This window comes from Pseudarthrobacter sp. MDT1-40-2, from assembly GCF_059383595.1.
In genome coordinates, this window is the sequence record NZ_JBWZCL010000002.1 from 844,866 (window position 1) to 901,384 (window position 56,519).

Annotated in this window: 53 protein-coding genes (2 of these 53 cut by a window edge); 34 read left to right on the forward strand and 19 right to left on the reverse strand. The window is 63.6% G+C overall.

What is annotated here, in order from left to right; translation table 11 throughout:
* The 5 genes from AC50X5_RS10155 to AC50X5_RS10175 all read left to right on the forward strand — a co-directional run.
* A protein-coding gene (locus AC50X5_RS10155) for an ABC transporter ATP-binding protein (protein ID WP_494975946.1) crosses the window boundary here: on the forward strand, positions 1-246 show its end. The gene continues 1,902 nt to the left of window position 1, outside the view; the window shows 246 of its 2,148 coding nt (coding positions 1,903-2,148); its start codon lies beyond the left edge, outside the window; it ends in the stop codon at positions 244-246.
* 49 nt (positions 247-295) lie between these two features.
* Complete coding sequence (locus AC50X5_RS10160) at positions 296-2,011, forward strand: ABC transporter family substrate-binding protein (protein ID WP_494975947.1); 1,716 nt, start codon at positions 296-298, stop codon at positions 2,009-2,011.
* A 139-nt stretch (positions 2,012-2,150) separates the two neighbouring features.
* On the forward strand, positions 2,151-3,863 hold the full coding sequence (locus AC50X5_RS10165) for an ABC transporter family substrate-binding protein (RefSeq protein ID WP_494975948.1): 1,713 nt from the start codon (positions 2,151-2,153) through the stop codon (positions 3,861-3,863).
* Between the two features lie 19 nt (positions 3,864-3,882).
* Positions 3,883-4,962, forward strand: a complete 1,080-nt coding sequence (locus AC50X5_RS10170; protein WP_494975949.1) for a Gfo/Idh/MocA family protein — start codon at positions 3,883-3,885, stop codon at positions 4,960-4,962.
* Between the two features lie 208 nt (positions 4,963-5,170).
* On the forward strand, positions 5,171-6,682 hold the full coding sequence (locus tag AC50X5_RS10175) for a S8 family serine peptidase (RefSeq protein ID WP_494975950.1): 1,512 nt from the start codon (positions 5,171-5,173) through the stop codon (positions 6,680-6,682).
* 131 nt (positions 6,683-6,813) lie between these two features.
* On the opposite strand, the gene ald is transcribed toward AC50X5_RS10175, so the two are convergent.
* Positions 6,814-7,932, reverse strand: a complete 1,119-nt coding sequence (ald, locus tag AC50X5_RS10180) for an alanine dehydrogenase (protein ID WP_494975951.1) — start codon at positions 7,930-7,932, stop codon at positions 6,814-6,816.
* A 236-nt stretch (positions 7,933-8,168) separates the two neighbouring features.
* Between ald and AC50X5_RS10185 the strand changes: the two genes are divergently transcribed.
* From AC50X5_RS10185 to AC50X5_RS10210, 6 genes are all read left to right on the forward strand, one after another.
* Positions 8,169-9,386 carry a PucR family transcriptional regulator gene (locus AC50X5_RS10185; protein WP_494975952.1) on the forward strand — a complete coding sequence of 406 codons (1,218 nt, stop codon included), beginning with the start codon at positions 8,169-8,171 and terminating at the stop codon, positions 9,384-9,386.
* Positions 9,387-9,535: 149 nt separating this feature from the next.
* Positions 9,536-10,582, forward strand: coding sequence for a LacI family DNA-binding transcriptional regulator (locus AC50X5_RS10190; protein ID WP_494975953.1), 1,047 nt, complete (start codon positions 9,536-9,538; stop codon positions 10,580-10,582).
* A 133-nt stretch (positions 10,583-10,715) separates the two neighbouring features.
* Entirely contained in the window at positions 10,716-11,993 is a 1,278-nt protein-coding gene (locus AC50X5_RS10195; RefSeq protein ID WP_494975954.1) for an ABC transporter substrate-binding protein, read from the forward strand.
* Between the two features lie 58 nt (positions 11,994-12,051).
* Positions 12,052-13,014 carry a carbohydrate ABC transporter permease gene (locus tag AC50X5_RS10200; protein ID WP_494975955.1) on the forward strand — a complete coding sequence of 321 codons (963 nt, stop codon included), beginning with the start codon at positions 12,052-12,054 and terminating at the stop codon, positions 13,012-13,014.
* Positions 13,014-13,904, forward strand: a complete 891-nt coding sequence (locus AC50X5_RS10205) for a carbohydrate ABC transporter permease (protein WP_494975956.1) — start codon at positions 13,014-13,016, stop codon at positions 13,902-13,904. The genes AC50X5_RS10200 and AC50X5_RS10205 overlap by 1 nt, the downstream gene beginning before the upstream one ends.
* A gap of 8 nt (positions 13,905-13,912) precedes the next feature.
* The gene (locus tag AC50X5_RS10210) at positions 13,913-15,196 is read left to right on the forward strand and encodes a family 1 glycosylhydrolase (RefSeq protein ID WP_494975957.1); all 1,284 of its coding nucleotides are present in this window, start codon (positions 13,913-13,915) and stop codon (positions 15,194-15,196) included.
* Between the two features lie 189 nt (positions 15,197-15,385).
* Here the strand turns inward: AC50X5_RS10210 and AC50X5_RS10215 are convergent, their stop codons facing one another.
* Entirely contained in the window at positions 15,386-15,763 is a 378-nt protein-coding gene (locus AC50X5_RS10215) for a helix-turn-helix domain-containing protein (protein ID WP_494975958.1), read from the reverse strand.
* A 9-nt stretch (positions 15,764-15,772) separates the two neighbouring features.
* Complete coding sequence (locus AC50X5_RS10220; RefSeq protein WP_494975959.1) at positions 15,773-16,864, reverse strand: PLP-dependent cysteine synthase family protein; 1,092 nt, start codon at positions 16,862-16,864, stop codon at positions 15,773-15,775.
* 42 nt (positions 16,865-16,906) lie between these two features.
* On the opposite strand from AC50X5_RS10220, the gene AC50X5_RS10225 reads away from it, so the two are divergent.
* Positions 16,907-17,740: an alpha/beta fold hydrolase gene (locus AC50X5_RS10225; RefSeq protein WP_494975960.1), complete on the forward strand. Its 834-nt coding sequence runs from the start codon at positions 16,907-16,909 to the stop codon at positions 17,738-17,740.
* A 67-nt stretch (positions 17,741-17,807) separates the two neighbouring features.
* Here the strand turns inward: AC50X5_RS10225 and AC50X5_RS10230 are convergent, their stop codons facing one another.
* The gene (locus AC50X5_RS10230) at positions 17,808-18,899 is read right to left on the reverse strand and encodes an SDR family oxidoreductase (RefSeq protein ID WP_494975961.1); all 1,092 of its coding nucleotides are present in this window, start codon (positions 18,897-18,899) and stop codon (positions 17,808-17,810) included.
* Between the two features lie 497 nt (positions 18,900-19,396).
* Here AC50X5_RS10230 and AC50X5_RS10235 point away from each other — a divergent pair, with 497 nt between their 5' ends.
* Positions 19,397-20,242 carry a hypothetical protein gene (locus tag AC50X5_RS10235; RefSeq protein ID WP_494975962.1) on the forward strand — a complete coding sequence of 282 codons (846 nt, stop codon included), beginning with the start codon at positions 19,397-19,399 and terminating at the stop codon, positions 20,240-20,242.
* Positions 20,203-20,469 (forward strand): hypothetical protein, encoded by a 267-nt coding sequence (locus AC50X5_RS10240; protein WP_494975963.1) that lies wholly within the window; start codon positions 20,203-20,205, stop codon positions 20,467-20,469. Before AC50X5_RS10235 ends, AC50X5_RS10240 begins: the two co-directional genes overlap by 40 nt.
* A gap of 70 nt (positions 20,470-20,539) precedes the next feature.
* On the opposite strand, the gene ptsP is transcribed toward AC50X5_RS10240, so the two are convergent.
* Positions 20,540-22,225 carry a phosphoenolpyruvate--protein phosphotransferase gene (gene ptsP, locus AC50X5_RS10245; protein ID WP_494975964.1) on the reverse strand — a complete coding sequence of 562 codons (1,686 nt, stop codon included), beginning with the start codon at positions 22,223-22,225 and terminating at the stop codon, positions 20,540-20,542.
* 141 nt (positions 22,226-22,366) lie between these two features.
* Between ptsP and AC50X5_RS10250 the strand changes: the two genes are divergently transcribed.
* The 4 genes from AC50X5_RS10250 (at position 22,367) to AC50X5_RS10265 (ending at position 27,038) form a co-directional block, all read left to right on the forward strand.
* A complete protein-coding gene (locus AC50X5_RS10250) occupies positions 22,367-23,089 on the forward strand; it encodes a TetR/AcrR family transcriptional regulator (RefSeq protein WP_494975965.1) in 723 nt (240 codons plus the stop codon).
* A 50-nt stretch (positions 23,090-23,139) separates the two neighbouring features.
* Complete coding sequence (locus tag AC50X5_RS10255; protein ID WP_494975966.1) at positions 23,140-25,203, forward strand: PTS mannitol transporter subunit IICBA; 2,064 nt, start codon at positions 23,140-23,142, stop codon at positions 25,201-25,203.
* Entirely contained in the window at positions 25,203-26,345 is a 1,143-nt protein-coding gene (locus AC50X5_RS10260; protein ID WP_494975967.1) for a mannitol-1-phosphate 5-dehydrogenase, read from the forward strand. The genes AC50X5_RS10255 and AC50X5_RS10260 overlap by 1 nt, the downstream gene beginning before the upstream one ends.
* Positions 26,346-26,477: 132 nt before the next feature.
* Entirely contained in the window at positions 26,478-27,038 is a 561-nt protein-coding gene (locus AC50X5_RS10265; RefSeq protein ID WP_494975968.1) for a pyridoxamine 5'-phosphate oxidase family protein, read from the forward strand.
* A 4-nt stretch (positions 27,039-27,042) separates the two neighbouring features.
* Here AC50X5_RS10265 and AC50X5_RS10270 read toward each other — a convergent pair whose 3' ends face one another.
* Positions 27,043-27,798: a S1 family peptidase gene (locus tag AC50X5_RS10270; RefSeq protein ID WP_494975969.1), complete on the reverse strand. Its 756-nt coding sequence runs from the start codon at positions 27,796-27,798 to the stop codon at positions 27,043-27,045.
* Between the two features lie 290 nt (positions 27,799-28,088).
* Between AC50X5_RS10270 and AC50X5_RS10275 the strand changes: the two genes are divergently transcribed.
* The 6 genes from AC50X5_RS10275 (at position 28,089) to AC50X5_RS10300 (ending at position 33,714) form a co-directional block, all read left to right on the forward strand.
* On the forward strand, positions 28,089-29,039 hold the full coding sequence (locus AC50X5_RS10275) for a siderophore ABC transporter substrate-binding protein (RefSeq protein ID WP_494975970.1): 951 nt from the start codon (positions 28,089-28,091) through the stop codon (positions 29,037-29,039).
* Positions 29,040-29,065: 26 nt separating this feature from the next.
* Positions 29,066-30,073 carry an ABC transporter permease gene (locus AC50X5_RS10280; protein WP_494975971.1) on the forward strand — a complete coding sequence of 336 codons (1,008 nt, stop codon included), beginning with the start codon at positions 29,066-29,068 and terminating at the stop codon, positions 30,071-30,073.
* On the forward strand, positions 30,066-31,127 hold the full coding sequence (locus tag AC50X5_RS10285; RefSeq protein WP_494975972.1) for an iron chelate uptake ABC transporter family permease subunit: 1,062 nt from the start codon (positions 30,066-30,068) through the stop codon (positions 31,125-31,127). The genes AC50X5_RS10280 and AC50X5_RS10285 overlap by 8 nt, the downstream gene beginning before the upstream one ends.
* Positions 31,124-31,882: an iron ABC transporter ATP-binding protein gene (locus AC50X5_RS10290; RefSeq protein ID WP_494975973.1), complete on the forward strand. Its 759-nt coding sequence runs from the start codon at positions 31,124-31,126 to the stop codon at positions 31,880-31,882. Before AC50X5_RS10285 ends, AC50X5_RS10290 begins: the two co-directional genes overlap by 4 nt.
* A 225-nt stretch (positions 31,883-32,107) precedes the next feature.
* A complete protein-coding gene (locus AC50X5_RS10295) occupies positions 32,108-33,058 on the forward strand; it encodes a manganese catalase family protein (protein WP_494975974.1) in 951 nt (316 codons plus the stop codon).
* Positions 33,059-33,186: 128 nt separating this feature from the next.
* Entirely contained in the window at positions 33,187-33,714 is a 528-nt protein-coding gene (locus tag AC50X5_RS10300; RefSeq protein ID WP_494975975.1) for a GNAT family N-acetyltransferase, read from the forward strand.
* A 20-nt stretch (positions 33,715-33,734) separates the two neighbouring features.
* Here AC50X5_RS10300 and AC50X5_RS10305 read toward each other — a convergent pair whose 3' ends face one another.
* Positions 33,735-35,171, reverse strand: coding sequence for a sugar porter family MFS transporter (locus AC50X5_RS10305; protein WP_494975976.1), 1,437 nt, complete (start codon positions 35,169-35,171; stop codon positions 33,735-33,737).
* 139 nt (positions 35,172-35,310) lie between these two features.
* Positions 35,311-35,811, reverse strand: a complete 501-nt coding sequence (gene rraA / locus AC50X5_RS10310; protein WP_494975977.1) for a ribonuclease E activity regulator RraA — start codon at positions 35,809-35,811, stop codon at positions 35,311-35,313.
* Positions 35,812-35,911: 100 nt separating this feature from the next.
* Between rraA and AC50X5_RS10315 the strand changes: the two genes are divergently transcribed.
* From AC50X5_RS10315 to AC50X5_RS10325, 3 genes are all read left to right on the forward strand, one after another.
* On the forward strand, positions 35,912-37,201 hold the full coding sequence (locus AC50X5_RS10315) for an MFS transporter (RefSeq protein ID WP_494975978.1): 1,290 nt from the start codon (positions 35,912-35,914) through the stop codon (positions 37,199-37,201).
* A gap of 149 nt (positions 37,202-37,350) precedes the next feature.
* A complete protein-coding gene (locus tag AC50X5_RS10320; protein ID WP_494975979.1) occupies positions 37,351-37,851 on the forward strand; it encodes a DUF456 domain-containing protein in 501 nt (166 codons plus the stop codon).
* 9 nt (positions 37,852-37,860) lie between these two features.
* Positions 37,861-38,823 (forward strand): hypothetical protein, encoded by a 963-nt coding sequence (locus tag AC50X5_RS10325; protein ID WP_494975980.1) that lies wholly within the window; start codon positions 37,861-37,863, stop codon positions 38,821-38,823.
* 7 nt (positions 38,824-38,830) lie between these two features.
* On the opposite strand, the gene AC50X5_RS10330 is transcribed toward AC50X5_RS10325, so the two are convergent.
* Positions 38,831-39,445 carry a helix-turn-helix domain-containing protein gene (locus AC50X5_RS10330; protein ID WP_494975981.1) on the reverse strand — a complete coding sequence of 205 codons (615 nt, stop codon included), beginning with the start codon at positions 39,443-39,445 and terminating at the stop codon, positions 38,831-38,833.
* A 77-nt stretch (positions 39,446-39,522) separates the two neighbouring features.
* Here AC50X5_RS10330 and AC50X5_RS10335 point away from each other — a divergent pair, with 77 nt between their 5' ends.
* From AC50X5_RS10335 to AC50X5_RS10345, 3 genes are all read left to right on the forward strand, one after another.
* On the forward strand, positions 39,523-40,452 hold the full coding sequence (locus AC50X5_RS10335) for an NAD(P)/FAD-dependent oxidoreductase (RefSeq protein WP_494975982.1): 930 nt from the start codon (positions 39,523-39,525) through the stop codon (positions 40,450-40,452).
* Between the two features lie 62 nt (positions 40,453-40,514).
* Positions 40,515-40,760 carry a putative antibiotic biosynthesis monooxygenase gene (locus tag AC50X5_RS10340; RefSeq protein WP_494975983.1) on the forward strand — a complete coding sequence of 82 codons (246 nt, stop codon included), beginning with the start codon at positions 40,515-40,517 and terminating at the stop codon, positions 40,758-40,760.
* A 70-nt stretch (positions 40,761-40,830) separates the two neighbouring features.
* Positions 40,831-41,202: a nuclear transport factor 2 family protein gene (locus AC50X5_RS10345; RefSeq protein ID WP_494975984.1), complete on the forward strand. Its 372-nt coding sequence runs from the start codon at positions 40,831-40,833 to the stop codon at positions 41,200-41,202.
* Between the two features lie 9 nt (positions 41,203-41,211).
* Here AC50X5_RS10345 and AC50X5_RS10350 read toward each other — a convergent pair whose 3' ends face one another.
* Both AC50X5_RS10350 and AC50X5_RS10355 read right to left on the reverse strand, forming a co-directional pair.
* Positions 41,212-41,847 (reverse strand): hypothetical protein, encoded by a 636-nt coding sequence (locus tag AC50X5_RS10350; RefSeq protein WP_494975985.1) that lies wholly within the window; start codon positions 41,845-41,847, stop codon positions 41,212-41,214.
* A 144-nt stretch (positions 41,848-41,991) separates the two neighbouring features.
* Positions 41,992-42,453 carry an Lrp/AsnC family transcriptional regulator gene (locus AC50X5_RS10355; protein WP_494976091.1) on the reverse strand — a complete coding sequence of 154 codons (462 nt, stop codon included), beginning with the start codon at positions 42,451-42,453 and terminating at the stop codon, positions 41,992-41,994.
* 378 nt (positions 42,454-42,831) lie between these two features.
* Here AC50X5_RS10355 and gluQRS point away from each other — a divergent pair, with 378 nt between their 5' ends.
* Both gluQRS and AC50X5_RS10365 read left to right on the forward strand, forming a co-directional pair.
* Positions 42,832-43,719: a tRNA glutamyl-Q(34) synthetase GluQRS gene (gluQRS, locus tag AC50X5_RS10360; RefSeq protein WP_494975986.1), complete on the forward strand. Its 888-nt coding sequence runs from the start codon at positions 42,832-42,834 to the stop codon at positions 43,717-43,719.
* Between the two features lie 42 nt (positions 43,720-43,761).
* Entirely contained in the window at positions 43,762-44,385 is a 624-nt protein-coding gene (locus AC50X5_RS10365) for an HD domain-containing protein (RefSeq protein WP_494975987.1), read from the forward strand.
* Between the two features lie 12 nt (positions 44,386-44,397).
* On the opposite strand, the gene AC50X5_RS10370 is transcribed toward AC50X5_RS10365, so the two are convergent.
* The 6 genes from AC50X5_RS10370 to mmuM all read right to left on the reverse strand — a co-directional run bounded on the left by AC50X5_RS10370 (position 44,398) and on the right by mmuM (position 51,825).
* Positions 44,398-45,639: a low temperature requirement protein A gene (locus AC50X5_RS10370; protein WP_494975988.1), complete on the reverse strand. Its 1,242-nt coding sequence runs from the start codon at positions 45,637-45,639 to the stop codon at positions 44,398-44,400.
* A gap of 63 nt (positions 45,640-45,702) precedes the next feature.
* The gene (locus AC50X5_RS10375; protein ID WP_494975989.1) at positions 45,703-48,063 is read right to left on the reverse strand and encodes a hypothetical protein; all 2,361 of its coding nucleotides are present in this window, start codon (positions 48,061-48,063) and stop codon (positions 45,703-45,705) included.
* Between the two features lie 82 nt (positions 48,064-48,145).
* Positions 48,146-49,495 carry an ATP-binding protein gene (locus tag AC50X5_RS10380; RefSeq protein ID WP_494976092.1) on the reverse strand — a complete coding sequence of 450 codons (1,350 nt, stop codon included), beginning with the start codon at positions 49,493-49,495 and terminating at the stop codon, positions 48,146-48,148.
* 197 nt (positions 49,496-49,692) lie between these two features.
* Entirely contained in the window at positions 49,693-49,941 is a 249-nt protein-coding gene (locus AC50X5_RS10385; protein WP_493983202.1) for an SCO4226 family nickel-binding protein, read from the reverse strand.
* Positions 49,942-50,065: 124 nt separating this feature from the next.
* Positions 50,066-50,878: an IclR family transcriptional regulator gene (locus AC50X5_RS10390; RefSeq protein ID WP_494975990.1), complete on the reverse strand. Its 813-nt coding sequence runs from the start codon at positions 50,876-50,878 to the stop codon at positions 50,066-50,068.
* Positions 50,875-51,825, reverse strand: a complete 951-nt coding sequence (gene mmuM, locus AC50X5_RS10395) for a homocysteine S-methyltransferase (RefSeq protein ID WP_494975991.1) — start codon at positions 51,823-51,825, stop codon at positions 50,875-50,877. The genes AC50X5_RS10390 and mmuM overlap by 4 nt, the downstream gene beginning before the upstream one ends.
* Before the next feature lie 212 nt (positions 51,826-52,037).
* Between mmuM and AC50X5_RS10400 the strand changes: the two genes are divergently transcribed.
* A complete protein-coding gene (locus tag AC50X5_RS10400) occupies positions 52,038-52,754 on the forward strand; it encodes a CoA transferase subunit A (protein ID WP_494975992.1) in 717 nt (238 codons plus the stop codon).
* Between the two features lie 54 nt (positions 52,755-52,808).
* Positions 52,809-53,465 (forward strand): CoA transferase subunit B, encoded by a 657-nt coding sequence (locus AC50X5_RS10405; protein WP_494975993.1) that lies wholly within the window; start codon positions 52,809-52,811, stop codon positions 53,463-53,465.
* Positions 53,466-53,529: 64 nt separating this feature from the next.
* On the opposite strand, the gene AC50X5_RS10410 is transcribed toward AC50X5_RS10405, so the two are convergent.
* Positions 53,530-55,038 carry an amino acid permease gene (locus AC50X5_RS10410; protein ID WP_494975994.1) on the reverse strand — a complete coding sequence of 503 codons (1,509 nt, stop codon included), beginning with the start codon at positions 55,036-55,038 and terminating at the stop codon, positions 53,530-53,532.
* 85 nt (positions 55,039-55,123) lie between these two features.
* On the reverse strand, positions 55,124-56,519 hold the 3' portion of the coding sequence (locus AC50X5_RS10415) for an aspartate ammonia-lyase (protein ID WP_494975995.1). Its footprint extends 35 nt past the window's final position; the window shows 1,396 of its 1,431 coding nt (coding positions 36-1,431); its start codon lies beyond the right edge, outside the window; its stop codon occupies positions 55,124-55,126.

Below are 56,519 nucleotides of genomic sequence, written 5' to 3' on the forward strand. Positions count from 1 at the left end.
GGTGATTTGCCCAGCCCACTGGATGCGCCCAAGGGATGCAACTTCGCCGGCCGCTGCCCGGTGTTCGCGGCCCTTCCGGAAGAAAAGAAGCAAAAGTGCCTTTCTGTTGAACCGCCCTTGGTGGCTGTTCCCGCGTCCGTGCAAGGTCACGCCTTGGACCAGCAGTTCGCCTGCTTCTTTCCCGACGGTGAGTTGGACTCCGAAATGGTGGTCAGCCACGAGGAACCCGCAGTCCGAACTCCCTGATTCTCCTGTTCCATCACCGCACCGTGTACCCAACAATGAAGGGAAATCCATGAAGAATGTGACCAGAATCGGCGGGGTGGCAGCTGTTGCAGTTTCGCTTGCCCTCACCGGCTGCTCCGGAGGTACGCCATCGGGGCCGGCTTCAGCCTCGGGCCAGGCCTCGGGCAGTGACATTGCCTCGCTCATCAGCATCAACGAGAAGCCGGCTGCCGACTTGGAACAGGGCGGAAAGTTGACGCTGCCCTTGGGCAACATCGGCCCGGACTTCAACGGGTTCTCCAACACTGGAAACAGCGCGGACAACACGGCACTGATGGCTCCTATCAACCCGATTGGAGCCAGCGGCGGGGGACTTGGCGGTTGCTGGAAGTACGACTACGACGGCGAAGCTTCCGTCAACACTGATTTCTGCGAATCCGTGGAGAGCGACGTGGTGGACGGCAAGCAGACCATCACCATCAAAATCAATGAGAAAGCCACCTACAACGATGGCACCCCCATTGACGTCAAGGCCTTCCAGAACACCTGGAACATCCAAAAGAGCACCGAGGCCGGCTACGACATCGTCAGTCCTGGCAATTACGGGTTCGTTGAGTCGGTGGAAGCCGGCAGCAGCGACAAGGAAGTGATCGTCAAAACCAGCCAGCCCGTCTATCCGCTGGAATCACTGTTCTTCGGAGTCATCCACCCGGCCGTAAACTCCCCGGAGGTATTCAACACCGGATTCACCGGTGAGATGCACCCGGAGTGGATGGCAGGCCCTTTCAAGGTGGACCAGTACGATTCCGCAGCGCAGACGGTGACCCTTGTTAGAAACGACAAGTGGTGGGGTACCAAGCCGGTTCTGGAGAGCGTCACGTTCCGGCAGATGGAAACCAGCGCGGAGATTGCTGCTTTCAAGAACGGTGAAATCGACGCTGTGGAGACCAACACGATTGCTCTCTACAAGCAGGTGGATGGCACCGCCAACTCCGAGGTGCGGCGCGGGCAGCGGCTGTTTGCCGGCGGCTTGAACCTCAACGCCCAGCGCATCACCGACGTCGCGGTGCGTGAGGCGATTTTCACTGCGGTGGACCGTGAGGCCCTTCGGAACGTGCGCTTCAACGGCCTGAATTGGCAGGAACCGAGTTCCGGCTCGATGATGTTGCTGCCCTTCTCCGAGTACTACCAGGACAACTACCCGGTGGCTGAGTCCGGAGCGGAAGCCGCAAAGAAGGTGTTAGCCGAAGCGGGTTACACGCCTAATGCCGATGGAATCATGGAGAAGGACGGCAAGCCGGTTTCGTTCAAGATCGCCAACTTCGGTGATGACCCCACCACCCTGGCCACCACCCAGACGTTGCAGAAGCAGCTGCAGGACGCGGGCATGGATGTGGGCATTGCCCAGCACGGCTCCTCCGAGTTCGGCAAGATTCTGGGCAGCCGCGAGTTTGACATGAGCCTGTCCGGCTACACGGTAGGCGCAGATGCCACGGACGTCGTCAAGCAGTTCTACGACTCAACCACCAACGAAAACCAGCTGGGCGACGCCGAGCTGGACAAGAAAATCGTCGACCTGGCCTCCATCGAGGATGACGCCGAGCGGAACAAGGCAGCTATGGAAGTGGAGAAGGAGCACATGGCTAAGTACTTCTCCATGGGCATCGCTTTCAACGGCCCTCAAATCTCCTTCGTCCGGACGGGACTGGCTAACTATGGCCCATCCCTCTTCAAGAGCTTTTCCCAGGTTCCGGACTGGACCACTATTGGCTGGGAAAAGAAATAAACCCGGCATCTGAGTAACGTTTGAAGGCCGGTATCTCCTGGAATATCAGGAGGTACCGGCCTTCGGCGTTCCTGCCTGTCCAGTGCCCTAGAATCTTGGAACTGCCACTTTTTTGCAGATCGCGCCATGAAGGGAAACCATGAAGCACCTGACCAGGCTCGGCGGGGCGGTGGCAGTTGCCGCTGCCTTCGCCCTCACCGGCTGCGGCGGCACTCCGTCCGGTCCGGCAACTGCCTCCGGCCAGGCCCCGGGCAGTGATGTTTCCAAGCTGGTCGGCGTGAATGAAAAACCGGCCTCAGACCTTGAACAGGGCGGCAGCGTCACCCTTCCGCTGCTCAGCATTGGCCCGGACTTCAATGATTTCTCCAACAACGGCAGCAGCGCGGACAACGCGGCCCTGCTGGTCCCAATGAACCCCGTTGCGGTCCAGAACGGCGGGATCGGCGGTTGTTGGAAGCGGGACTACACCGGTAAGGCCACACCCAATACAGACTTCTGCGAGACCGTGGAAAGCACCGTGAGCGATGGCAAGCAAACCATCACCATCAAGGTCAATGACGATGCCACGTACAACGACGGTACGCCCATCGACGTCAAGGCCTTCCAGAACACCTGGAACATCCTCAAGAGTTCCGGGAACGGCTACGACATCGTCAGCACCGGCAACTACGCCTCGGTGGAATCGGTGGAGGCAGGCAGCAGCAGCAAGGAAGTAGTGGTCAAAACCAGCCAGCCTGTCTACCCGCTGGATTCACTGTTCTTCGGTTTGATCCATCCCGCCGTGAACTCCCCGGAAATATTCAACAACGGCTTTAACGGCGACCTGCACCCGGAATGGATGGCGGGCCCGTTCGCACTGGAGGGCTACGATTCCGCTGCCCGCACCGTCACCATGGTCCGGAATGACAAGTGGTGGGGCGCCAAGCCCGTCCTGGACAAGGTGACCTTCCGGCAGCTGGAAACCAGCGCCCAGCTGGCGGCCTTCAAAAACAGCGAAATCGACGCCATGCAGGCCAACAGCATCGGACTGTACAAGCAGCTTGAAGGCACCCCCAATTCCGAGGTGCGGCGCGGGCAGCGGTTGTTTGCCGGCGGCTTGAACATCAACGCCCAGCGGATTACCGACGTCGCGGTCCGTGAGGCGATCTTCACGGCGGTGGACCGGGAGGCCATCCGCGACGTGCGCTTCAACGGCCTCAACTGGGAGGAACCCAACCCGGGTTCCATGATGCTGATGCCGTTCTCGGAGCACTACCAGGACAACTACCCCGTGACCGAGAGTGGCCCGGAAGCGGCTAAGAAGGTCCTCAGCGACGCCGGCTACACGGAAAACGCCAGCGGCATCATGGAAAAGGACGGCGAGCCCGCCGCGTTCAAGATCTCAAACTTCGGCGACGACCCCACAAATCTTGCCACCATCCAGACGTTACAAAACCAGCTTAAGGCGGCCGGCATGGACGCTGGCATTGCCCAGTACGGCGCGGCCGAATTCGGCAGGGTGATGGGGGGCCGGGAGTTCGATCTCAGCATGTCAGGCTTTTCGGTGAGCGCGGATGCCACCAATTCCGTCAGGCAGTATTACGAGTCCGGCACGAACCAGAATGGCCTGGGGGACGCGGAACTGGATGCCAGGATCGCTGAGCTGGGCACCATCGAGGACGATGCCCAGCGGAACAAGGCCGCCATGGACGTGGAGAAGGAGCACATGGCTAAGTACTTCTCCATGGGCGTGGTGTTCAACGGACCGCAGATCTCCTTCGTCCGCACCGGTCTGGCGAACTACGGTCCGGCGCTGTTCGAGAGCCCGTTCCAGGTCCCGGACTGGACCACCCTAGGCTGGGAGAAGAAGTAGCCGGGAGTAGCGTGTCAGCATGACACCGCACACCATCCGCAGCGCCGTCGTGGGTTATGGGTTATCCGGCCGCGTGTTCCACGCGCCGCTGATCGCCGCAGACCCGCAGTTCTCGCTGGACGTCATCGCCACGTCGGACACCTCCCGGGCCACCGCCGCGAAACGCCGCTACCCGGAAGCGGACATCGTGCCCGATGGCGCGGCCGTGCTGGCGCTCGCGGACAGCCTGGACCTGGTGGTGCTGGGAACCCCGCCCGCCACGCACTATTCCCTCGCGAAGGCTGCCCTGGAGGCGGGGCTGGATGTCGTCGTCGACAAGCCTTTTACCGTCACCAGCGCGCAGGGAGCGGAGCTGGTTACCTTGGCTGAGCGGCTGGGCCGCGTGCTCACCGTGTACCAGAACCGACGCTGGGACAACGGCTTCCTTACGGTCAAAAAGCTGCTCGACGCCGGTGCGCTGGGTGATGTTCTGCGGTTCGAGGCCTCGATGGAGCGGTGGGCGCCGGAGATCACCAAGGCGTGGAAGGCCGCAGCCGCGGTGGACGACGGCGGCGGGATCCTGTTCGATCTGGGCACCCACTTGCTGGACATGGCCGTGCAGCTCTTCGGCCCCGCGGAAGTGGTGCATGCCCAAATCAACGCGCGCCGGCCGCAGGAGCAGGCGGATGACGACAACTTCCTGGTGCTCAGGCACCAATCCGTCAATGGCAAGGCGCCGGTTACCAGCCACCTCACCATGAACGTGCTGTCCGCTGCGCCGGGACCAAACTTGCGCCTCCTGGGCACCATGGGCGCTTACGTTAAGCACGGAACCGACCCCCAGGAGCAACAGCTGGATTCAGGAATGGCTCCCACAGATCCCGGGTATGGACTGGAGCCCCTGGAGTCGAGGCCGGAGTCGGAAGGATTGCTGGGGGTGCCTGGCGACGTCGAACGCGTTCCCACCGAACCCGGCGCCTACCAGGAGTTCTACCGGATCCTGGGGCAGAAGATACTCGACGGCGGCACTTCCTCCGGGTTGCCCCTGCCCGTTGATCCGCGGGGACCTGTGGAAGTACTCCGGCTGATCGAACAGGCCCGGGCGCTCGCAACACGCTGACCCTGTGCAGGAGTTACCGCGCGGTCCCTTCCAAATGTGGTCCACATCACTTAGGGTCGGAACCGCGGGTGCTAACTGAAACAGCTGTATCAGTTGGCACCCGACGGCAGCTGAGGTAACCAACCACCGGGTGCCGGTCCGAAAAATCCCGGTACGGTGCCCGCTATCCGCCTGGCGCCTGCCGAATTGCAGAATGGAGCACGTCCCCATGAGAGCATTTCCGCGCTTTATGGCGCCAGTAGCGGCCGTCGCCATGGCGGCAGGACTGTTGGCCGCCTCCGCGGTACCGGCAGCATCCGCGCCGGCCGCAACCGCTGAAGCCCAGACCTACATCGTCCTGTACAAAGCCAACGGGGTGTCCAAGTCGTCCCTTTCCAAGGTGGAGGGCGCTGGCGGCACGGTGGTGAACACCTACCCGCAAATCGGCGTGGCAATCGTCAAGTCCGACCGTGCCGGCTTCGGGCAGGCATTGAAGTCCGCTGACCCCAGTATCTCGGGTGCGGCCTCCACCGCCGGGTTCGGCGTGGCAGTGGTTGATGACACGGCTGCCGAAGGGGCTGCCGCCGCAGACGCGCCCATTGAACCCGGGACTCCCGCACCAGGTAACGACAACCTGGCGGCCCTGCAGTGGGACATGGACCAGATCAAAGCTCCGGAAGCCCGCGCCCTCAACGGCGGCAGCGCTTCGATCGTGGTGGGCGCCATTGACACAGGCGTGGACTGGTCACACCCGGACCTTGCAGCCAACATGGACTTTTCCAGGAGTGCGTCCTGTGTGGGCGGCGTCCCGAACCCGGACCCCGCCGCCTGGATGGACGACAACGGCCACGGCACACACACGGCCGGCACCATTGCCGCTGCTAAAAACGGCGTCGGAATGGTGGGCGTTGCGCCGAACGTGAAGATCGCCGGTATCAAGGCCGGCAACTCGGACGGCTTCTTCTACCCGGAAGCCGTGGTGTGCTCCTTTATGTGGGCAGCCGAAAAGGGCATCCAGATAACCAACAACAGCTACTATGCCGATCCCTACCTGTACAACTGCAAGAACGATCCGGAGCAGCGCGCCATCTGGGAAGCTGAGCGCCGGGCCATCCGGTTCGCACAGCAGAGCGGCACCACCGTCGTGGCCGCCGAGGGCAACCAGTCAGATGACCTGGCCCACCCCACCCAGGACATCAGCAGCCCCAACGACACCACGCCAATCACCCGGGACATCTCCAACGCCTGCGCCGTGGTGCCGGTTGAGGTTCCCGGCGTCATCGGCGTCACCGCCAATGGCAACAAGGGCTTCAAGTCCTACTACTCCAGCTACGGCGTGGGAACGGCTTCCGTGATCGCTCCGGGCGGGGATGCCCGCCAGCTGACCGCTGCTGCTCCCAACGGCCGCGTGCTTTCGACCTGGCCGGCCGCTGCTCCCTGCGTCCGTACGGTTATGGACGGTGCGGCGAAGTACTGCTACATCCAGGGCACGTCCATGGCTTCACCGCACGTTGCCGGCGTGGCCGCACTGATTGCCAGCACCGGAGTCACCAACCCCGGCAAGGTGGCCGCGAGGATCAACAACACGGCGGACAACATGGCCTGCCCCACGGACATGTCCTTCTACGCACAGGACCCGTCCGCCAGCAATGGTGCGCCCCAGGTGTGCCAGGGCGGGACCGGCTACAACAGCTTCAACGGTCACGGTCAGGTCAACGCACTGCGCGCCATCGGCGGGTAGTTTCCTCCGCATTGGCAGCAGCAATCAGTAACAGCAGTTAAGAAGAAAGTACGACGGCGGGTCCCGGCTTTTCCTTCGAAAAGCCGGGGTCGCGCCGTCGTACTTCCTTGTCCTTGGCTCAGGCAGGTGCCTCAGGCGGAAACCAGCTTGTGCCAATCGGCAACGAGGGGCAGGCTGTGTGCCTCGGAGACCGAGTGGTGTGCCACGTGGCCGGCGGCGATGTTGAGTCCGGCGGCCAGGGCAGGATCGCGGTCGAACGCGGCCTTGACGCCCAGGTTCGCCAGGGAGATGGCGTAGCGGAGGGTGACGTTGGTCAGCGCGTAGGTGGACGTGTTGGGCACGGCGCCCGGCATGTTGGCAACGCAGTAGAAGATGCTGTTGTGCACCTTGTACGTGGGCTCCTGGTGTGTGGTGGGGTGCGTGTCCTCGAAGCAGCCGCCCTGGTCCACGGCGATGTCCACCAGGACCGAGCCCGGCTTCATCCGGGCCACCAGCTCGTTGGTGACCAGCTTGGGGGCCTTGGCGCCGGGGATCAGCACCGAGCCGATCACCAGGTCCGCGTCCACTACTGACTTTTCGATCTCGTACTTGTTGGAGGCGACAGTCTTCAGCCGGCCCTGGTACTGGGCATCCAGTTCACGCAGGCGGTTGATGTTGATGTCCATAATGGTGACGTCTGCGCCCAGGCCCAGCGCCATGGCTGCGGCGTTGGTACCGGCAACGCCAGCGCCCAGGACAACAACCTTGGCCGGACGTACGCCCGGGACGCCGCCCAGCAAGACGCCCTTGCCGCCGGCCGGTGCCATCAGCGAGGTTGCTCCAACCTGGACGGAAAGACGGCCGGCAACCTCGGACATCGGAGCCAGCAGCGGCAGGGTGCGGCCGTCCTGGACGGTCTCGTAGGCGATGGCGGTGACGCCGGAATTGATGAGCTCACGGGTGAGTTCCGGCTCGGCGGCCAGGTGCAGGTAGGTGAACAGGATCAGGCCCTTGCGGAAGCGGTGGTATTCGGCCTTGACCGGTTCCTTGACCTTCATCACCATGTCTGCGCGGGACCAGACTTCATCTGCGTCGTTAACGATCTCGGCGCCGGCTATGGCGTATTCCTCGTCCGTGATGCCGGAGCCGAGGCCTGCGCCGCGTTCCACCAGGACAGTGTGGCCATGGGTGCGGAACTCGTTGACGCCCGGGGCTGTGATGGCGACGCGGAATTCGTTGTTCTTGATTTCTTTCGGGACACCGATGATCATGTGGGGCTCCGTTGTTTGCGGCTGTTTTTGGCAGCCGGCTGGGGACGCTGGCTTGTGATTCCAGAATAATTCCGGTGTGAGGCAGGCGACATTGATCCCCGTGGCTCCTGTGGAGCAAAACCGCGAAAAATCAAGGTTGTCATCCTTCTGGGCTCGACATTCGTCGAGCTACGGAGCGTCAGGTGTCGCCTCCTGTTCGTTAGCATGCGGGCCGGTACCGGCAGTAGTGTTGCTCCATGCAGCAGGACGTTGAGCAACTCGTGGAACAAGTGGCCGGCAAGCTGGGCCGCGGCCTTTCCCTGGAGGACCTGGACGGCATGCTGCTGGCCTACAGCTCTAACCAGTCGCACGCCGACCGGGTGCGGGTGAACTTCCTGTTGAGCAAAAAGGTGCCCTCGGACGTCAGTGCCTGGCAGCTCTCTCACGGGATTGCCACCGCGGTCCGCCCGGTTGCCATTCCGGCCAACCCGGAGCTGGGCATGCTGGGCCGGGTCTGCGTACCGTTGACAGTCCGCGGCTTCCGCGTTGGCTACCTATGGGTGCAGCAGGATGCCGAAGAGGAAAGCCCGACGGCGATCCTGGCCCAGTTGCCGGACGTCCAGCGCGATATTGAGGTGCTCGCCGGCCTCCTGCTCGAATCCAACACTGTTGAGTCGGGTTTCCGCCGGGGCAGGGAGCGGGAGTTTTTGGCGGCCTGCGCCGGCGACGTCAACGCCGCAGCGGCTGTGGCCGGCTGGCGGGAGATCCAGCACAAGGGCCCGTGGCAGGCCGTCACCGCGCTCGATGCCGATGGCTGGGCCGGGGGAGCGGATCCCGGCGCGGCCACCCTGATCCACAGCTCCGCCGCCCTGCAATCCACAGTGGGCGTGGACGCGGCTCTGTTCAGTGCCGGGGGAGAAACCCATTCAGTGATCCTGTTCCGCGAATCCGTGGGCCGCGCCAGTCATGCGCAGGTGCTGGTGCATTACCAGCTGGAACTGGCCAAGCGCTCCGGCCGGCCGGTGCACCGGATCATCCTGGGCATCAGCGAGCCGTTCGCCAGGCCCCGCGGGTTGGCCGCTGCCTACCAGCAGTCCAAAGTGGCCGCCCAGGCAGCCGCCGTTGAACCGCGCCTTGGGGAGCTGGTTGATTACCGGGCCTGCGGCGTCTATCAGGTGTTGGCCTCGGCCGGTGGTGGAGCGGCTGCCTGGAGTGATTCCGGCTCCATCTATTTCCAGCTGCTGTTGGACCATGACCGCAACAGCGAATTGCTGCCGGTCCTGGAGTTGCTCTATGACAACGATGGCTCAGTGCAGGACGTTGCCGGCCAGCTCCACCTGCACCGGAGCAGCATCTACAACAGGCTGGGCCGGGTACGGCAGCTGCTGGGCGTTGACCCGCTGAAGGGGGCAGTCCGGTTGGAGCTGCACGCTGCAATGAAGGCGGGGCGCTGGGACGCCCGGCCGCGGATCTGAGGTTATGCGGCCGTGGCGGTTTCGGTTTGCGGGCGTGCCGCTCCTTCAATTGCCTCAGCGGAGCGCTACCAACGTTGTACCGCCCTGCTTCCAACGTTGTACCCTTTGGTGAGGGCCGGTTGTGCCCTTAGTGCGCGGAGGGAGCGGCTATGTCTGTCACAATCCGGGATGTCGCCAAGCTGAGCGGTTACTCCATTAAGACAGTGTCCAACGTGATTAACGGGCATCCGCAGCTCCGCCCGGAGACCCGGAAACGTGTACAGGACGCCATTGACGAGTTGGGCTACCGGCCGAACCTTTCAGCCCGGAACCTCCGCGCCGGGCGCACCGGCGTTATCGGGCTCCTTATCCCCGACCTCACCACTGCCTATTTCGCCGAACTGGCGGACGCCGTTATGCGCGCTGCGGCGGCAAAGGGAATCGCCGTCCTGATTGAGCCGGTTGGCAGTGGCCGTGACAACGAGGTGGCCGCCCTCCGCGGCCAGCACCGGCACATGGTGGACGGCATCCTCTACAGTTCCCTCACGCTGGGGTCCGAGGACGCTGGACTTCTCAAGAGCGTCGACACTCCCCTGGTGGTTCTGGGAGACACATCTTTCGGTGGTCAAATTGACCGGATCACGATGGCGAACACGGCGGGGGCGAAGGCAGCAACGCAGCATTTGGCGGCAGTTGGCCGTCGCAGGATTGTTGCCTTGGGCGCGCACGAAGGGAACATCGTCGCCTCAGCAGAGCTGCGTCTGGCCGGCTACAGGGCAGCCCTTGAGGAAGCGGGCCTGCCGTTCAATCCGGACCTGGTGTGCTATGCCGATTCATGGCACAGGCGAGGGGGTGCGGCCGCGATAAGCCGATTCCTGGCAGATGGGTTGGACTTCGATGCCGTGTTTGCTTTCAATGACACCCTGGCCCTGGGCGCCATGCGCGTCCTCCAGGAGGCAGGTATCCGCATCCCGCAGGATGTTGCAGTCGTGGGCTTTGATGACCTGGATGAAACCCGGTATTCCCTGCCCGCCCTGTCCACTGTCAATCCTTGCAGAGACCAGATCGCCCAGGCGGCGGTAGAAACCCTGCTGCGACGCATCGCGGGCGGAAACGCCCTCGAGGCCAAGGAAATAGAAACAGGCTTTTCACTCGAAATCCGCGAGTCCTCTATAGGACCCGGGAAGAGCACTGCCTCAGCCACCACAGCAGCGTGAAATAAAACAACCAGAGTCTTGACCGCTATCAATGCTTGGCTCATGCTAGATACAACGTTTACGTACAACGTTTACCTTAGCTTTTGCAGCAGGTTTAGGGACGCCGCTGTCCCACTTCACTGAAAGGGTCGACATGAACAGGTCGCTCACAATCCTCACCGCGGTTGCTGCCGCATCATTGGCTTTGACGTCCTGCTCAGGTGCAGGCGATGGTGCCGAATCTGAAAGCAAGGACGGGGCCAAGTCTGAACTGACGTTCTGGCATGGTTACACCGAAGCTGACGGCAAGGTCCTGAACAAAATTGTCGAGGACTTCAATGCCTCCCAGAATGAAGTCAGCATCAAAGTGCAGACCAATCCGTGGTCGGTCATTGATGACACGCTTCTTCCCGCACTCTCATCAGGCAATGGGCCGGACATCGTAGCGATGCCGGCGGAAAGGCTTCCTGTGTACGCGGACAAGGGCGCCTTTGTTGAACTTGATGACTTTTACAAGGATCCGGCCAGCAACCTGGACAAGCTGATTCCGGCAGCAGTCGACATGGAAACCGTCAATGGCCACAAATACGGAGTCCCGTCCGGTTTCGTGCCGCTGGCCATGTTCTATAACAAGGCCCTCTTTGCGGAGGCCGGCATCACCACCCCGCCGGAAACCTGGGAAGACTGGATTGCAGCGGCGAAGAAACTGACCGTCGACGAAAACAACGACGGCACCCCGGAACAGTTCGGTCTAGGTCTACCTGACCACGCAACCGTCGCCAACGGTGTGTGGCCCTCCCTTTTCTATGGAAATGGCGGGGACGTTGTCAAGGATGGCAAGGCAGTGGTGGATTCACCGGAAAATGCGGAGACGCTGAAGATCTGGGTGGACGCTATCCGCAACGACAAGATCTCACCGGCAGGCCTGGACGGCATTTCCGGTGACAAGCTCTTCAGCAGCGGCAAGGCCGCCATGTACCTCGGTGGTCCCTGGATGTCCTCGATCGCCACGGAGAGCAAGATCGACTACGGCATTGCCGCTGTCCCGGCAGGACCTAAGGACCAGGCGGCGTCCGCAATCGGGATCTCAATGGGCATCACAGAACAGAAGGACGGCTCCAGGGTCGAGGCTGCGCAAAAGTTCTTTACGTATTTCCTGCAAAAGGAACAAGCAACTGCCTGGTCCCTCGGCTCCGGCTGGCCCCCGCTCCGCTCCGACATCACCGCAACCGACGTCGCAGCCAACCCTGTAGTGGAAGCCCTGACGAAGCAGTCCGAATTCGGCCGCCCCCTGCTCCCTGGCGTCGTGAACAGCACGGACGTGCTGACAGCCGTGGACAAGCTCACGCAGCGCGCCGTCGCGGGTGAAGATATCCAGGACCTTCTCAGTGAAACCCAAAGCTCGGTCCAGAAAATCCTCGACGCCAAATAACTTGAACGGAACAGGTGCGGCGCGCAGTGGCGCCGCACCCTTCTGGAAAGAAGCTCCCATGAGCAGCACCATGCACAAGAAAACTACGGAAGCACTGCGGTACCGCGCACCAGCCCCTCTGGGGGGCCGCAGGAATCCGGCAATTGGGCAACGCCGCAAGAACACCCAGGCCCTGGCCTTTCTGCTCCCCGCCCTCCTGATCCTGGGCGCCTTCACCGCTTGGCCCATGATCTCCGCCCTGCGCCTGTCCTTCACTGACGCCAGCGGCTTCGGCAAGGAAGAGTGGGTCGGATTCGAGAACTACGCCCGCATCTTCACCGACCCGGTCATCATTAACGCCGTAATCAACACAGCGCTCTACGCGCTGCTGTTCACCCCGACGGCTGTGGCCCTGGCTCTTGCCTTGGCGCTGTTACTGAACGACCCCCGCCTGCCATTCCGTGGTTTCTTCCGAACCGCCCTGTTCCTGCCTTTCATTATCAGTCTCGCCGTCGCCGCCATCGCCTGGACATACCTGATCGACCCGCAGGTCGGGCTGCTGAACTACTGGCTGGGCACCGCGGGGATCCGGATCGGCAACGTCCTGCAGGACCCTGCCCTGGCCATGCCGGCCGTCGCGTTTGTCGCCGTATGGAAAAGCTTCGGCTTCTACATGGTTATCTTCCTGGCCGGGCTGCAGGAAATCCCCGGCTCCCTGTATGAGGCGGCGAAGGTAGACGGTGCCGGGCCTTTCACCCGATTCCGGCATGTGACCATGCCGATGCTGTCCAACACCACAGCTTTCGTGCTCATCTTCGCTCTGATCGCGGCCCTGCAGGCCTTCGACCAGATTTATGTGATGACCGGCGGTGGGCCCTATGGCCATACCGAAACGGTCGTCATGCAGATCTACACCTCCGGCTTCCGCAAACTCGACGTCGGCTTCGCCTCAGCCCTGTCCTACGTACTGCTCGCGGCGACGCTGCTGCTCAGTGTCATCCAGTTTGTTTTCTTTGGAAAACGCGAACGTGAAGGCGACTGATGTCCACAAAACTACAACCGCAACCCGCCGCGGCCCTCGCCGGATCAGGATCCACGGCCCGCTCCGCCAGGAGATCACGGCTGAACCGTGCCCTGATTGCCACCTTCCTCAGCCTGGCCACAGCAGTGATTCTGCTGCCCATCGCCATCATTGTCTTCACAGCCTTCAAGCCGGCTGCCGAGGTCAATGCCTTCCCGCCGACCCTTGTCCCGGCCCAATGGACGCTGGATAACTTCACCCGGATCTTCCAGGATCTTCCCTTCCTCCGACTGATCACCAACAGCTTCATCTTCGCCGGGGGCGTCACCCTGCTTGCCCTGCTGTTCGACTCGCTAGCCGCCTACGCCCTTGCCCGGATCGACTTCACAGGCAAGAAGTTCCTGTTGATAGCGATCATCGCCAGCCTCATGATCCCCTTCCAGGCCACCCTGGTTCCGGTCTACCAGCTCGCCAGTGACCTGGGCTGGGTCAACACCTTTGCCGCGCTCATTGTCCCCCGCGCAGCCGACGCCTTCGGAATATTCTTCCTGCGCCAGTTCTTCCTCTCCCTCCCCAAGGATCTGGATAACGCGGCACGGATTGATGGCGCCTCCGAATGGCGGGTCTACTGGAACATCGTCATTCCCAACGCGATGCCGGCCATCCTGACCCTTGGCGTGTTCGTCTTCGTGAACAACTGGAACGACCTGCTCTGGCCGCTCATTTTCACCACGGACAAGGACATGGGAACACTGACCTCCGGGCTGACCCTTTTGACCGGACCCGGCGGGATCGTGCCGTACGGCGTCATGATGGCAGGCGCCCTCGTGGCCATACTGCCCCTCGCCGCCATCTTTATGTTTGTCCAGCGCCGCTTCATCGAAAGCGTCGCCACCACAGGATTGAAGTGAGGAAAAATTTGAACTGGCATGAAGACGGACGCCTGCATTTCGGGCTCGGTATCGAAGACACCTTCATTCCCCAGGAACGCGCGGGGGAACGCGCCCTGGACGAATACGAACTAACCCAGCATTACCGCTTCTGGCATCAGGACCTGGGGCTCGCCAAGGAAGCGGGCGGCGAATTTCTGCGCTGGGGTATTCCCTGGTACCGGATAAACCCCGAACCCGGGGTCTGGAAATGGAACTGGCTGGACCAGGTAATGGCCCGCTTCGCCGAACTGGAACTCAGGCCGCTGGTGGACCTCATGCACTATGGCACCCCCACCTGGCTGGACAACCAGTTCTTGAACTCCAGCTACCCGGAACGGGTAGCTGACTACTCGGCACGGGTCGCCGCACGCTACGCCGACACGGTCGTGGACTATACGCCGGTGAACGAGCCAATGATCCACACCTTGTTCTCGGGGAAGTTCGGCCACTGGCCGCCCTACCTCTCCGGCGACGATGGCCTCGTAGCCTTGGTCCGGAACCTGTCCAAAGGATTCGTCCTCGCCCAGCAAAGCATGACCGAAGTACTCGGCGACCGCGGCATCTTCACCCACGTCGACGCAGGCTTCCGGTTCGTCAGCGATTCCGACGACGGTGTGCATGACAATGACGTCAGGCACCTCAGTGCCCGCTCCTTCCTGGTGGAGGACCTGGTCACCGGCAAGATAAACGCCGGACACGAACTCCTGCCGTGGCTCAGCAGGCACGGCTTGACCGACCACGACCTGGATTGGCACCAGGAAAACATCGTGCTCCCGGATGTGATGGGAGTGAATTACTACCCGCTGCATTCGACCGAACTGCTTGAAGCAGCACGTCCGGTAAGCGGGGACATTTCCGACCCGCGAGCCGTCCGGAACGACTGGACTGCTGGATTGGCCGAGGTCATCACCTCTTACGGCAAGCGGTACGGTGCCCCCGTCGCGCTCACCGAAACCTGCCTCACAGGCTCCTACGAGGAGCGCATCAGGTGGCTTGATGCCTCCGTAGCATGCGTGCAGGAACTCCGGGCGGCAGGTCAGAACATCGTCGGCTACACCTGGTGGCCCGTCACCGACATGTACGAGTGGACCTACCGCTACGGCAGCAAACCGCTGGAACACTACCGCCTCACCATGGGCCTCTGGGACCTCGTCCCGGACGAAATCGGAACTCTGCACCGGATCAAAAATCCCGTCGCTGACCGGTTCCGACACCACGCCAGCGCTGCAGCAACTCGCGCGCCCGAGCCCGCTGGACTGCGCTCCTCCTGACCAGCACCCAACAACCTCACCAGCTCAAACCTGGTGCGAACGGACCCGATATAGCCACGTATCAACGACTACAAATGGGAGCGAAGGGAAGGCACCGGAGCACCCCCTTTCGGCTGAGCCGGGAGGGGGTGCTCCGGTTCAGAGACGGGGTCGCCTCCTATATGAACGGCAGGAGTCCCGTTGAGAACATCATTGAGATTCCTTGGCTTTCTGCAGCTCCAGCCAGGCCATGATGTCCGCCGAGCGGATCCGGCGGTGGGTGCCGCGGTATTCAACGGGGATTTCGCCGCGATCCGTCATGTTCCGCAGGTAGGTGTGCGAGATTCCGGCGAGTTCAGCTGCCTGCGAGGTGGTGAGCATTTCCTCCACACTGCTGACGCTGACGGATTCGCCGCGGCTGAAGCGGGACAAGAGATCCACGACGGCGTCCCTGGCCTGTGCGGGCAGCCGGTGGACGGTGCCATCCACGAAGACAGTGATGTCGTGGCTTCCTTCCAGGGCGCGCTGAAGTCTGCCTGCATCCTCCGGCGGCAGTGCCGCCGTCACCTTGGGAGCTATGAGTGCCATGGGCCTAGACTAGCCGCAGGCCTGGTCTGCCCAGACGCCCGTGTCGAAGAATTTCCGGAGCGTGGCTTCGTGGGGCGCGGGGTCCAGCTGCTGGTCGGCCAGCCACTCCGGGTTGTAATAGTTCCCCGCATAGCGGTCGCCGCCGTCGCACATCAGCGTGACCACGCTGCCGCGCTGACCGTCCGTGATCATCTGCGCGATCAGCTGCCACACACCCCAGAGGTTGGTACCTGTGGAAGGTCCCGCGTGCAATCCGGCGAATTCCTGGAGGTGGCGCATGGCCGCAACAGATGCGGCGTCCGGGACCTGGATCATGTGGTCGATGACGCCGGGCACAAAGCTCGGTTCCATTCGCGGCCGGCCGATCCCTTCGATCCGTGAGGGCTTGCCGGTGGCGTCAGCCGAACCGTCCCGCCAGGCCGGGAAGAACGCCGAGTTCTCCGGATCCACCACGGCCAGGCCGGTGGGGTGGCGGTGGTACCGGAGATAGCGGCCAAGGGTGGCACTGGTTCCGCCGGTCCCTGCGCCGGCCACAATCCATTGCGGGATGGGATGTTCTTCCAAGGCCAGCTGCCCAAAGATGGACTCGGCGATGTTGTTGTTGCCCCGCCAGTCCGTGGCGCGTTCGGCGTAGGTGAACTGGTCCATATAGTGGCCGTTGGCAGTGGCCGCCACCTCGGCAGCAACGGCGTACACCTCGGAGGCGTGGTCCACCAGCAGGCAGGACCCGCCGAATTGTTCAATGAGGGCAATTTTCTCCGGGCTGGTGGTCCGGGCCATCACCGCAACGAACGGGAGCCCCAGCAGCTGCGCAAAGTAGGCCTCCGAGACGGCGGTGCTCCCGCTGGACGCCTCCACAATCGTGGTGCCCTCGGAAATCCAGCCGTTCACCAGGGCGAACAGGAACAGCGACCGGGCCAGCCGGTGCTTCAGGCTGCCCGAGCGGTGCGTGGACTCGTCCTTGAGGTAAAGCTGCACGCCCCAATGCTCAGGCAGGGGAACGGAATACAGGTGGGTGTCCGCAGACCTGTTGTTCTCCGCATTGATCCGGCGGACGGCTTCGTCAGCCCAGGCCCGGTCCTGTCTATGCACCTTTTTCACCGGTCAAGCCTAACGCCGGGCCGCGCGGGATAGCATCGACAGATGAAGCTGAGCGGCGGCACTGACCTGTTCCATGACGGCCTGAAGGGGCGGCTCTACGTGTCCCGGGTGCCTGGGTCCGGCGTAGAGAGCCCGACGGCGGCACCCCGGCGAGTGCCGCCGTCGTACGTTCTGCTGCACGGCATCGGAGTCTCGCACCGGTACCTAGCCCGGCTGCACCTGCAATTGGCTAAGACAGGGGACGTGTACACTTTCGACCTGCCCGGCTTCGGCTCCGCGCCGTCGCCGCGCGAGCAGTTGAAGGTGGAGCAGTACGCGGATTTTGTGGCCGCGGCGCTCACCGGATCTGTCCCTGGTGCTTCAGCGGAGACTCCACCCGGCGGGTATGTTGTGGTGGGTCATTCCATGGGCACGCAGTTCGCCGCAGAACTTGCGCTCCGGCACCCGCACCTGGTGTCCGGCGTGGTACTGATGTCTCCCGTGGTGGACCCGAATCGCGGTACGGCGCTGCAGCAGGCCGCCGATCTGACGAAGGACGCCCTGTTCTGTGAGTCGCCCTCGTCAAACGTCACGGTGTTCACCGACTACTTCCGAGCCGGCCCGCGCTGGTACCTCACCGAACTTCCGGTAATGCTGGCCTACCCGCTGGTTGACCGTATTCGCCAGGTGCAGCAGCCGGTGCTCGTGGTGCGCGGCGGCCGGGACCCTGTGGCCCGCGGACGGTGGTGCCGGGAGCTGGTCGAGGCCGCTCCTCATGCCACCCTGGCGGAGGTGCCAGGCAAGGGCCACGTGGTACAGCACACCGGAACAACCGCCGTCGCAACTGCCATCACCACGTGGGAAGGCTCGACGGCGGTCTGGCCGGAGCCGGGGTAGGAAGGTTCGGTGCCGCGCGGCGGACTGTCAGGTGTGGACCCGAGAGTGTTGGTTCTAGAGGAGGGTTTTAGGGGATGAGGCGCTCGGCACGATAACGGTCGAAGAGCGCGGTGAAAGAGTCGACGGTGCGCCGGTATCCCGTGAACCCGGCGGTCCTGCTTTTGCCCATGTCTGTAACGACCTCGATGTTCCGGCCGAGATCGCCGTCGGTGTGCCACCAGGATGCCACGCGTTCAAGGCGTGGTTCGATCAGCCCGTGCCGCTTCGCGATGTCCGCCCACGCTTCCTCGCGTCCGGCCATGGCCTGCTCCAGCGGTCGGGGTGCTCCTTCATATCCCGCCCATTCGACTCCGAAGTACGCTGCGAGCTTGGGCCACATCCAGCGCCACCGGAAGACATCCCCGTTCACTACGTTGAACGCCTGATCAGCGCCGGACGGTGTTGTCGAAGCCCAGATCATGTGCTCGGCCAGGAGCCCGGCGTCCGTCATGTCTGTCAGACCGTTCCACTGCGTGTCCGAGCCGGGGAAAACGAACGGCTCACCGGCTTCCTTGCATAACGTCGCCTGTGCGGCGAGGGTCAGGCCCATGTTCATGGCGTTGCCTACAGCGTGACCAATCACGGTATGGGCACGGTGCACTGACCAGGTAAAGCCCTGCTCAGCGGCCGCGGCGAAGAGTTCGTCCTCTTGGGCATAGTAGAAGTTTTGGACAGGAAGCCTGGGCTCCTCCTCGTGGAACGGTGTGTCCGGCATTTCACCGGCGGCGTACGCTTCGAAGGGGCCGAGATAGTGCTTGAGCCCAGTCATCAGGGCCACGTGAGCAAGGTTTTTGCCCTGGAGGGCTGCCAGGAGATCCCGCACCATGCCGGCGTTAACCCTGATGTTTTCCTCCTCCGTGTCCCGCCGTGACCAGGCCGTGAAAAAGACGTGGGTAGGGTTCTCGTGAGCGAGGACCCCCTTAAGCGATTCAACCGAGGTCAGGTCCGCCGACAGCCAGCGCACGCCGTCGCGGTCGGCGCCGGGTGTCCGCGAGAGCGCCAGAACCGGCCACCCCTCCGCCGTGAGCGTGTCGAGCAAAGCTGATCCCGCGATCCCCGTGGCGCCCACCACGAGCGCCGTCCTCCGTGCACCGCCCGATGTTCCGTTCTCGATTGTCATACTGGCGACAAGCGCCGGCACCGTGGAGATATTCCTGGACAGCACCGAAAACCCCGACCAAGAAACGGCCCGGATGATTGGGGCCACCTTCCAAAACAAGCTGATCATAGACTTCCAGTTCCGCGAATCCGTCACCACGCAACGGCGACTTCGGCGGCGTGATGCTCGGAAAGTTCACCGCACGCCTTGACTGTGACCGGGTGGACGGGCAGAGGCTCTGGCGTTCGAACCGATGAAAGCCGTCCCTGCAGGCCAGTGAGCACCCATGCTGACGCAGGGAGTTGTTACTCGGTAACTTGTGTGCTTCTTTGCCGGCGCTCGTTCTTCCAATCTTTGAATGTCGCCGTGGAATTCGGCGCGACGCCGCGCTCGTCCTCAAACCCACTCATATCCATGCGCGTCGTGTGTAAGCGTCCGCTGTGAACGTTGACGAGGGCCATCCAGTTAGATTATGAGAGAGGGCGCTAGTTGGTGAAGTGACGAGTCAGGGGGACGAAGTGACGAAGCAGGGGCAGCAAGAAGTATTGGAGAAACCAGCGAGCGACGCCGGCCTGTGGCGCGCAGAGTTGCGATCACTCACGGCCAGGACAAATATGGTGGTACTCGTCATTGCCGTTGTGGTTGGAGCATGGGGCATTTTCGACAGTATGACCGACGCCGGAGGCGATCGCTTTGCGGGTAACCTCAGCATCGTTGCCCCGAGTGTCTATGCCGGTTGGTGCATGTTGGAGCCGGCGCTGCGCCGCACGACGAGCACGGGGTCGGTGTTAATGCGATTGGCGTCGGCATGCCTGATTGCACCGGGATTGGCAGTTGTCCCGGTAGCGGCGGTTCAGGCGATCGCGGTAATCTTCCCCGACATCCGAAACGTCATCGAAACTGCGGCAGAAGCCAACGGCGGATTCCACTACTACTGGTCTGAGGGTATTGGCGCCCAGTTGTTCCTGGTGCCGTTGGCAGGATGGATGATCGGCATGGTTGTTGCGTTAGGTGTTTGCATCATCCTGACCTTGCCGATTCTTTCCCTGCGCGCACCTGACACTGTATCGAGCGGTTCACACATAGAAGCGGTAGCAGCCGAGAAACGAGTGCCTATAACCGCATTCGTCTTTTGTGGCCTCGGTGCGACGATGCTGGGGGTCGTGCTTTGGGTGTTCGGTGAAGGCGGAAGCGTTGTCGAGTTCCCCGAAGATCTCGGGCGCTTCATAGGAACGCTCTCGTCTGGCTATTTCGACTGGAACGGGGCGATGTGGCTGATCGGAGTCGTGCTTGTCGTCGCCGGCGTACTCGCAATGGCATGGGCGTGCGTGCCCGTGATGTCAGCGCGGCGGCGCAGGGAATAAGCGCGTTTGCCTCGTCTGACGGCACCGAGTCCTGCGTGGCAGTAGTGCCGGACGATCACGAGTGGTTCGCAGGTTGCGGGGCGATGACCTGCGCCGACAACCGGATCGTCACCGTGGCCGGACCTGACGGCAAACCCGTGGCGCTGGTCCGGGACAATGCCGATGCCGAACGCCTAAATTCCGAAGGGTTCACGCGCATCCACCAGAACGTGTACGTCGCCGGGTAGCGGCTACCAGAGGAGGCTGACTGCGGTTCCCGGTAGCTGCGCCGGGGTGCCCCCGGCGCAGGCGGGGTCCCTACAGCCCCAGTTCCTCAAGTACCGGCAGCTTGGCGCGCACCCACGCCCGGGCTTCCGTGGCGCTGGGCGCGGAAAGTGCCAGCTTGGCCAGCTCCTGCGCCTCGGCCAACGTGACGGTCTTGAGGACGGCGGCCACCGCCGCCAGGGAGCGGGCGGTCATGGACAGAGTGCTTACGCCCAGGCCGGTCAGTACGACGGCGAGCGCCGGGTCCGCGGCAGCCTCACCGCAGACGCCTACAGGCTTGTTGTTCCCCTCTGCGCGCGAGCCTTCCACGGTCAGGCCCACCAACCGCAGGACGGCCGGCTGCCAGGGTGTGTTCAGGTTGGCCAGCGGGCCCAGTTGCCGGTCCGCGGCCATGGCGTACTGCGTGAGGTCATTCGTGCCGAGGCTTGCAAAGCCGACCTCGCGCAGGATGGCCTCTGCGGTGAGTGCGGCCGAGGGCACCTCGACCATGACGCCGGGGGTGCGGATGCCGGCGTCGGCGCACATGGACGCAAAACGGGCCGCTTCCTCGGCGGTGGAGATCATGGGCGCCATCACCCAGACGTCAGCCTCCGACTCCTTCTCGGCGAGGGCAATGGCTTCCAGTTGGCGGTCCAGGACGCCGGGGGTGGTGAAGTCGGTGCGGTAACCGCGCACGCCCAGCGCCGGGTTGGGCTCTGTGGAATCGGTAAGGAACGGCAGCGGCTTGTCCGCGCCGGCGTCAAGTGTCCGAAGTACCACTTTCTTGCCGGGGAACGCATCAAAAACGCCCTTGTACGCTGCGGCCTGCTCTTCGACGGAGGGCTCGGAGTCGCGTTCCAGGAAGCAGAACTCGGTGCGGAACAGTCCTACGCCCTGGGCGCCGAGGGCTGCAGCGGCTTCGGCGTCCTTGGCACCTCCGACGTTGGCGAGGAGCGGCACCAGGTGGCCATCCGCCGTCGAACCCGTTCCGGTGAAATCGGCGAGTAGTGACGCCGTGCTGGCCCAGGCTTCGGCGGCTTCGCGCTGGGAGTCCTCCGGGTCCGCGACGATGGTGCCCGCAGCTCCGTCCACGTAAACCTCTGTGCCGTCCGGCAGTTCGTCCACTCCGGCAGCGGCAACAACGGCAGGCAGGCCGAGTGAGCGGGCGATGATGGCGGTGTGTGACTGCGGTCCGCCGCCGGCCGTGACCAGGGCCAGGACCTTGTTCGGGTCCAGGGTGGCGGTGTCTGCAGGAGCAAGGTCCTCGGCCACCAGTACGAAGGGTGCGCTGGATTGCGGAATGCCCGGCGCCGGTACTCCACGGAGCTGTGCCACGATGCGGGCGCGGACATCCAGCACGTCGGTGGCGCGCTCGGCCATGTAGCCGCCCAGGTTCATCAGCATCTCAGAGACCGATGCACCCGATTCCCAGACGGCGCGCTCGGCAGAGGTTCCCCGGGCAATGAGCTTGGACGCGCCCTTGATCAGCATGGTGTCCTTGGCCATCAGCGCCGTGGCCTCAAGGACCGCCTTGCCATCGCCAATGGCCAGCGCGGCGCGGGCCTTCAGTTCATCATGCACAGCCTGGGCCGCTTCCTTGAGGGCTGCAATAGCTTCCTCGGCGGTGGTTCCGGCGGCGAGCTGTTCACCTGCCGGTGGCTCGCTGATCGGCTTGGGCATCTGCCGAATGGCTCCGATGATGCGGCCGGGGCTCACGCCCACGCCTGGGAAGTTCTGCATTGAAGGTCCTCATTCTTTGCCGTGTTCGCTGGTGCCGTGCTGGTGGTGCTGAGCGGGTCAGATGCGATGCTTCCGAAGCCTGCAAAACAGTCTATGTGATGCGGTTCATATAGCAACGCTATAGGTGCTAGGGTAGCGGTTATGAGTATCGATGGCCAGCTACCGCCTAAGGCGCGGTTGTTGCGTGCTGCCGCGGAGCTGCTGGCCAAGTCCGGGGGAGCGCCGGTTTCCACCCGCCAGATCACCAAGCTGGCAGAGGTCACCGCCCCCACGCTGTATCACCACTTTGGTGACAAAGAAGGACTGTTCGACGCCGTCGTCGCGGCCGGTTTTGAAGAGTACGTTGCGGGCGAACGCGACTTCGCCCCTTCCGGACATCCGCTGGAAGACATCCGGCGAATGTGGGACAACCATGTCCAGTTCGGCCTGAACCAGCCGGAGCTGTATTTGGTCATGTTCGGCAACATCCGGCCTGAAAGCCGCCCGGCCATCGTGGCTGATGCCGAGGGGCTCATGGAGGAAATGCTGAACAAGGCCGCAGCCATCGGGCAGATCAACGTGCCGCCGCGGGAAGCGGCCAGGTCCATCCTGGCCGCCAATGTGGGGGTGACGCTCATGCTGATTGCGGAGCCCGCCCCGGACCGGAACCTTGAGCTGTCCGCCCTGACCCGGGACGCCATGATCTTCGCGGTGTCCACGGAGCAGGCGGCCGGTACCGGCGCAGACACCGGGCGTTCCTCGGTGGTTGTGGCAGCCATTGCCTTGAACGCAGCCCTCCAGGCCTCCAACCCGGACCAGCTTTCCAGCTCCGAACTGAAGCTGTTCCTGGAGTGGCTGCACCGCATCTCCAGCTCCAGTACCTGAACCCATCGAACCATCCTGCGGAGCAGCAGGATTCACGGTTAGGAAAGAACATGGCAACGCAGACAGTTGCGAAACCCCGCACCAGCGTGCGGGTTGGCGTCCAGAAGTTCGGGACGTTCCTGTCCGGCATGATCATGCCCAACATTGGGGCGTTCATCGCTTGGGGCCTCATCACCGCCCTCTTCATCGAGAAGGGCTGGTTCCCGGTCCCGCAGCTTGGCGGCTTCGGCACCAACGCCGACGGTGAGCCGTGGACCGGCCTGGTTGGCCCCATGATCACCTACCTGCTGCCACTCCTTATTGCCTACACCGGTGGCAGGATGGTCTATGACGTCCGCGGCGGCGTGGTGGGAGCCATCGCAACCATGGGCGTCATTGTCGGTGCAGGCATTCCCATGTTCATCGGCGCCATGATCATGGGTCCGCTGGGCGGCTGGACCATGAAGAAGATTGACATGCTGTGGGAGGGCAAGATCCGCCCCGGCTTCGAGATGCTGGTGAACAACTTCTCCGCCGGCATCTGGGGTGCGCTGCTGGCCATGCTGGGGTTCTACGGAATCGCGCCACTGGTATCAGCGTTCAGCACGGCCGCCGGCAATGTGGTCCAGTTCCTCGTGAACAACGGGCTGCTTCCGCTGACAAGCATTTTCATTGAGCCGGCCAAGGTCCTGTTCCTGAACAACGCCATCAACCACGGCGTGCTGACCCCGCTGGGCGTCCAGCAGTCCCTGGAGCAGGGCAAGTCCATGCTGTTCCTGCTCGAGGCCAACCCCGGCCCCGGCCTGGGCATCCTGCTGGCCTACATGTTCTTCGGCCGCGGTGCTGCCAAGGCTTCCGCTCCGGGTGCAATCATCATCCACTTCCTCGGCGGCATCCACGAGATCTACTTCCCGTACGTCCTGATGAAGCCGCTCCTGATCGTCGCAGCCATCGCCGGCGGCATGACCGGCATCGCAACACTGGCCATCACCAATGCGGGCCTGGTTGCCCCGGCTGCCCCGGGATCCATCATCGCAGTCCTGGCACAGACGTCCCGTGACAGTTACCTCGGAGTGATCCTCGCCGTTGTGCTGGCCACGGCGGTCTCCTTCCTGGTGGCCGCGGTGATCCTGCGGACCTCCAAGAACCGCGACGACGGCGACCTCTCCGCCGCTACCTCCCGCATGGAGGACATGAAGGGCAAAAAGAGCTCGGTCTCCTCTGCCCTGACCGGCGGTGGTACCGCTGTGATGGCCGGTCCCATCAAGAACATAGTGTTTGCCTGCGACGCCGGTATGGGCTCCAGTGCCATGGGTGCCTCGGTGCTGCGGAACAAGATCAAGGCTGCCGGATTCCCGGAGGTCAAGGTCACCAACTCGGCCATCGCCAGCCTGAGCGATACGTACGACGTTGTGATTACGCACCAGGACCTCACCGAACGTGCCCGTCCTGCCACTGGAAGCGCCCGGCACTACTCCGTGGACAACTTCATGAACAGCCCGCGCTATGACGAGATCGTGGAACTGGTCAAAGAAAGCAACACGGAGTCTTCTGCTGAAGGCGAGGGCGACGGCGGCACTTCAGCCGGCGCTGCTGCTGCCGGCACTGTTGGTGCTGCAGGGGCTGGCGGGCATGGCGCCCATGCTGCCGATGCTCCGCTGGATGCACAGTCCTCAGTCGTCGCCACTGAGGCTGCTCCGGCGTCGGAAATCCTGGTTGGTGAGAGCGTGGTGCTCAACGGCACCGCCGCCACCCGTGACGAGGCCATTGACGAAGCCGGCCGGCTGCTCCTGGCCCGCGGCGCGGTAAACACTGCGTACGTCGAGGCAATGCACGAGCGTGAGGAATCCGTCTCCACCTACATGGGCAGCTTCCTGGCCATCCCGCACGGCACCAACGCCGCCAAGAACCACATCATGAAGTCCGCCGTGTCCGTGGTTCGTTACCCCAACGGGATCGACTGGAACGGCAAGGAGGTCAAGTTCGTGGTGGGCGTCGCCGGCGTCAACAACGAACACCTGCACATCCTGTCCTCGATCGCCAAGGTCTTCACCAACAAGGAACAGGTGGCAAAGCTTGAAGCGGCCACCACTGTTGATGAAGTCCTGGACCTCTTCGGAAAGGTCAATTCCTAGTGAAGGCTGTTCATTTCGGTGCCGGCAACATCGGCCGCGGGTTTGTGGGACTGCTCCTCCACAATGCCGGGTATGAGGTGGTGTTCGCGGACGTCGCGGACACCCTCATCTCCCAGCTGGCCGCGGCGGACAGCTACGACGTGCACGAGGTGGGGGAGGCGCCTGCCGTCAAGACGGTGAGCAACTTCCGGGCACTGAATTCCAGCACCCACGAAGCGCAGGTGGTGGCAGAAATCGCAAGTGCCGACGTCGTTACCACCGCGGTGGGTCCGCACATCCTCAAGTTCGTCGCTCCGCTGATCGCCGGTGGGATTGCCGCCCGGGCTAGCGATGCCGCGCCGCTGCAGGTGATGGCCTGCGAGAACGCGATCAACGCCACGGACATCCTGCGGGACGCCGTGAGGGAGCTCTGGGATGATGCTGCCGGTTCGCTGGCCGGCCGCGCGGTGTTTGCCAACACGGCCGTGGACCGGATCGTCCCAAACCAGGAAGCGGGGCAAGGCCTGGATGTCACGGTGGAGACGTTCTACGAGTGGGTCATCGACAGGACGCCGTTTGGTCCGGAGGCGCCGGTGATTCCCGGGGCAACCTTCGTGGACGACCTGTCCCCGTACATTGAACGCAAGCTTTTCACGGTGAATACCGGGCACGCCTCGGCAGCGTACTTCGGCTTCGCCGCAGGGCTGGAAAAAATTTCGGAGGCTATGGCGGACCAGGACGTTGCCGAGGATGTCCGTGCTGTTCTTGAGGAGACCAAGCAGCTGCTGGTGGCCAAGCATGGCTTCAGCAATGACGAGCAGGAAGCCTACGTGCAGAAGATCTTGCGCAGGTTCTCCAATCCACATCTGCCGGACACGGTGCACCGGGTAGGCAGGGCGCCGTTGCGCAAACTGAGCCGGCACGAACGGTTCATCGGCCCGGCAGCTGAACTGGCCGAACGCGGGATCGTGCCGGAGGCGCTGCTGGGCGGCATAGCGGCAGCCCTGCGGTTTAACGATCCTTCCGACGCCGAAGCCACCGAGCTCGCCGGGATCCTGGGCTCCTCCACTCCCGCTGAGGCCACGGAGAAGATCACTGGACTCACGCCGGATCACCCGCTGTTCGACGCCGTGTGCCGCCTGGTTGAGGAACGCGTCGCCTGACGTTGTTACTTCCGCAAGCGCTCCCTCAACGCCGGCATACTGCCGGCGTTGGGGGAGCGCTTTATGTTCTCCGGCAGGCCGCTTCCTGAGACAGGTTTGAACAGGACCCCGGCCCGTGGGAGCGTGTTCTTCATGGGCAAAGTACACGGAGCAATCAACGAGCGGTTGAGGGGATTCATCGCACGGCAGCCGGTCTTTTTCGTGGCGACCGCGCCGCTCTCCGCTAACGGACAGATCAATCTCTCGCCCCGCGGAATGCCCGGAACCTTCGCGGTCCTGGATGAGCGGACCTTCGCGTGGCTGGACCTTACGGGCAGCGGCAGCGAAACGATCGCGCACCTCCGGGAGAACGGCCGCATCACTGTAATGTTCTGCGCGTTCGAGGGCCCGCCGAACATCGTGCGCCTGCACGGCACCGGGCGCGTCGTCAGCCGGTATGACGACGAGTTCGAGTCACTCACGCGGCACTTCGCGGATCAGGACGAGGCCAGGGCCGTCATTGTGGTTGACGTGGCCCGCGTCTCCGACTCCTGCGGCTGGGGCGTTCCCCTGATGTCGTTTCAAGGCCATCGAGACCTGATCGGCCCATACTTCAAGCGCAAAGGGATAACCGGCACCGCTCAATACCGGGTCACCAAAAACCGCGCCAGCATCGACGGGCTTGTGGCGTACGACTACGACCCGGTCCCTTAGGTCCCTACGAGGCGCCCACTCCGGACACGCTGGTGATCCAGGAAAGGTTCTTGGAAACGGATGCGTGGTCGTTGTAGTAGCGCGTGTAGTCGGACGGGTTCTGTGCGGGCAGGATGCTGGACGTGGAGAGGACGCCCACCAGCTTGCCGTTGACAATTAGGGGCCCGCCGGAATCGCCGCCCAGTGTGTGGCCCGTCTGCGACTGCGTGCGTACGGAGGGCCCGCCGTACGTGTCCGTGCCCTGGCCGGCGACCGTGACGTTTGCGGTCTTCAGGTTGTAGGACATGGTGCCCGCACCCTCGGTCTGGTCTCCCCATCCGTAGACCTTGGCGGCCGTTCCTGTCGCGGGGAAGGAGCTGGAGAGGCTCACGTAGGAGCCGTAGTGCGGAGTGGAGAGCTTCAGGAGCAGGACGTCGCCGGTGCTCGAGGCGTAACGGGCCGCCACGGTCTTCACGGTGCCGCCCGTTTCCAGATAAGTGCTCCCCAGGCGGACGGACTGCAGGGAAGCAGAATTGCAGTGCTTGGCCGTGATGACCCAGCTCGCGGAGATCTGGCTGCCCGTGCAGCCGACGTTGGTGCCGGTGGAATCGAAGGAAATCTGCGCGGCATAGGGCGCAGCGGAGATCGTGGTGTTGCTGCCGCCCGCGATATCCGGGCTGGCGGTGTCTCCGCCGGGAGCAGGCGCTGCGTTGGCGCCTGACAGGGGGACAAGGAGGGCGGCGGTGGCTGCGGCCGTGGCCAGTAAGCGAGCGATCTTCAAAGCGGGTTTGCTCCTTCGCAAGTAGACCCTTGGCGGCAGGCAGGGTTACCGCCTGCCGGGTCTTTCCAGTGGATGGGCCGCACACGCTGTGCAACCTAACCGAGACTGTACTAACAGTTGTGATCCGTGTCACCTCTTTTGACAAACTAGTCATTTTCCCGTGAAGGGTGACCTCTCTCACGATTCACCGTTCGGGCCAGTCCTGGTTTGAACTTAGCCTGGCCTTACTTATAGGGTCATAACTGAAATTAGGCGACAAAATTGTGACTTAAATATTGGTGGGAGCACACGTGAAGAAGCGGTTTTCGACATACCTTGGGGCGTTTGCGGCCGGCGCAGCCCTGCTGGCGGTAACAGCTTGCGGAGGCGGCGCCGAAGCTACTCCGGCCGCCAGTACAGCCAGCACCATTACGGTGGAGCACGCCTCGGGCACCACCGGGAACGTTCCCGTGAACCCGGAAAAGGTCTTCACCTTTGACCTCGGTGTGCTGGACACCATGAATGCCCTGGGCGTGGAGCCCGCCGGCGTTCCAGAGGCGGCCTACCCCAAGTCGCTGGAGCAGTACGCGGCAGAGAGCTACGCCAAGATCGGCTCGCTCAAGGAGCCGGACTTTGAAGCAGTCAGTGCCGGCGCCCCGGACCTGATCATCATCTCCGGCCGCACCGCGGGAGCGTACGAGGAATTGAGTAAGATCGCACCGACGATCAACCTCGCCATTGACGAGGCCAAGCCGATGGACAGCTTTGCTGAGCAGACCGCAACGCTGGGCAGGATCTTCAACAAGGAATCAGAAGTTGAAGAGAAGCTCGCTGCCCTGAACGTCACCATTGACGAAATCAAGGCCAAGGCGAAGGGCGCCGGAAAGGGCCTGATCGTCCTGACCTCCGGCGGCGAGGTCACGGCCTACGGTGCAGGTTCACGCTTCGGCATCATTCACGATGTGCTCGGCGTTCCGACAGCCGCAGACGTCAAGACAGAAGGCACCCACGGCGAGGCTGTTTCCTTTGAGTACATCAAGGACGTGAACCCGGACATCCTCTATGTGATCAACCGCGACACCGCTGTTGGTTCGGAAGCCGCCGCCGCTGATCCCACCCTGGACAACGAACTGGTCAAAGCCACCAACGCCGCCAAGAACAACAAGGTCATCAGCCTTGATCCGGCCAGCTGGTACATCGTCGGTTATGGCCTCAACAACGTCCAGTCCATGGTCGATGCTGTAGCCGACTCGCTCGTCTGAACACCTTCCAACCTGGCTTCACAGCAATGACCGGCACGGCAGTGCGCACCATGGCGCCGAGCAGCCGCAGCCAGGCCCGCGTACCCGCGGGCCTGGCTGCGGCCGCCGTCGTTGTCCTGGCACTCGCCGCCGGCAGCATGTTCGTAGGCGTCAGCGATGTGTCGCTTCCGGCACTCCTGGCCGGTGATCCAAACACCACCGCAACGTTCTGGATTTCCCGGCTGCCCCGCACCCTGGCCGTGGTGCTGGCCGGCATGTCCGTAGCCGTCGCCGGGCTCATCATGCAGCTCATGGCCCGAAACCGCTTCGTTGAGCCCTCCACGGTGGGCACCCTGGAATCTGCAACCCTCGGCATCCTGGTGGTAACCGTGGTTGCCCCGGCGTCCCCGCTGCTGGTGAGGATGGCAGTTGCCAGCGCGTTCGCCGTCGCCGGCACGGCGCTCTTCCTGGCCGTCCTGCGGCGGCTTCCCGTGCGCAACACCCTCCTGGTTCCGCTGGTGGGCATCATGCTGGGCGGCATCATCGGCGCCGTCACCACGTTCTTCGCCTACCGCTACGATCTCCTCCAGACCCTGAGCAACTGGATGGTGGGCGACTTTTCCGGGGTGCTCCGCGGCCGGTATGAACTGCTGTGGATCGTGGCCGTTCTCATGGTCCTGGGCATGCTCGCGGCAGACCGCTTCACCGTCGCCGGCATGGGCCAGGACTTCACTACCAACCTGGGCCTAAACTACGCCAAAACCATGCGCCTGGGGCTGGTGATCGTTTCACTGATCTCCGCAGTGGTGGTCACCACCGTGGGCGCCGTGCCGTTCCTGGGCTTGGTGGTGCCGAACATCGTGTCGTTGATGGTGGGCGACAACCTCCGCCGCGCCGTGCCCTGGACAGCCCTTTTCGGCGCCGGGTTCGTGTTGATCTGTGATGTCATTGGCCGCACCATCCGCTACCCCTACGAGGTCCCGGTGGGCATGGTGATGGCAGTCGTCGGCGCCATCCTGTTCCTGGCCCTGCTGCTGAGGAAACGCAATGCCTGACATCACTACCAAAGCCAAAACCGAAACGCCCGACGTCGGTGCTGCCGCCGCCCCCGGTGCAAGGGGCCGCATCGCGGCGGGCCGGCTGCGCCGTTTCCTCCTGAATGCGCCGCCGAAGGTGGTGGTCGGCCTTCTGTTGGGTGCCGCCGTCGCCGTCATCTGTTTCTTCCTGTTCAGCGAACTGAAGGGCAACGCGGGCTACGTGCTGCCGCGACGGGCGCTGAAGGTAGCGTCGATGCTGGCGGTTGCCGTAGCGGTGGGGGTTTCCACGCTGGTGTTCCAGACGGTGACGGCAAACCGCATCCTGACGCCGTCCATCATGGGCTTTGATGCCTTGTACATCCTGGCGCAGACCGGCATGGCGTTCATGCTGGGTGCAGCAGCGGTGGTTGCTGCCCCGCCCACTGTCCAGTTCGGTATCGAAGTGGTGCTGATGGTGGCCTTCAGCGCGCTGTTATACCGCTGGATGTTCACCGGGGCCACCCGCTCAATCCACCTGCTGCTCCTGGTGGGCATCATCCTGGGCAGCCTGTTCCGCGGCGCATCGTCCCTGCTGCAGCGGCTGATGGCGCCGAGCGAATTCCTGATCCTGCAGGACCTGTTCTTTGCCAGCTTCAACAATGTGGAGCCGTCCCTGCTGGCAGTGTCCGGGGTGATCATCGGCGTCGTCGGTGTTTTTGTATGGCGCGCCCGGCACACCCTGGACGTCTTGGCGCTTGGCCGCGAAGTGGCCATCAACGTGGGCGTGGACCACCGCCGCGTGGTGATGTGGAGCCTGCTGGGCTGCTCGCTGCTGGTAGCGGTTTCCACCGCCCTGGTAGGTCCGGTGACGTTCTTCGGCCTGCTGGTGGTGAGCCTGGGCTACCAGCTGTGCCGGCAGTTCAGCCACGCCTGGCTGCTGCCCATTGTGGTGCTGCTCGGCTCTGTGGCGCTGGTGGGCGGCCAGCTTGTCCTGGAGCGGGTTTTCGGCTTCGCCAGCGCGCTGAGCGTGGTCATCGAATTCACCGGGGGCATCCTGTTCCTCTACCTCCTGCTGAAAGGCTCGCTGAAATGATCGACGTCCGGAACGTCTCCAAGAGCTTTGGGGGCCAAAAGGTGCTGGATGACGTCAGCTGCGAGATTCCCCGTGGCGGGATCACCTCGATCATCGGGCCCAACGGTGCAGGAAAGTCGACTCTGCTCTCCCTGATCAGCCGGCTGCAGCCGCTCGAATCCGGAACGGTGACGGTAGCCGGGCTGGACGTTGCCGCCACGCCCAGCCGCGAACTGGCCCGCACCATGGCCATCCTGCGGCAGGAAAACCACCTCACCATGCGCCTGACCGTGCGCGACCTGGTGGCGTTCGGCCGCTTCCCGCACTCCGGGGGCAGGCCCACCGTGGAGGACTTGGCGGCAGTGGAAGAGGCAATCGGCCACCTGGACCTGACCCCCATGGCGGACAAGTTCGTGGACGAACTCTCCGGTGGCCAGCGGCAGCGTGCCTACATTGCCATGGTGCTGGCCCAGGACACCGAATACCTTCTTCTGGACGAACCGCTGAACAACCTGGACATGAAGCACTCGGTGGAGATGATGCGCCTGCTCCGCCGGCTGGCCGACGACCTCGGCAAAACCATCGTCCTGGTGGTGCACGACATCAACTTCGCGTCCTGCTACTCGGACACCATCCTGGCCATGAAGAACGGCCGGCTCATCCACCAGGGCAGCCCCGCCCGGATCATGCAACAGGCCATGCTCCATGACGTCTATGACATCGACATCCGCATCGAGGAAATCGACGGCAACCGGATCGGCGTGTACTTCGCCTGAGGCTTGCCCGCTGCCAGCTGCCTCCTGAACCGACGGTGAGGATGAGGATTCCGGACAGGGCGATACCAGTCCTCTTTCACTGCTGGGTAATCTGCAATTTTAGTAAGTATGCTTGCCAAATTGGTGGTAGGCGTGGTTATGGTGGGGGCACTCGGTCAATCAAGCAGCTATGAGGTCCGGTCGGGGGCCCGCCAGGAATACCTACCATGGAAAGAGGATTGTCCTATGTACCTGCACACACAGCTTCTGATCAACGAGATAGCAGCAGATGAGCCGGATCCGGCGGCTGCGAACGCCCTGCAGGAAGGGCTTGGTGGGCAGTTCGGCGAAATGCGCACCATGATGCAATACCTGTTCCAGAGTATGAATTTCCGTGGGGACCCCGCTTCCAAGCCCTACAAGGACCTCCTCCAAGGAGTGGGCACAGAAGAGATCAGCCACGTTGAATTGATTGGCACGACCATCTCCCGGCTCCTGGACGGATCCCCGCGGTACCAGGGTAAGAAGACGGATCCTGTGGATGAGCCCGGTGCCAAGGGTGCAACTCCCTTGAAGATTGCCCTCGATACGAGCAATATCCATCACTACCTTGTCGGGGCACAGGGTGCCCTGCCGGTAGATGCGGCCGGCAACCCCTGGAGCGGCTCTTATGTCTACAACAGCGGAAACCTGGTCCTAGACCTGCTCTACAACCTGATGCTGGAGTCCACGGGTCGTCTGCAGAAGTGCCGCATCTATGAGATGACCGAGAACAAGACCGCACGGTCCACCATTGCTTACCTGATCGTCCGCGACCAGGCGCACGAGAACGCTTTTGCCAAAGCTTTGGAGAGCCTGGGCGTGGACTGGGGGAAAGTCCTCCCCATCCCCAAGACCAACGCCGAACAGTTCCCTGAAGTCAAAAAGCTCCTGGATCAGGGGCTCCAAAGCATCCAATACACCTTTAGTGCCGACAACCTAAGTGAAGCAGGAAAGCTCTACCGGGGGGCATCGCCGTCCAATGACGGGACTGAACTGAGCACCGATGTTATTCCCGGTGGTTTTCCCATGACCATATCCCCGGAGCGTAAAGAGGAATTCGCGCCCGGCCTGGATCCTGAATTGCTCGCGCTGATTCAAGCCGTGGCCGAACAGGAACTCAAGGATGCGGATGCCCCCTCAGTGTCGAAGAGCTAGGGAAACGCTGCTGCAGCGACCAGGACGCCGTCGCGGCAGTGACGTCCACAGCCCCGGACGCCGGAGCAGTTAGCAGTTCACGACGTCGGCACTCACCGTAAGTGCCGACGTCGTGATTTGCTGGGGTCATGTTTCCCGATGACACCGCAGCTGAGTTCCCCGCCTTCCTGACTCTCGACGTCGACGGCGGGACCGTCCGCTTCCGGACGGCAACCCGCCAGGACCTGGCCGCGATCGTGCGCCTGGTGGCGGAGGACCCGCTCGCTGCAGCGCGCGAGGATCTGACCGACATGGCGCCTTACGAGGCAGCTTTCGTAGCCATCGACGCCGACCCGGGGCATTTGCTGGTGGTGGGCGAGCTGCACCCGGCTGATGGCGAGGAGCCCACGCTGGTGGCGACGTTCCAGCTCAGTTTCCTCCCGGGCTTGTCCCGAAAAGGCAGCCTGCGTTCCCAGATCGAGGCGGTGCGCGTCGCGGACAGCCTCCGCGGCCAGGGCGTGGGCCAGGAAATGGTGCGCTGGGCTATTGATGAGTCCCGCCGTCGTGGATGCGGTTTGGTGCAGCTGACCACGGACAAATCCCGCGCCGACGCGCACCGGTTCTACGAGCGGTTGGGCTTCACCGCCAGCCATGAGGGCATGAAGCTGCGCCTCTGAACGCCAGGGCAGCCTCAGGCTTACCGCTTGGAACCCTTCGGCACAAACAGCGTTTCCGCCTGCTCCAGGGACATCCCGTTGGTCTCGGGAACCTTGAACATCACAAAGAAGAACGATGCGGCGGCGAATACGGCATACATGGCGTAGGTCAGCGGGAGCGAGGCGGCAGCCATCACGGGGAAGCTCAGCGTGATGGCAAAGTTGGCGATCCACTGCGCTGCGGCGGCCAGGCCCAACGCCCGGGCACGGATCCTGGAGGGGAAGATCTCGCCCAGCAGCACCCACACCAGCGGGCCCCAGGATGCACCGAAGCTGATGACGAAGACGTTTGCGGCCACCAGGGCTACGGGACCCCATGCGCCCGGCAGCGAGATGTCCTCGCCGGTGCCCACGGCCTGCGAAAACGCCACAGCCATCACGCCGAGGGACACGGCCATGCCGATCGAGCCGGTCAGCAGGATGGGCCGACGGCCAATCCGGTCCACCAAGGCGATGGCCACAAGGGTCACCAGGATGTTGGTAACGGAGGTTGCCACGGAGATGGTCAGGGAGTCGCTCTCCTGAAAACCAACGGCTTTCCAAAGAGTCGTGGAGTAGTAGAAGATCACGTTGATACCGACGAACTGCTGCAGCACCGACAAAATGATGCCGATCCAGACCACGCCTTGAAGGCCCAGGGTCTTTCCGCGGAGGGAGCCCTCCTTGCCGGCGAGTTTGTCCATCTCGATGGCTTCTCGGATCTCGCGGATGTGCCGGTCCGTGTCCTCGGCGGGAGCGATCGAATCGAACACCTTCCGCGCCTCGTCCTCCTTGCCCTGGAACACCAGGAAGCGCGGAGATTCCGGCAGGGTGAAGGCGATCCAGCCGTACACGACGGCAGGTACGGCGCCGGCCAGGAACATCCACCGCCAGGCCTCAATGCCCAACCAGAACGGTTGGTCCGCGCCGGACGCCCCGTTGGCGAATAACGCATCCGAAAGCAGTGCCGCGAAAATACCGGTGGTGATGGCGAGCTGCTGCAGGGAGGCCAACCGGCCGCGGACCTGGCGGGGAGAAATCTCAGAGATATAGGCCGGTGCGATCACGGATGCAAGGCCGATGCCCAGCCCGCCCACCAGGCGCCAGAAGATCAGGTCCCAGACGCCGAAGGCAAAGCCGGTGCCGATCGCGCTGACCAGGAAGAGGAGGGCGCCCAGCTTCATGGCCGGGATACGCCCGTAACGGTCGGCCACCTTGCCTGCAAGGTAGGCGCCCGCGGCGCAACCGAGCAGGGCCACGGCAACGGCAAACCCGGTGACTGCCTCGGACAGGGCAAACCCGTCCTGGATGGCATCTACGGCGCCGTTGACTACTGAGGAATCGAAGCCGAAGAGGAACCCGCCCACCGCCCCTGCCAGGGCCAGCCAGATCACCCGCCCCGGAATCTTGGTGGACAGTTGCCCTGCGGCGGCGGTCATAACGCTCCTCGGTGTAAAAATCAGGTCTGTGCCCGTCGGGGCGTCCCTAGTCTTACACCAAGAGGCTTGCTTCCTGAGTCAAAGGCCGGTAAATGAGACGAAGTGTACATTTTCAAGGTCCCTACAGCGGCCGGGCGCCTCAGCGTTCCACCAGGATCCCGTCCGGATCGCACCAGACCATCGCACCCGGGCGGATCCGGACTCCGTCCAGCTCCAAGTCCACATCGGTCTCCCCAGCGCCAGCCTTGCTGCTCTTGCGGGGGTTGCTGCCCAGTGCCTTCACACCCAGATTAAGCTGTGCAATGGCTTCCCGGTCCCGGATGGCGCCGTTAATAACGACGCCGGCCCAACCGTTTGCCACGGCGCTCGCGGCGATCATGTCCCCCATGAGGGCGGTACGCAGCGATCCGCCGCCGTCCACCACCAGTACGGCTCCGTTTCCGGGAGTGCCCAGAACAGATTTCACCAGAGCATTGTCCTCCAGGCAGCGGATGGTGCGAGCCGGTCCGTTGAAATGGGTCCGGCCGCCCAGGGACTGGAATTGCAGGGAAACGGAGTCCAAGTCCTCACCGCGTTCGTCGTAAAGGTCCGCGGTGTTGACGACGTCCCGGGGGAGCGGGGTGGTATCTGGTTCAGCCATGGCTACTCCTGTTGGTCAAAAAGTGGACGAAAGCGATGATGCGCAGATGCCCCACGATAGTCTGATTCCACACGTTAAGAACCGTTCTGGGGAGCCCGCAGTGAGCCTGTCCGATACGCCTGCTTCGGCGCCAAACTCCGGAGCCGTTCCGCCCGCACAGCCATCGGCACTCGCTGACCCCATCGCCAAAGTCACGCCCCGTTGGATCACCGGCCTGGTACTGGTCAATGTAGGCATCAATGCTGCGTTCTTCGGGCCCATTAACGTCTTCATCGGCCAGCAGGCCATCGGCATCGATCCGGAAAACAAGGAAGCCATTCTTTCCCTGGTCACAGGCTGCGGCGCCGCTGTCTCGTTGGTGGCCAATCCGTTGTTCGGCGCACTGTCTGACCGCACTGTGTCCGGATTTGGCCGCCGCGCGCCCTGGGTCCTCGCCGGCGCCGTCCTGGCAACCGCGGCTCTCCTGGCCATGTCCGGCGCCGGTGCTGTGGCCCTGATAGTGCTGTGCTGGTGCCTCGTGCAGCTGGGCGCGAATGCGGCCTACGCCGCCATCACCGCCGCCGTGCCGGATCGCGTTCCCGTTCTCCAGCGCGGCGGTGTGGGCGGGCTCGCTGCCATGGGACAAACTGCGGGAATCCTGCTCGGAGCAATCTTCGGCGCCGTCGTCAGCGGGAACTACATGGTGGGCTACTGGCTCTGCGCAGCCGCCCTCCTTCTCTCCGTACTGCCCTACCTTTTCCACCGCAACGATCCGCCGCTGCCCCGCGAAGCCCGCGAGCCCTTCCATCTGGCCACCTTCGCCCGCGGCTTCTGGATCAGCCCGGCACGCTACCCGGATTTTGCATGGGCGTGGCTGACCCGGTTCCTGGTTAACGTGGGCAACCAACTGACCATCGTGTACCTGCTCTTTTTCCTGCGGGACGTCATCAAGCACGAGGATCCTGCGCTGGGCGTCCTGATCCTGACAGGCATCTACGCCGTGATGGTGATGGTGACGGCCGTGCTGGCCGGGCCATGGAGTGACCGCACCGGCAAGCGGAAACCATTCGTCATCGGCTCCTCCGCCACCATCGCGCTCGCGGCCCTGATCATGGCGTTCTTCCCGGTATGGGCCGGTGCGCTGGTGGGGGCCGCAGTGCTGGGGATCGGGTTCGGCGCCTACCTCGCCGTCGACTTTGCACTGCTCACCCAGGTTCTTCCGCACGCCATCAGCCGTGGCAAGGACATGGGCGTGATCAACGTGGCCAACTCACTGCCCCAGGTCTTCGCCCCGATGCTGGCGTACGTTTCCCTCACCTTCCTCGGTGGTTACGTCACGCTCTTTACGACGGCGGCCGTGATCGGTCTGCTGGGCGCCGTGTTCGTGGTGAAGATCAAGTCCGTCGCTTAGACCGCCCTCCCGCCGTTTCGATGGTTCCGTGTCCAGTCGATGTCCCCGGGCATCGACCCTGAACGGAACCATCGAAACGGGCGGTGACGGCCGCGGGCACGGACTGGCTGGGACAGCCGGGCGTTGGTCCGGCACATAAACTGGGGAGCATGACCCAGGAAACTGTTGTAACCGTCCTTTGCGGCCTTGCCATCCTGGTGGGTGTGGCGGGGACGATCATTCCCGTACTGCCCGGGAGCATCCTCGTCGGTGCGGCCCTGCTCGCATGGGCCATTTGGGGTGGTGCCGGCGCAGTGGGCTGGGTGGTCTTCGCGATCGGCGTGGTGTTTGTGGCAGTCGGGATGGCTGCCGGCGCCGTGCTCACCGGCCGGAAGATGAAGCAGCACGCCATCCCCGGCCGTAGCGTGGTGATTGGTGTAGTGGCCGGCGTGGTGGGCATGTTCGTCATTCCGGTAGTGGGGCTGTTTGTGGGTTTCGCCGCCGGACTGCTGCTCAGCGAACTGGCCCGGACACGGAATTTCCGCACCGCCACCACCACCAGCTGGACCGCCCTCAAAGCAACCGGGCTGGGCATCCTGGTGGAATTCGGCCTTGCGTGCCTGGCGGCCAGCGCCTGGGTGATTGGCCTGTGGGTCGCTGCGGCGACGTAGCATGGAGGAATGACCGCGGGGGATTCTGGAGCGCCGATTTACAGGGATACCCGTGACCTTACGCCCTTTGGGCATCCCCGCTTCCGCACTCCGGTAACTGATCTTGCCGGCAGCCTGGGCGGGCTGGTCCAAGGCGTGCTGGGAGGCCGCGACCATACCTTGATATCCGTGGATGGTGTTGTCCCCAGGCTGAGGCTCCGGCCGGGTAAAGCTGCCAAAGCCGTCCACGATGCCATCTTCACTAGCAGGGAACCGGGACGGCTGCTTGTGGTGGCCCGCTCCTACCCCGGCTGGGCCGGACTGTGCTATGTCATGGCGGGCCTCTTGGCATATCAGCACGGCAGGTACCTGTACGCCTGCGAGCTCCTCCAGCGCGGGCTGGCAACCAGGAACGACGACGAAGCGAACCAGTATGCCTTCGCCTACCTTTCGCAGGTGGTCACCCGGGTGGAAGTTGCCGACCGCATCGAAGTCCCCGTGCTGTTCAGCCAGGAGTCAGTGTTCCTGACTCTCTCACACGCGTTACGGGAAACCGGGCAGCTGGAAGCCGCGCTCCAGGCACTGAAGAATCTGCCGCCGTCGCTACCTACGGCGTTGGCACGCTGTGCACTGGCCTTCGCGTTGGGCAGAGACAAGGAAGTGGTGATCTGGACCGAAGGGCTGCTGAATTCCGACGACGTTGCCGCTGCGTTGTTGCTTCTCAGGGCGCGTGCACTGCGTCGGCTGGGCGCGCGGGCCAAGGCGGACTGCGCACTCGGTGAAATTCTCCGGCGTCGCAAGACCCACGTGATGCTGCGCAACGATGCCCTTTCCGACCGGGCGCTGCTGTTGCTGGACAATGGCCGCAAGACACTCAACCCCCGGGACTGGCTTCGCGGTAAGCCGGTGGAATCCGAGCTGGAGATCATCCGGAAGGACGTCGAAGAGCGAAGGCTGTGGGAGCAGGACTGGAACAAGCTGCACGGCGAGTAGGGGACTCTCAGAGCGGTCTTTCGTGCTGCTCGTTACGCTGCTTGTTCGCTCTCGCGCGGACGTGCATCTTCTCGCCTTGGCCTCCGAAGACACTGAGTACTTCTGCCTGCTGATCTCCCGTGCTGCCGAACCAATGGGGTACGTGCGTATCGAACTCGGCTACCTCCCCCGGTCCCAGGACCAGATCATGGTCGCCGAGGACAAGGCGCATGCGACCCGAAAGGACGTAAAGCCATTCATAGCCTTCGTGCGTCTTGAGGGTGGGCTCGGACTTGGACGTCGGGATGACGATCTTCCACGCCTGCATGCCACCCGGCTGGCGGGTCAGCGGGATGACTGTCCTGCCGTTGGCGTTGAGGGGTTTAAGGCGGATCCGGGGATCACCGACTTCAGGTGCCCCGACCAACTCATCAAGTGGCACGTGGTAAGCCTGAGCCAAAGGCAGGAGCAGCTCCAGACTGGGGCGCCGCTGCCCGGACTCGAGCCGGGACAAGGTGCTTTTAGAAATACCAGTGGCTGCTGCGAGGCTGGCTAAGGTCACACCACGCTTCCTGCGAAGGCGCTTGAGCCGTAGCCCCACCTGGTCAAGCGCGGCGGCAATTCCTACTGGTTGATCATTCACATGCTTATCCAACCTCCTTTTTCCCGAAATCAGCAACGATTGTTGCCGGGACTGGAATTCCGGATGAATCTGAAGCCATGAATGAATACGACGTAGTAATAGTAGGCGGTGGCGCCGCAGGATTGTCCGCGGCACTGGTTCTGACCCGCGCCCGCCGTAAAGTCCTTGTCATCGACTCCGGTGCACCCCGCAATGCCCCGGCAACCCATATGCATGGCTTCCTTTCCCGTGACGGCCTGCCGCCCGCTGAGCTCCTGTCCCTGGGGCGGAACGAGGTGGAAGGCTACGGAGGCGAAATCGCCGGCGGGGTTGTCACCGAACTGGTCCCGGCCGGCAGCTCGGGGTTTTGGGTGCTACTGGCGGACGGCCGGCGCTTTTCCACCCGGCGCCTCCTCGTTGCCACCGGACTTCGCGATGAACTGCCAGCTATCCCCGGCCTTGCCGACCGATGGGCGCGGGATGTGCTCCACTGCCCGTATTGCCATGGCTACGAAGTCCGTGACCAGCAGCTGGGTGTCCTGGGCGGTTCACCGGACACCCTCCGGTATGCACAGATCGTCCGGCAATGGGCGAAGGACGTCGTCTTGTTCGTACCAGCCGGGTTCCTGACACCCGCGCAACGCTCAGAGCTGGTTGCCCGTGCCATCGGAATTGTGGAAGGCGGCATCACCGGCATCCGGACGGAAGATGACCGCCTGCAAGGCATCGAAATGGACGACGGCAGGATCATCCCACGCGACGTCCTGTTCGTGCCGCCGCGCTTCGTTCCGAACAATGACCTGCTCGCCGGCCTCGGCTGTGAAATAGATGAAACCGGGTGGGCCGTCAAAGACGGGACAGGCAAAACCACCGTTCCGGGGGTATGGATAGCGGGCAACGTGGCCAATCCGCGGGCCCAGGTCATTACGGCGGCCGGCGAAGGATCCGCTACAGCCATGGCTATCAACGCCGACCTGGTGGACGAGGACGTCAGAAGAGCCGTCAAGGCCTTCAATATGGGCTTCTAGCCCCAGCCTTTCCGACCTCAGCGAATTTCCAACCCCAAGAGAAAAGCTATCAAGGAGCTCCTATGTCCAGTACTTCAACAACCACTCGCCCTGCACCACCAACAAAGCACCAGCTGGCGCTGATGATCTGGCTCGCTGTTTTCCCCACCTTGACCGCCATCAACCTCGTCCTCGGAGACTGGCTGGCCACGCTGAATCCCGTCCTGCGGACATTTATCCTGGCCACCGTTGCTGTTCCCATCGTTATCTACGGCATCATGCCGCAGCTTCACCGGCTGCGCACCCTGATAATGCACCGGCGTCGATGAGAAGCCGAGAGGCCAGCACTTCTCCCACTCGGCTCTTGTGGCTATAGCGGCCCCGGAGTACAACGGAGAAATGAGTGAGGCAATCACGTCCTGGATGCAGAAGTACATTTCTGCATGGACGACCAACGAACCGGAAGATATAGGGGCGCTTTTCAGTGATAACGCTGTGTACGCCACCAGGCCACACGACCCCGACCCCTGGATCGGGCGCGAGCAAATCGTTGAGCGTTGGCTGGAGGCCAAGGACGAACCCGGGGGTTGGACCTTCGATTGGAAATTGCTCGGGACCGACGGGGACCTTGCCTTCGTCCAGGGTTACACGGACTACCTGGGGGACCCGCCCAGCTATCACAACCTCTGGATCATCCGACTCACGCCGGAAGGCCGAGCGGCGGAATTCACTGAATGGTTCATGGAGGACGGCAGCCAGGGAGCTCCCTAACGCGTCCAGCTACGGCAGCGGCATCACGTTGACGAAGATCACCTGGGTGTCTTTGCCGCCGTCGTACCTTAGGTCGTAGTTGACCTCCAGGCCAATGGCGGTCCCGGGTGTCAGGGAGTAGGAGGTCTCCCTGGCCGGATCGGCCTCGGCGGAGGCGATCCAGCGCTCGGCGTCAGCGGCATCGATGCCGTAGCGTTCCACGCCGTCGCGGATCAGCGCGAAGTAGTCCTCGGGAGAGTCTGCTGTGAGGAAGTAGGTCACCACACTGAAATCGTTCCGGACGGCGGTGGTATTGAAGCGGATGCGGTCCGTCTCGGCCTCGAGCCGGCCGTCCGGTGCGTCGATGGTGAGGTTAAGCAGCCCCGCATCCTGCGTGTCGATTTCCGGGCCGAAGCTCCCGCCGTCGAGGCCCACCGCAAACTTCACCAGCGCTCCGGAAGTCATGTCCAGCCTGGCCTGGAGGGTCTGCCGGATGCGGTCCACGCCGGCGGCGTCCAGGGTGGAGTACTCGGAGGTGTCGATGGAACTCCCTTGGGAAGTGGGTACAGGACGGGTCCCGGGACTGGTTCCGGGGGAGGCGCAGGCGGAGGCGCCGAGGATAGCTGTTAGGGCGGCAAGGGCGACGCCGGTGCGGAGCCGGTTCACTGGTGGGCCTCCACGTCGAAGCCGTCAAGGAACCTGCGGGTGATGTTGTCGTTCCCTGCCATGTGTCCCCCGATTTGAGTCTGCCTCCACCCTAGCCGGACGCTCCCGACGGCGGCGATGGGGGAGAGGTGCCAATCTGCACCTTTACGCTTCGCGGAGCAGGCCCGTGGTCCGGTAGGGGATCACCTCACGCAAGAACATGCTGGTGGAGGTACGGACAATGCCCGGGCAAAGCCGGATTTCTTCGGACACCCGGTAGAGGTCATCGGGGCTGGCGGCCACCACACGGATCAGCAGGTCGGTGTCGCCGGCGGGTGCGTGGCATTCGAGGACTTCGGGAATTTTACGCAGCGCGGCAATCGCCTCGTTCAGGTGGCTCTGGTCCAGCTCGGCACTGACCGCTGCGGCCACGCCCCTGCCCATCGCGGCAGGAAGCACGCGGCTGCTGTTGGGACGAAGAGCGCCCGACGCCGTCATCCGCTCCAGTCGCGACTGGACAGTTCCGCGCGCAAGGCCCAGCCGCTGGGCCAGGACCATGATGGGAAGGCGGGGATCGTCGTCGAGCGCCATCAGGATACGGCGGTCGGTGGTGTCAAGGATCTGCAAAGTGCCCACTTTCGGAATCTACTGCCGGCAAGTACTGGTCAGATTGACCGGTCGGCTTCGTGCTTGTTGTGCCAACTGTATGACTCCTGCTCAAATAGTGGCAACAGGGACAACGGCGAACGCTGAATCCCGCACAGGCTACAGGAAACCCGGCACACCACCCGGACCCTGGACCAGGCATCCCGCAAGGACGCTGCCGCTGACTGACTCTTGTTCACACCAACGTCCGTTAGCCCCTCTGTCATTCGAACGACTTGTTCACAAGTGCCACCGCCCGGCGAGTGGCACGGCAAGGGCCCCTGAGCCACCGAACCGCGGAAGTGTCCGCAGCGTTCTGTAGCTGAGGGGCTCTTGTGCATGGCGGCATAGGCTTGGGGCATGACTTTCGCAGGCCGCTTCGCCCCCAGCCCTTCGGGCGAACTGCACGTCGGCAACCTGCGCACTGCCATGCTGGCCTGGCTCTTCGCACGTTCCACCGGACGGACCTTCCTGCTCCGGGTGGAGGACCTGGACCGGGCCCGGGCAGGCGCCGAAGCCGTGCAGCTGCGGGACCTGCAGGCTGTGGGCGTCACATGGGACGGCGACGTGGTGCGCCAGACGGACCGGGAATCTCTCTATGCGGACGCAATCAACTGGCTTGCCGCGGCCGGCCTGGCCTACGAATGTTTCTGCACCCGGCGTGAAATACAGGAAGCGCCCTCCGCCCCGCACGCACCGCAGGGCGCCTATCCGGGCACGTGCCGGGATTTGTCTGCAGAGGAGCGCGATGCCCGGCGGGCCGTGCGCCCGGCCGCGATCAGGCTGCGCTCCGGGGTTTCAGAACTTTCCGTCAGCGACGTCCTGCATGGCGGGTTCACCGGGGTGGTGGATGATTTTGTGCTGCGCCGCAACGACGGTGTTGCGGCCTACAACCTCGCGGTGGTGGTGGATGACGCCGGGCAGGGCGTGGACCAGGTGGTCCGCGGCGACGACCTCCTGCCGTCCACACCGCGGCAGGCCTACCTGGCGTCACTGCTGGGATATCCGGTGCCGGACTACGCCCACGTTCCCCTGGTACTCAATGCGGACGGCGCCCGGCTGGCCAAGCGCGACGGCGCCGTCACCCTGGCGGACCTCGCCCTCGAAGGCCACTCCGCCGCCGATGTGGCCGCCTTCGTGCTGGCATCCCTGGGCCTGCCGGAAACCCTCGAGGCCGCGCTCGCCGGTTTTGATCCTGCGAAGCTGCCCCGGGACCCGTGGATCTGGAAGGGAATGCCCGGGCTTTAAGGGAAAGGCCAGGTTTGGGGGCAGCCGGGTAATCTGGAAGGCATGTCCCAAACCCCTGCTCCTGAAGAGTCCGCGTACGCCTCAAATCCCGCAGGTACTGCCTCTCCGCGTTTTACCGTCGAAACTGCCCGTGTCCTGGCCGAGGTGGCCCACAACCGCCAGAAGGACAAACTCAAGCGACCCTACCGCGATCACGTGCTGGCGGTAGGGGATGCCCTGGCCGATTTCGACGACGACATCCAGATCGCCGGGTACCTGCACGATATTGCCGAGGACACTCCCATCACCCGGCAGGCGCTGCTGGACATGGGCGTCTCTGAACGTGCGGTGGGAATCATTGAACGCGTTACCCGGCGGATGTACGACAACCCTGACGACTACCAAGGCATCATGCGTGAAATTGCCAAGGACCACGACGCCACCTTGGTCAAGATCGCGGACAACGCCCACAATTCCGTGCCGGAAAGGGTCCGGGCGCTGGCCGAAAAGTGGCCGGACAAGCCGCCAGTCACGCGCTATTCCGAGGCCCGGCCCGTCCTGTACACGGCAGTTCCCGCCGAAGAGGTCCGGCTGATCCTTGAGCGGATCAACCCTTCCCTGCTGCCCGAACTGGAAGAACTGACCGACCTCGAAGACCTGACGGATCTCGATGAGGTGACGGACTAGCTTTTCGTCCGGTCAGCCTGCCCGGCTTTGCAGCCGGGCCAAATCGGTTTCACGCCATTTCCGGCCGGCGGCCTCGTCCGCCACTATCACGAAGGCCGGACCGGCTACGATCACCAGAAGGCAGACAGTAACGGGCAGCCCGGCAGCTGCCAGGGCGACGCCAAGCCCGGACGATGCCACCACCACGGCTGTCATCACGAGGTTCCGCGGCTCGAAGCCGGTCAATGAACCGTAGACCCAGGTCAGGGCGATCTTGAATACCGCGACGGGGATGGCCACGCTGGCCACGGCCACAGCCGCGCTGACATGTGCTTCGTGGTCAATGTAGTACGCCAGCACGTGCAGGCCGGCCCCCGCGGCGGCGATGGCGGCGAAGATGAGCATGTGGGCGTAGCCGAAGACGAATGATTTCTCGCGCCGGACATGGAGGGCCTCGCCATTTGGCAACGTGAAGTACACCCACCAAAGCGCAACCGCCAAACCGGTTCCGCCAAGCCCCACCAGCGCCGCGTTGAGGCTCCATCCGTGGAGTGCCACGATGACCCGCAGGGTTTCGATGGCGCCGATCAGGCATTCGCCCAGCGCGATGATGGCCAGGAGGCCGTAGCGCTCGGCAATGTGGTGGGCATGCCAGGGGGTCTTGGTTCTGCGCTCGGCGATCACGGGTGTTGCCATCTCCATGACGAACAGCGGCAGGATCATCAGGAAGGTAGCGAGGACAGGGACGTCGATAAAAATCACCGCCACCCAGCCAAGTTGCACAACGGCCAGGTAACCCGCGTACTGGAGTGCTACATGCCGGTGATCCGGATCCTGACGGGCCACCCTCAACCACTGGAAAATCAGGGCCACCCGCATCACAACATAGCCCAGGACCATGACGGCGTTGTCCACATGCTTGCCTTCCACAAGTGAGTGGAAAAGCGGCTCAACTCCCATCGCCAGGATCAGAACGCCCACCATCTGGACCATGGTGATGAGGCGGAAAATCCAGTCGTCGGTGTCATAGGCGCTGGCAAACCACGTGAAGTTGATCCATGCCCAATTCACCGCGAACATCGCGAAGGCAAAACCGATAAGCCCCGGGACCAGGTGGTCTTCGGCGATGGCATGCGCGAACTGGTTGGAGGCCACACTGAAGGCAATGACGAAGGTCAGGTCGAAGAACAGCTCCAGTGGAGTGGCCGAGCGATGCGGCTCGTGCGGATCCCGTCCGCCCATGCGAGGGAGGACGCGGCGGGAAGTGAACGGCATTCGGTGTGCCCTTTCTACGGGGTGGCTGCGAATGTACAGTACCCGCCACCGATGCAGATGGGGCTATCTGGTAACTGCATCGCGCAAATGTGCGTAGCTGTCGTCGTAAGTCGCCATGATCGAGGCGGTGCTCTCAGGGTAGTGACTGCGACTCACCCCTGCCCTGTCCGCTAAGAGGTTGTACCGGGCCTCAATCTCCTGGTCCAGGACGGGTTCCAACTGGGCAATCCAGGTCCGGTAGTCATCCATGTCCTGGCCGCTGACAGGCTGGACGGGGCCTTCTACGGACATGTCAAATGCCCCGGCGAGGGTTGCCATCACGGCGGCCTTGAGCTGCAGGGTGCGCAATTCCTCAGACCTGTCAGCCGCAGCAATAGCATGCTTTTCATTGCTCGCCCACAGGGTTTCCGCTAAGGTGCTTCCCTCATTGGCCCCCTTATCCACAAGACCCAGCAGGCCATCCTGCACAGGTTTGGGCAAGTCACTAAACTTCGGGATCAGCTTCTTGACCGGAATGAGCCCAACCGCAGACTCAACCGGTTTGATCACGGCTTTTGCCGCTTCATCCTGGTCAGCCCCTGCCACAATGCCGGCGCCATCTGACGCGGCGTCCAGAAGGGCGTGCAAATGGACCAGCCGCTTGCCGGCCCCGAGCACATCAATCGGGTTGTCCGTGCCCCGGGCATGCCGGGCCAATGCCGCCGAGTAGTCCGCCGCGAACACATCCATGGCCCCGCCTCCTCCGCTTCCGTAGATGCGGCCGATGACCGCAGACACCTCTTCCTCATCCAGCACGGCAGCACGCCGGGATGAACCGTCAGGCATCCGGATGTCCGTGGTGATGGCGTCGCCCGGATTGACTCCGGCGTCCTCAAGGAAGCTTGATTCGAGCAGGCCTGGCAGTTGGATGGCGACAGCAAAGGTCAGTGATTCGACGGCGGCGGGGCTGAGGCCATCCTGCTGAAAGTGCGGGTTGTTAGCCAGTGTGGTGATGATGAGCCCGGATCCTGCGGCCAGCTGGTCCCAGTCCGCGCTGTCGAGACCGGCCGGATGGATGGAGGCAGAGGCCCAGACCGCGAGTGCGCCTTCAAAACGATCAGCGTCGTTCCCGTTCGCTGCCTGCCAGTCCCGGCCGTACCAGTGGCGGATGCGGTCTGCCCCGTCCGCCTCGGTGAGGAAAGCGTGCGACGCTTCGGGTGAATGGGCCAACTGGCTGAACACCAGCCCTGCCGGATCGCGGAGACGTTCAGCTGCTCGGTCTGCTGCCCCTGCTTGGCCTGTTTCTGCCTGGATGATCGAGGGGAGGGGGGTGGAGGTTCCCGTCTGGACCGGCGAGTCCTGGATCCGTTCCCGCTGGTCAACCCGGCGGGCCAGTGCCAAGGCCAGTGGAGCTCCGATGGCAGCGCCGGAGAGCAGGTAGGCCAGGCCCGTATGTCCCGTCCTAAGGTCCTGGACCATGCCTGCGTCGAAGTCCGGGCGGTTGAGGGTTTCGAGTCCAATGTCCGGCAGCAGCCCGGAAGCCATAGCGGCGGACTCCAAGTCATCCCAGCGTTGCGAGGCCAGCACGAAGGCCGACCGCATGGCCTGCGGGAAGCTGGAGGATTCGGAGCCCGGCCTGCCGTCCCGGGACGCGGGAAAGGAACCCACGAGCCGGGCGGCCTCTGCGCCGCCGAGGGCTGTGAAGAAGGCGTCCATGTGTTCGGCGGAATAGCCGTAGGCGTCCAGGAGGTCCTTGAGCTGAGTATAGGACTCACCGGTGGGCGGGTGGCGGCGGAGAATGTCCCGGGACCTGGTAGCCATGACTTCCGCTACCTGTGCCGGGCCGGCCCTGCGGGGATCGGCGATGCCGAACTCCACAAGTTGCCGTCGTGCCGACTTCCAATCGCTCACGCGATGGGTGGCCAAGGCGGCAACGGCTGCCCGGTCTGCGTCCCGGCGTTGCTCCCAGAGGCCTTCGATGTCCCGCTGGCAGCTGGCTATCTCCTCAGTACGGACCCGGCGCTCAGCGAGTAGCCGCACATAGGCAACTTCAGTGTCAGCACTCAGGCCGCGCGGATACATCATGCCGGACGAGGCCGGATCGGGGTGCTGGCGCAGCCATTCCCTGGCCAGTTCAATGCGGGTACGGAGTGGGCTGAACGAGCGGGAAATCCCCTCCAGGTCCTGCCGGTAACGATCCACCCCGGCCAATTGCCCCAGCAGGTTTTCCGAGACGCGTTTGAGATGCTGCCGGATGCCGTTCAGCAGGGCTGTGCATGCCGAGGCATCTGTTCCCTGCCATACTCCAGGGATTTGGCCGGCCACGGAACCAGCGCCGGCGGTAGCGGTGTCCGTATCAACTATCTGCTGACGCAGGATCATGGCAGCCGTGATCAGCTCACCGGCGTTGTGTTTGCCGGGGTTCTCTTCGAGGGTGGCCGTCATACCGGCCATCCTGCCAAACGGTGCGCCGTGACCGCACTCCCCGTGCACGCTATGTGGATAACTCTCCGGGCCAGCGGCAGCCTTAGACCCGCCCCAGCGAGCCTATGTCCTCGAGGAAGTCCCTTTGGACCTCCTCGCTCACCGTGGTCCGGGTTTCCCCGATTGCGTCAAGGTAATCCTGAGTGGTGGGGCCCTTTCGGACGGTCTTCCGCATGGCCTCCTCAACGGTGACGGAGGAAGCTGACGTGACGCCGGTGGCGGTGCCGCCGTGGCTGTCCTTGCCGTAAACAACGTTTTCCAGGGCGCGCTGGGAGGCGCTCCGTGCCGCGTACTCAATGTCCGCGGGCGAAAATCCATGCGTCCGCTCCACCAGCAGCGCCACGTCAACGATATCCAGCACCGCGGGCGGAATGAACCGCTGCCACATGGCCTCGCGGGCCTGCGCGTCCGGCAGGCCGATGGGAATGACGTAATCGAAGCGGCCGTGGCGAAGGAATGCGGTGTCAAGTGCGCGAATGAAGTTGGTGGCGCAAACCAGCAGCCGTCCCGGCTGTTCGCGGAATGCCGGAATGATCTTGAGCAGCTCGTTGGTGACGCCCTGCAGCGGCGACGGCGGTTCACCGGAGCGCTGAGACGCGATCTCCTCCACCTCGTCGATGAACACCACAGCGTGTTCCAGCTCGGAAATCTCCAGGAAGGTTTCCCGGAGTGCACCGGCCAGGCCCTTCGGATCGGCGGCGAGCCGGGACGGAAACACCTCCACGAAGGGCCACTCGAGACGGGATGCAATCGCCTTGGCAAACGTGGTTTTGCCGGTGCCGGGTGGACCGAACAGCACCACCGCGCGTGGCGGGACCACGCCGTATTCATCCGCCAGATCGGCCTCGGCGAGCGGCAGGACCAGGCGTCGTTCCAGCAGCTCCTTTTCCCTGCGCATGCCCGCAACGTTCTCCCAGAGGTCCCGCGCCAGTACGCGGCCGCCCAGCTGCCCCAACGCGCCCAGCTCCTGCCGCTGGACCGGAATGGTTCGCTCGAAATACCGGAGGTTCTTCTTCAGCGCGAAGCCTCGGCTGACAAACGCCTCAACGCGCGTTTCCGCCTCGGGCATCAGCGCGGACAGCTTGTTGAGTCCATGCGGGGCCATCCGGTTCTCGACGGCGGCCAGCAGCGAGGTGCCAATACCCTGGCCGCGGTTTTCCGGCAGCGTGGCCAGGAAAACGATCCAGCCCTGATCATGTGCGGCCCGTCCGACGGCCGCGCCCACCACCGTCTCGCCCTGCACCGCCACCACCGCGTGGTCCTTTTCGCAGGAGGCCAGCACCTCGGAAAGGGCATAGACCGGCTCCACATTGGAGGCCTTGAGCGTCTCCCACAAGTGCAGGATGCCGTCCAGGTCGCTTGAATGGAAGTCCCTGATCCGCCAGGTTGTCATGTGGTGTCTCCCGGGTGGTTCGTCGTTGAACTGGGCAGAGCCGCGGAGTGCGGCATGCTGCTGAGCATAGGCGATAGTCACCCTTGCGCCACCTGCCTGGCGCTTCGTTACGCCAGTGGGCAAGCAGCCACCGACGGCGACACCCGGGTTCCTTTTGAGGGGATCCCGGGTGCCGCCGCCGAACTTTGCTGCCTGAGTCAGACCTTGATCGGAACGGGGTGAACCTCGTCCGCCGGGTGGCCTGCCCGCTCGTGGATGCGCCTGACGGCGTCCGCGGACGGGGCTTCGGACAGGCAGTAAACCACACCGGCGTCGGGGTCGGCCCATGCGGTTTTGAATTCCACATTCTCGTCACTTTGTATGGCGAGGTCGGCGTCGTGCGCGGCTTGAAGGGCTTCTTTGGTGAGCCCGGACATGTTGCGGTGGATATCCATAAATTCCGGCATCTTTGTGCTGCCTCCCTGGGTTGTTCTGCGGTGAATACCGAGGATGATGCCGACGTTAGACCTGGGTCTTACAGCCGTCAAGAGGGAAGTTTTTCCCGGAGTTGCCGTGCAGGAAGCCCGGCCTTCACGGGCGCACGACGCCGGCACCGGGGTGGAGGACGCCTGTCAGCCGGTGGGCCTCCCGGAGCAGGCATTTGCCCAGGAATTCGCGCCGGTCCTCGCGGAACCTCGTTTCGATTCCGGTGAGGGACAGGGCCCAGGCCGGGCGGCCGTTGCGATCGAACACCGCGGCCCCCATGCCCCAGCTGCCTTCCAGCACAAGCCCGGGGTTGACTGAATAGCCGGTGCGCCTGGTGGCTGCCAGGTTTTCCCGCACTACCGGCTCGGGGTGACCGTCCGCGAAGGCGCCCGCGTGGGCGCGCCAGTTCTGCAGGATGCGCTCCTGCTCGTGTTCCGGCAGAAAAGCCAGGATGGCGGTTCCCGCGGACGCAACACCCAGAGGGAACCTGACTCCTTCATGCAGGACAAAGGACCGCACCGGGAAGCTGCCTTCCTCGCGCAGCAGGCACACCGTTTCGGAGCCGCGGCGGATCGAGAAGAACGCGCTCTCGCCGGTCTCCTCCGCCAGCCGCCGCAGGCCGGGCCGGGCCAGGTCTTCCAGGGGGAAACGAGCCGATGCCACCGATCCCAGCAGCAGCATCTCCGGGCCCAGCATCCAGCGGCCGCTGCGCTGATCGTGCTCCAGCAGCCCCTCGCTGGCCAGCGAGGTCAGCAGCCTGTGGACGGTGGGGCGGGTCAGCCCGGATGCGCGGACCAGGTCCGCCAGGGGGCTGCCTTCTGCACTGCCGCCAACCAGCCGGAGGAGCAAGGCGATCCTGCTGACCACCTGGGCGCCCTGGACTGCCCCGCCGGCTCCGGCTCCTGGTGTTGTGTTCATCTCAGTGTTGCGAGGGAAGCGATGTCCCGGGGCGTGGTCCGGCAGCAGCCGCCCAGCAGCCGTGCACCGAGTCCGCGCCATATGGGGGCGCCCTGTTCAAGGGTCAGGGGCTGGCCGTTGATGACACCGTTTTCGGCGGGCGCCGGACCCCAGGTCTTGGTGACGGCGTCATAGCTTTCGCCGGAGTTCGGATAGGCCAGCAGGGGAGTGGCTGTCACCTGGCGCAAAGTGGTAAGCGCGGGGGACACGAGTTCCAGCGGGACGCAGTTCACCCCGAGGGCCGCCACCCGCGGTTCAGCGGCGCACCAAGCGGCCACCTGGGCCAGCGGCGTGCCGTCGCTGATGTGCCCGCCGTCGCGGAGGGTAAAGGACAACCAGGATTCGACGTCGAACTCGGCCAAGAGCTCCAGCAGTGCCTGGGCTTCTGGCAGCGATGGCAACGTCTCGCAGGCGAGGAAGTCCACGCCTGCTTCCACCAGGGCCGAAACCCGCGCCCGGTGGAACTCCAGGAAGGCTGCCCGATCCAGCTGGTAGTCGCCCCGGTATTCTGACCCGTCAGCCAAATAGGCACCGTAGGGACCTACGGATCCGGCAATCATCAGTGGCCCGGCGTTGGGTTTTTCGGCGAGGTATTCCGTGCGCGCTTCATCGGCCAGCCGCACGCTGAGGGCCACCAGATCCAGCGCCTCCGCTTCGGCAATGCCGCGGCGGGCAAAGCCCATGGGCGTCGCCTGGTAACTGGCAGTGATCGCCACCTGGGCTCCGGCCCGGAAGTAGTCCAGGTGCACCCGCTTCACAAGCTCCGGCTGCTCCACCAGGACTTTGGCGGACCACAACGGGTCATCAAGGTTGCTGCCGTGGGCTTCAAGTTCCGTGGCCAGGGCACCGTCCAGGGTCAGGTTTTCTCCGCCGCCGAGCAAAGTGGTGAGCATGGTGTTTAGGGGCATACTTCAGGCTACAAGCCGGGCCAGTCACAGCCGTGAAAGTGTCCATAGTATGGACGTTTGCCGCAACTGGTCCATGTTATAAGACTGCCAGCGTCTTCCCTCCTCCCGCCGTTGACCGGCCTACCATGCCAACCGTACGCTCCAAGGAATGCCCGGCAAGTCCACAAAGTGGAATGTCGGCCTGGCGGGTACGGCTCAACGAGGGGAATGCGATGTCGAAATACATGTCCGGTGCGCGGGAGGCACTCAAGGATGTCCTGCGCGATGGCATCACCCTCGCCGTCGGCGGTTTTGGCCTCAGCGGCATCCCGGCGGACCTGATTGATGCTGTCCGCGAGTCCGGCGTGAAGGACCTGACCGTTGTGTCCAACAACATGGGCGTGGATGGCAAGGGCCTGGGCATCCTGATCGAGGCCAACCAGGTGCGCAAGGTCATTGCGTCCTACGTCGGCGAAAACAAGCTGTTCGCGGAGCAGTATCTGGCGGGTGTACTCGAGGTGGAGTTCACGCCGCAGGGAACGCTGGCCGAGCGGCTGCGGGCCGGCGGCGCCGGCATCCCGGCCTTCTACACCAGAACCGGCGTGGGAACCCTGGTCGCTGAAGGTAAGGCCCATGAAGTGTTCGACGGCGTCACGTACGTTCAGGAGCGCGCCATCAGGGCCGACGTCGCACTGGTCCATGCGCACACCGCGGATACCGACGGGAACCTTATCTACCGCTATACGGCGCGGAACTTTAATCCCGTCGTGGCCACCGCCGGCGCTGTCACGGTGGCGCAGGCCGAGGTGATTGTGGAGCCCGGCCGGCTGGATCCGAACCACATCGTCACGCCGGGCGTCTTTGTCCAGCGGCTGGTGCAGGCCACGGTGCGGGCCAAGGACATTGAGCAGCGGACGGTCAGGCCGCGCCCCGTCAGCGTACCCGGCTGAGTGTTCCTGCCTTAGCTTTATCCCCATGATTTCCATCAATCCGAGGAGAACCCCATGGCCTGGACCAGGGACGAGATGGCTGCGATTGCGGCAGAAGAGCTTAACGACGGCGACTACGTGAACCTGGGAATCGGCATTCCCACGCTGGTGGCCAACAATCTGCCTGAAGGCGTCCGCGTGGTGCTGCAGAGTGAGAACGGCTTGCTGGGCATGGGCCCGTTTCCCTACGACGGTGAAGAAGACGCGGACCTGATCAACGCCGGCAAGCAGACAGTGACGGTCCTTCCGGGCGGCAGCATTTTCGATTCGTCCATGTCCTTTGGCATGATCCGCGGCGGGCACGTGAAGGTGGCCATCCTTGGGGCAATGCAGGTTGCCGGCAATGGCGATCTGGCCAACTGGACCATCCCCGGGAAGATGGTCAAGGGCATGGGAGGCGCCATGGACCTGGTGGCCGGGACGCCGCGCGTTGTGGTGCTGACCGAACACAACGCCAAGGACGGCAGTCCCAAGATCGTCAGGGAATGCAGCCTGCCTTTGACCGGTCGGGGCGTAGTGGACAGGATCATCACGGACCTGGCGGTGTTCGACCTGGCGAGTGCCGCCGTCGGGCTTACCCTCACCCGCCTGGCTCCCGGCGTCACCGTGGAGGAGATCCGGGAGAGGACGGAGGCGGACTTCACCACGGCCCTCTTAAACCCAGCCGGGTAGCAGTTGTTGCCGTTTGAAAGGTTCACAACGGCAACTAGTGCTACCCGGTTGGGGACGGCGGGTGTTACCTGAACGTCTCCGACGGCGGGTTCGCCACCACCGGGGCCAGGCCCGTGAAGCCCTCGCGGGTCTCGGCAATTTCGCGGATCCGCGTCCGGCAGGCGTACCAGCCGAGCACCATCAGGACGCTCGCAACGGCGGTGACCAGCATGGTGAGCGGCGATTCGATGAACACCATGACGAGGACGGCCACCAGGAACAGCAGCGAGAGGTAGCCGGTGTAGGGGGCGCCGAACATCCGGAAGGACGGCCGCCGCAGGAAGCCCTTGTCCGCCCACCGCTTGAGCTGGATCTGGCACAGCACAATGGTTGCCCACGTCATGATGATGCCCACCGATGCCACGTTCAGGACGATCTCGAAGGCCTCCGCAGGAACCAGGTAGTTCAACGGGACGCCCAGCAGCGAGACGCCGGCGGTGATGGCGATGCCACCGTAAGGCACGCCGGCCTTGTTCATCCGTGACGCGAACCTGGGCGCCGAGCCGTTGACGGACATGGAGCGCAGGATGCGGCCAGTGGAGTACAGCCCGGCGTTCAACGAGGACAGTGCGGCGGTGAGGACCACCAGGTTCATGATGACGTCCACGCCCTGGATGCCGATGGAGCCAAAGAACGTTACGAACGGGCTGACGCCCTTCTCGTAGGAGGTGTACGGCAGCAGCAGGGCAAGCAGGATGACAGAGCCGACGTAGAAGACGGCGATGCGGAAGACCACGGAGTTGATGGCCTTGGGCATGATCTTTTCCGGGTCCTTGGTTTCGCCGGCGGCAGTGCCCACCAGTTCAATGGAGGCGTACGCGAACAGCACACCCTGCATGAGGATGATCATGGGAAGCAGGCCGTTGGGGAAGATGCCGCCGTTGTCCGACAGAAGGCTGAGGCCAACCTGCTGGCCATCCACCGGGGTGCCGAAGATGACGAAATAGGTGCCGACGACGAGGAAGACCACCAGCGCCGCCACCTTGATCAGGGCGAACCAGAATTCCATCTCGCCGAACACCTTCACCGAGACCAGGTTCAGCGCGAGGACCACCACCAGGGCAATCAGCGCCCACGCCCACTGCGGGACTTCGGCCATCCACGGGATGTAGTTGCCGAAGAAGTTCATGTAGAGCGCGGCGGCGGTGATGTCCACGATGGTGGTGGTGGCCCAGTTGATCCAGTAGAACCAGCCGGACACAAACGCGGCCTTTTCGCTGTAGAACTCGCGGGCGTAGGAGACGAAGGACCCCGACGACGGACGGTGCAGGACCAGCTCGCCCAGCGCCCGGAGGATCAGGAACGCGAAGAAGCCGCACACAGCGTAGGCAATGACCAATGAAGGACCTGCCGCGTTGAGCCGGCCGCCGGCGCCCAGGAACAGGCCGGTGCCGATTGCGCCGCCGATGGCAATCATCTGGATTTGCCGGGGCTTGAGGTTTTTGTTGTAACCCTTGTCCTCCGCGTGCAGCGCCGTTTCGCTCGCGTGCGCCTGGGGCGGGACAGTGTGATCCGTGATTGGGGGGTGTGACATGGGGGGTGTCCTTTGTGGGGAGTGGTGGTTGAGCGTCGGGTGGTTGAGCTTGTCGTAACCGCGGTTTCGACAAGCTCAACCACCATTACTTGCTGAGGTTGGCTAGACGCTCGGGGCTGAGGAGTTCCTGGAGCTGGGCCGAGGTGAGGAGTCCGTGTTCGAGCACCAGCTCCGCCACCCCCTTGCCGGTGGCCAGGGCTTCCTGGGCAATCGCCGTTGCTGTGGCGTAGCCCAGATGCGGGTTCAACGCGGTGACCAGGCCAATGGACTGTTCCACGGTGAGCCGCAGGTGCTCCGTGTTGGCGGTGATGCCGGTGACGCAGCGCGACGTCAGGGTGCGGCAGGCTGCCTCAAGGTGGCTGATGCTCTTGTGGAGGCTGTGGACAATGATCGGTTCGAAGGCGTTGAGCTGCAGCTGCCCGGCCTCGGCGGCCATGGTGATGGTGACGTCGTTCCCGACTACTTCGTAAGCCACCTGGGAAACGACCTCGGGGATCACGGGATTGATCTTCCCGGGCATGATCGAGGAGCCGGACTGCACTGCCGGCAGGTTGATTTCACCGAGTCCGGCGCGCGGGCCGGAGGAGAGCAGGCGGAGGTCGTTGCAGATTTTGGAGAGCTTCACGGCTACGCGCTTGAGGACGCCGGAGAGGTGGACAAAGGCGCCGACATCCTGCGTGGCCTCGATAAGGTCGACGGCGGTGACCAGGGGCAGGCCGGTGATCTCGGCCAGGTGCCGGCAGGCTGCCTCCGCGTAGCCACTGGGAGCGTTGAGCCCGGTGCCGATCGCGGTGGCGCCAAGGTTGATTTCATGGATGAGGAGGTCAGCTTCGGCCAGGCGGAGCTTGTCTTCACCGATGGTGACGGCGTAGGTGCCGAATTCCTGGCCCAGCGTCATGGGGACGGCGTCCTGGAGCTGGGTGCGGCCCATCTTGACGATGGTGCGGAATTCCAGGGCCTTGGCAGCGAACGCGTCTTCGAGTCCGGTGAGGGCGTCCAGTAGTTCGCGGGCCGCAAAGATGGTGCCCAGTTTCACGGCGGTTGGGTAGACGTCGTTGGTGGACTGGCTCAGGTTGACGTGGTCGTTGGGGTGCAGGCGGGCGTAGTCGCCTTTAGGGTGTCCCAGGATCTCCAGGGCGCGGTTGGCGATGACCTCGTTAGCGTTCATGTTCGAGGACGTGCCGGCGCCGCCCTGGATCACGTCCACCACAAACTGGTCAGCGAGTTCACCGTTCATCACGTCCTGGCAGGCCTGCTCGATGGCATCCCCGCGCTCGGGGTCCAGGAGGCCGAGTTCGCGGTTGGTGCGGGCCGCGGCGAGTTTCACGGCAGCGAGCCCGCGGACCAGGTGCATGTTGCTGGACAGCGGCTGGCCGGTGATCGGGAAGTTCTCCACCGCCCGCAGCGTATGGACACCCCAGTAGGCGGTGGCGGGGATGTCACGGTCACCGAGAAGGTCATGCTCGGAGCGCGTCGCTGCC

Coding starts and splice junctions, on each gene's coding strand:
- AC50X5_RS10160 (WP_494975947.1), top strand. CDS start 296: ATGAAGAATGTGACCAGAATCGGCGGGGTGGCAGCTGTTGCAGTTTCG.
- AC50X5_RS10165 (WP_494975948.1), top strand. CDS start 2,151: ATGAAGCACCTGACCAGGCTCGGCGGGGCGGTGGCAGTTGCCGCTGCC.
- AC50X5_RS10170 (WP_494975949.1), top strand. CDS start 3,883: ATGACACCGCACACCATCCGCAGCGCCGTCGTGGGTTATGGGTTATCC.
- AC50X5_RS10175 (WP_494975950.1), top strand. CDS start 5,171: ATGAGAGCATTTCCGCGCTTTATGGCGCCAGTAGCGGCCGTCGCCATG.
- ald (WP_494975951.1), bottom strand. CDS start 7,932: ATGATCATCGGTGTCCCGAAAGAAATCAAGAACAACGAATTCCGCGTC.
- AC50X5_RS10185 (WP_494975952.1), top strand. CDS start 8,169: ATGCAGCAGGACGTTGAGCAACTCGTGGAACAAGTGGCCGGCAAGCTG.
- AC50X5_RS10190 (WP_494975953.1), top strand. CDS start 9,536: ATGTCTGTCACAATCCGGGATGTCGCCAAGCTGAGCGGTTACTCCATT.
- AC50X5_RS10195 (WP_494975954.1), top strand. CDS start 10,716: ATGAACAGGTCGCTCACAATCCTCACCGCGGTTGCTGCCGCATCATTG.
- AC50X5_RS10200 (WP_494975955.1), top strand. CDS start 12,052: ATGAGCAGCACCATGCACAAGAAAACTACGGAAGCACTGCGGTACCGC.
- AC50X5_RS10205 (WP_494975956.1), top strand. CDS start 13,014: ATGTCCACAAAACTACAACCGCAACCCGCCGCGGCCCTCGCCGGATCA.
- AC50X5_RS10215 (WP_494975958.1), bottom strand. CDS start 15,763: ATGGCACTCATAGCTCCCAAGGTGACGGCGGCACTGCCGCCGGAGGAT.
- AC50X5_RS10225 (WP_494975960.1), top strand. CDS start 16,907: ATGAAGCTGAGCGGCGGCACTGACCTGTTCCATGACGGCCTGAAGGGG.
- AC50X5_RS10230 (WP_494975961.1), bottom strand. CDS start 18,899: ATGACAATCGAGAACGGAACATCGGGCGGTGCACGGAGGACGGCGCTC.
- ptsP (WP_494975964.1), bottom strand. CDS start 22,225: ATGCAGAACTTCCCAGGCGTGGGCGTGAGCCCCGGCCGCATCATCGGA.
- AC50X5_RS10250 (WP_494975965.1), top strand. CDS start 22,367: ATGAGTATCGATGGCCAGCTACCGCCTAAGGCGCGGTTGTTGCGTGCT.
- AC50X5_RS10255 (WP_494975966.1), top strand. CDS start 23,140: ATGGCAACGCAGACAGTTGCGAAACCCCGCACCAGCGTGCGGGTTGGC.
- AC50X5_RS10265 (WP_494975968.1), top strand. CDS start 26,478: ATGGGCAAAGTACACGGAGCAATCAACGAGCGGTTGAGGGGATTCATC.
- AC50X5_RS10280 (WP_494975971.1), top strand. CDS start 29,066: ATGACCGGCACGGCAGTGCGCACCATGGCGCCGAGCAGCCGCAGCCAG.
- AC50X5_RS10285 (WP_494975972.1), top strand. CDS start 30,066: ATGCCTGACATCACTACCAAAGCCAAAACCGAAACGCCCGACGTCGGT.
- AC50X5_RS10290 (WP_494975973.1), top strand. CDS start 31,124: ATGATCGACGTCCGGAACGTCTCCAAGAGCTTTGGGGGCCAAAAGGTG.
- AC50X5_RS10295 (WP_494975974.1), top strand. CDS start 32,108: ATGTACCTGCACACACAGCTTCTGATCAACGAGATAGCAGCAGATGAG.
- AC50X5_RS10300 (WP_494975975.1), top strand. CDS start 33,187: ATGTTTCCCGATGACACCGCAGCTGAGTTCCCCGCCTTCCTGACTCTC.
- AC50X5_RS10305 (WP_494975976.1), bottom strand. CDS start 35,171: ATGACCGCCGCCGCAGGGCAACTGTCCACCAAGATTCCGGGGCGGGTG.
- rraA (WP_494975977.1), bottom strand. CDS start 35,811: ATGGCTGAACCAGATACCACCCCGCTCCCCCGGGACGTCGTCAACACC.
- AC50X5_RS10320 (WP_494975979.1), top strand. CDS start 37,351: ATGACCCAGGAAACTGTTGTAACCGTCCTTTGCGGCCTTGCCATCCTG.
- AC50X5_RS10325 (WP_494975980.1), top strand. CDS start 37,861: ATGACCGCGGGGGATTCTGGAGCGCCGATTTACAGGGATACCCGTGAC.
- AC50X5_RS10335 (WP_494975982.1), top strand. CDS start 39,523: ATGAATGAATACGACGTAGTAATAGTAGGCGGTGGCGCCGCAGGATTG.
- AC50X5_RS10340 (WP_494975983.1), top strand. CDS start 40,515: ATGTCCAGTACTTCAACAACCACTCGCCCTGCACCACCAACAAAGCAC.
- AC50X5_RS10345 (WP_494975984.1), top strand. CDS start 40,831: ATGAGTGAGGCAATCACGTCCTGGATGCAGAAGTACATTTCTGCATGG.
- gluQRS (WP_494975986.1), top strand. CDS start 42,832: ATGACTTTCGCAGGCCGCTTCGCCCCCAGCCCTTCGGGCGAACTGCAC.
- AC50X5_RS10365 (WP_494975987.1), top strand. CDS start 43,762: ATGTCCCAAACCCCTGCTCCTGAAGAGTCCGCGTACGCCTCAAATCCC.
- AC50X5_RS10370 (WP_494975988.1), bottom strand. CDS start 45,639: ATGCCGTTCACTTCCCGCCGCGTCCTCCCTCGCATGGGCGGACGGGAT.
- AC50X5_RS10375 (WP_494975989.1), bottom strand. CDS start 48,063: ATGACGGCCACCCTCGAAGAGAACCCCGGCAAACACAACGCCGGTGAG.
- AC50X5_RS10380 (WP_494976092.1), bottom strand. CDS start 49,495: ATGACAACCTGGCGGATCAGGGACTTCCATTCAAGCGACCTGGACGGC.
- AC50X5_RS10385 (WP_493983202.1), bottom strand. CDS start 49,941: ATGCCGGAATTTATGGATATCCACCGCAACATGTCCGGGCTCACCAAA.
- AC50X5_RS10390 (WP_494975990.1), bottom strand. CDS start 50,878: ATGAACACAACACCAGGAGCCGGAGCCGGCGGGGCAGTCCAGGGCGCC.
- mmuM (WP_494975991.1), bottom strand. CDS start 51,825: ATGCCCCTAAACACCATGCTCACCACTTTGCTCGGCGGCGGAGAAAAC.
- AC50X5_RS10400 (WP_494975992.1), top strand. CDS start 52,038: ATGTCGAAATACATGTCCGGTGCGCGGGAGGCACTCAAGGATGTCCTG.
- AC50X5_RS10405 (WP_494975993.1), top strand. CDS start 52,809: ATGGCCTGGACCAGGGACGAGATGGCTGCGATTGCGGCAGAAGAGCTT.
- AC50X5_RS10410 (WP_494975994.1), bottom strand. CDS start 55,038: ATGTCACACCCCCCAATCACGGATCACACTGTCCCGCCCCAGGCGCAC.